Origin of the sequence: Streptomyces humicola (genome assembly GCF_024436035.1) — a bacterium.
Lineage (GTDB): Bacteria > Actinomycetota > Actinomycetes > Streptomycetales > Streptomycetaceae > Streptantibioticus_B > Streptantibioticus_B humicola.
Genome location: NZ_JANFNG010000006.1, coordinates 1 through 56,256, shown reverse-complemented (window position 1 = coordinate 56,256; position 56,256 = coordinate 1). Strand labels below are relative to the sequence as shown.

The 56,256-nt window shown below is 70.5% G+C and carries 56 protein-coding genes (1 of these 56 only partly in view); 39 read left to right on the top strand and 17 right to left on the bottom strand.

Annotated features, from left to right (window positions below; translation table 11 throughout):
- A protein-coding gene (ftsH, locus tag NGB36_RS10560; protein ID WP_255919928.1) for an ATP-dependent zinc metalloprotease FtsH crosses the window boundary here: on the top strand, positions 1-2,011 show its 3' portion. It extends 56 nt beyond the left edge of the window; only the last 2,011 of its 2,067 coding nucleotides appear in the window; the start codon falls outside the window, past its left edge; the stop codon is at positions 2,009-2,011.
- 132 nt (positions 2,012-2,143) lie between these two features.
- Positions 2,144-2,752 carry a GTP cyclohydrolase I FolE gene (gene folE, locus NGB36_RS10555; protein ID WP_255919927.1) on the top strand — a complete coding sequence of 203 codons (609 nt, stop codon included), beginning with the start codon at positions 2,144-2,146 and terminating at the stop codon, positions 2,750-2,752.
- Positions 2,753-2,857: 105 nt separating this feature from the next.
- On the opposite strand, the gene NGB36_RS10550 is transcribed toward folE, so the two are convergent.
- Positions 2,858-3,982 (bottom strand): alpha/beta hydrolase, encoded by a 1,125-nt coding sequence (locus NGB36_RS10550; RefSeq protein ID WP_255919926.1) that lies wholly within the window; start codon positions 3,980-3,982, stop codon positions 2,858-2,860.
- 200 nt (positions 3,983-4,182) lie between these two features.
- On the opposite strand from NGB36_RS10550, the gene NGB36_RS10545 reads away from it, so the two are divergent.
- The 7 genes from NGB36_RS10545 to NGB36_RS10515 all read left to right on the top strand — a co-directional run bounded on the left by NGB36_RS10545 (position 4,183) and on the right by NGB36_RS10515 (position 9,429).
- A complete protein-coding gene (locus NGB36_RS10545; protein WP_255919925.1) occupies positions 4,183-6,018 on the top strand; it encodes a phosphatidylglycerol lysyltransferase domain-containing protein in 1,836 nt (611 codons plus the stop codon).
- Positions 6,019-6,144: 126 nt separating this feature from the next.
- Positions 6,145-6,999, top strand: coding sequence for a dihydropteroate synthase (folP, locus tag NGB36_RS10540; protein WP_255919924.1), 855 nt, complete (start codon positions 6,145-6,147; stop codon positions 6,997-6,999).
- The gene (locus tag NGB36_RS10535) at positions 6,996-7,127 is read left to right on the top strand and encodes a hypothetical protein (protein WP_255919923.1); all 132 of its coding nucleotides are present in this window, start codon (positions 6,996-6,998) and stop codon (positions 7,125-7,127) included. Before folP ends, NGB36_RS10535 begins: the two co-directional genes overlap by 4 nt.
- A complete protein-coding gene (locus NGB36_RS10530) occupies positions 7,124-7,609 on the top strand; it encodes a nuclear transport factor 2 family protein (RefSeq protein ID WP_255919922.1) in 486 nt (161 codons plus the stop codon). Before NGB36_RS10535 ends, NGB36_RS10530 begins: the two co-directional genes overlap by 4 nt.
- A 314-nt stretch (positions 7,610-7,923) precedes the next feature.
- A complete protein-coding gene (gene folB, locus NGB36_RS10525; RefSeq protein ID WP_255919921.1) occupies positions 7,924-8,283 on the top strand; it encodes a dihydroneopterin aldolase in 360 nt (119 codons plus the stop codon).
- A complete protein-coding gene (gene folK / locus NGB36_RS10520) occupies positions 8,280-8,870 on the top strand; it encodes a 2-amino-4-hydroxy-6-hydroxymethyldihydropteridine diphosphokinase (RefSeq protein ID WP_255919920.1) in 591 nt (196 codons plus the stop codon). The genes folB and folK overlap by 4 nt, the downstream gene beginning before the upstream one ends.
- Before the next feature lie 67 nt (positions 8,871-8,937).
- Positions 8,938-9,429 carry a DUF3180 domain-containing protein gene (locus tag NGB36_RS10515; protein WP_255919919.1) on the top strand — a complete coding sequence of 164 codons (492 nt, stop codon included), beginning with the start codon at positions 8,938-8,940 and terminating at the stop codon, positions 9,427-9,429.
- An 18-nt stretch (positions 9,430-9,447) separates the two neighbouring features.
- Here the strand turns inward: NGB36_RS10515 and NGB36_RS10510 are convergent, their stop codons facing one another.
- Positions 9,448-10,644 (bottom strand): ABC transporter ATP-binding protein, encoded by a 1,197-nt coding sequence (locus NGB36_RS10510; protein ID WP_255919918.1) that lies wholly within the window; start codon positions 10,642-10,644, stop codon positions 9,448-9,450.
- 171 nt (positions 10,645-10,815) lie between these two features.
- Between NGB36_RS10510 and NGB36_RS10505 the strand changes: the two genes are divergently transcribed.
- The 4 genes from NGB36_RS10505 to NGB36_RS10490 all read left to right on the top strand — a co-directional run bounded on the left by NGB36_RS10505 (position 10,816) and on the right by NGB36_RS10490 (position 14,293).
- The gene (locus NGB36_RS10505; protein WP_255919917.1) at positions 10,816-11,502 is read left to right on the top strand and encodes an ABC transporter permease; all 687 of its coding nucleotides are present in this window, start codon (positions 10,816-10,818) and stop codon (positions 11,500-11,502) included.
- Entirely contained in the window at positions 11,502-12,233 is a 732-nt protein-coding gene (locus NGB36_RS10500; RefSeq protein WP_255919916.1) for an ABC transporter permease, read from the top strand. The genes NGB36_RS10505 and NGB36_RS10500 overlap by 1 nt, the downstream gene beginning before the upstream one ends.
- Complete coding sequence (locus NGB36_RS10495) at positions 12,218-13,204, top strand: ABC transporter substrate-binding protein (protein WP_255919915.1); 987 nt, start codon at positions 12,218-12,220, stop codon at positions 13,202-13,204. Before NGB36_RS10500 ends, NGB36_RS10495 begins: the two co-directional genes overlap by 16 nt.
- Before the next feature lie 177 nt (positions 13,205-13,381).
- Positions 13,382-14,293 carry a coiled-coil domain-containing protein gene (locus NGB36_RS10490; RefSeq protein WP_308288831.1) on the top strand — a complete coding sequence of 304 codons (912 nt, stop codon included), beginning with the start codon at positions 13,382-13,384 and terminating at the stop codon, positions 14,291-14,293.
- A 23-nt stretch (positions 14,294-14,316) separates the two neighbouring features.
- Here the strand turns inward: NGB36_RS10490 and NGB36_RS10485 are convergent, their stop codons facing one another.
- Complete coding sequence (locus tag NGB36_RS10485; protein ID WP_255919913.1) at positions 14,317-15,462, bottom strand: NADH-quinone oxidoreductase subunit D; 1,146 nt, start codon at positions 15,460-15,462, stop codon at positions 14,317-14,319.
- Entirely contained in the window at positions 15,459-16,457 is a 999-nt protein-coding gene (locus NGB36_RS10480; RefSeq protein WP_255920093.1) for an SAM-dependent methyltransferase, read from the bottom strand. The genes NGB36_RS10485 and NGB36_RS10480 overlap by 4 nt, the downstream gene beginning before the upstream one ends.
- 167 nt (positions 16,458-16,624) lie before the next feature.
- On the opposite strand from NGB36_RS10480, the gene NGB36_RS10475 reads away from it, so the two are divergent.
- Both NGB36_RS10475 and NGB36_RS10470 read left to right on the top strand, forming a co-directional pair.
- On the top strand, positions 16,625-17,821 hold the full coding sequence (locus NGB36_RS10475) for a sensor histidine kinase (protein WP_255919912.1): 1,197 nt from the start codon (positions 16,625-16,627) through the stop codon (positions 17,819-17,821).
- A 58-nt stretch (positions 17,822-17,879) separates the two neighbouring features.
- Positions 17,880-18,566, top strand: a complete 687-nt coding sequence (locus NGB36_RS10470; RefSeq protein ID WP_255919911.1) for a response regulator — start codon at positions 17,880-17,882, stop codon at positions 18,564-18,566.
- Between the two features lies 1 nt (position 18,567).
- Here NGB36_RS10470 and NGB36_RS10465 read toward each other — a convergent pair whose 3' ends face one another.
- On the bottom strand, positions 18,568-19,734 hold the full coding sequence (locus tag NGB36_RS10465) for a threonine aldolase family protein (RefSeq protein WP_255919910.1): 1,167 nt from the start codon (positions 19,732-19,734) through the stop codon (positions 18,568-18,570).
- Positions 19,735-19,858: 124 nt separating this feature from the next.
- Between NGB36_RS10465 and NGB36_RS10460 the strand changes: the two genes are divergently transcribed.
- The 10 genes from NGB36_RS10460 (at position 19,859) to NGB36_RS10415 (ending at position 28,083) form a co-directional block, all read left to right on the top strand.
- Entirely contained in the window at positions 19,859-20,773 is a 915-nt protein-coding gene (locus tag NGB36_RS10460) for a Rossmann-like and DUF2520 domain-containing protein (protein WP_255919909.1), read from the top strand.
- Positions 20,770-21,624: a pantoate--beta-alanine ligase gene (panC, locus tag NGB36_RS10455; RefSeq protein ID WP_255919908.1), complete on the top strand. Its 855-nt coding sequence runs from the start codon at positions 20,770-20,772 to the stop codon at positions 21,622-21,624. Before NGB36_RS10460 ends, panC begins: the two co-directional genes overlap by 4 nt.
- Positions 21,621-23,336, top strand: coding sequence for an L-aspartate oxidase (locus NGB36_RS10450; protein WP_255919907.1), 1,716 nt, complete (start codon positions 21,621-21,623; stop codon positions 23,334-23,336). The genes panC and NGB36_RS10450 overlap by 4 nt, the downstream gene beginning before the upstream one ends.
- Positions 23,333-24,361 carry a carboxylating nicotinate-nucleotide diphosphorylase gene (gene nadC, locus NGB36_RS10445; protein WP_255919906.1) on the top strand — a complete coding sequence of 343 codons (1,029 nt, stop codon included), beginning with the start codon at positions 23,333-23,335 and terminating at the stop codon, positions 24,359-24,361. The genes NGB36_RS10450 and nadC overlap by 4 nt, the downstream gene beginning before the upstream one ends.
- Before the next feature lie 7 nt (positions 24,362-24,368).
- Positions 24,369-25,166 (top strand): type III pantothenate kinase, encoded by a 798-nt coding sequence (locus NGB36_RS10440; protein ID WP_255919905.1) that lies wholly within the window; start codon positions 24,369-24,371, stop codon positions 25,164-25,166.
- Positions 25,167-25,238: 72 nt separating this feature from the next.
- Positions 25,239-26,117: an HhH-GDP family DNA glycosylase gene (locus NGB36_RS10435; protein ID WP_255919904.1), complete on the top strand. Its 879-nt coding sequence runs from the start codon at positions 25,239-25,241 to the stop codon at positions 26,115-26,117.
- 193 nt (positions 26,118-26,310) lie between these two features.
- Positions 26,311-26,514: a hypothetical protein gene (locus NGB36_RS10430; protein WP_255919903.1), complete on the top strand. Its 204-nt coding sequence runs from the start codon at positions 26,311-26,313 to the stop codon at positions 26,512-26,514.
- A gap of 87 nt (positions 26,515-26,601) precedes the next feature.
- A complete protein-coding gene (locus NGB36_RS10425) occupies positions 26,602-27,027 on the top strand; it encodes a BlaI/MecI/CopY family transcriptional regulator (protein WP_255919902.1) in 426 nt (141 codons plus the stop codon).
- A 9-nt stretch (positions 27,028-27,036) separates the two neighbouring features.
- On the top strand, positions 27,037-27,555 hold the full coding sequence (locus NGB36_RS10420) for an amino-acid N-acetyltransferase (protein WP_255919901.1): 519 nt from the start codon (positions 27,037-27,039) through the stop codon (positions 27,553-27,555).
- A gap of 180 nt (positions 27,556-27,735) precedes the next feature.
- Positions 27,736-28,083: a histone-like nucleoid-structuring protein Lsr2 gene (locus NGB36_RS10415; protein ID WP_255919900.1), complete on the top strand. Its 348-nt coding sequence runs from the start codon at positions 27,736-27,738 to the stop codon at positions 28,081-28,083.
- Here the strand turns inward: NGB36_RS10415 and NGB36_RS10410 are convergent.
- On the bottom strand, positions 28,062-28,661 hold the full coding sequence (locus NGB36_RS10410) for an SCO3374 family protein (RefSeq protein WP_255920092.1): 600 nt from the start codon (positions 28,659-28,661) through the stop codon (positions 28,062-28,064). The two genes, NGB36_RS10415 and NGB36_RS10410, sit on opposite strands and share 22 nt — an antisense overlap.
- Positions 28,662-29,103: 442 nt before the next feature.
- Here NGB36_RS10410 and NGB36_RS10405 point away from each other — a divergent pair, with 442 nt between their 5' ends.
- Complete coding sequence (locus NGB36_RS10405) at positions 29,104-31,620, top strand: ATP-dependent Clp protease ATP-binding subunit (protein ID WP_255919899.1); 2,517 nt, start codon at positions 29,104-29,106, stop codon at positions 31,618-31,620.
- Between the two features lie 212 nt (positions 31,621-31,832).
- Positions 31,833-32,480 (top strand): acetate uptake transporter, encoded by a 648-nt coding sequence (locus NGB36_RS10400; RefSeq protein ID WP_255919898.1) that lies wholly within the window; start codon positions 31,833-31,835, stop codon positions 32,478-32,480.
- A gap of 98 nt (positions 32,481-32,578) precedes the next feature.
- Here NGB36_RS10400 and NGB36_RS10395 read toward each other — a convergent pair whose 3' ends face one another.
- Complete coding sequence (locus NGB36_RS10395; protein ID WP_255919897.1) at positions 32,579-33,232, bottom strand: PhzF family phenazine biosynthesis protein; 654 nt, start codon at positions 33,230-33,232, stop codon at positions 32,579-32,581.
- Positions 33,233-33,404: 172 nt separating this feature from the next.
- Between NGB36_RS10395 and NGB36_RS10390 the strand changes: the two genes are divergently transcribed.
- A complete protein-coding gene (locus NGB36_RS10390; protein WP_255919896.1) occupies positions 33,405-35,591 on the top strand; it encodes an alpha-galactosidase in 2,187 nt (728 codons plus the stop codon).
- Here the strand turns inward: NGB36_RS10390 and NGB36_RS10385 are convergent.
- Positions 35,480-36,082, bottom strand: coding sequence for a Rossmann-fold NAD(P)-binding domain-containing protein (locus tag NGB36_RS10385; protein ID WP_255919895.1), 603 nt, complete (start codon positions 36,080-36,082; stop codon positions 35,480-35,482). The two genes, NGB36_RS10390 and NGB36_RS10385, sit on opposite strands and share 112 nt — an antisense overlap.
- Positions 36,083-36,127: 45 nt before the next feature.
- Between NGB36_RS10385 and NGB36_RS10380 the strand changes: the two genes are divergently transcribed.
- Complete coding sequence (locus tag NGB36_RS10380; protein WP_255919894.1) at positions 36,128-36,478, top strand: VOC family protein; 351 nt, start codon at positions 36,128-36,130, stop codon at positions 36,476-36,478.
- Positions 36,479-36,510: 32 nt separating this feature from the next.
- Here the strand turns inward: NGB36_RS10380 and NGB36_RS10375 are convergent, their stop codons facing one another.
- From NGB36_RS10375 to NGB36_RS10355, 5 genes are all read right to left on the bottom strand, one after another.
- Positions 36,511-37,794, bottom strand: coding sequence for a sensor histidine kinase (locus NGB36_RS10375; protein ID WP_372509410.1), 1,284 nt, complete (start codon positions 37,792-37,794; stop codon positions 36,511-36,513).
- A 5-nt stretch (positions 37,795-37,799) separates the two neighbouring features.
- Complete coding sequence (cseB, locus tag NGB36_RS10370) at positions 37,800-38,522, bottom strand: two-component system response regulator CseB (RefSeq protein WP_255919893.1); 723 nt, start codon at positions 38,520-38,522, stop codon at positions 37,800-37,802.
- The gene (locus NGB36_RS10365) at positions 38,515-39,096 is read right to left on the bottom strand and encodes an LppP/LprE family lipoprotein (protein WP_255919892.1); all 582 of its coding nucleotides are present in this window, start codon (positions 39,094-39,096) and stop codon (positions 38,515-38,517) included. Before NGB36_RS10365 ends, cseB begins: the two co-directional genes overlap by 8 nt.
- A complete protein-coding gene (locus NGB36_RS10360) occupies positions 39,084-39,641 on the bottom strand; it encodes a SigE family RNA polymerase sigma factor (RefSeq protein ID WP_372509413.1) in 558 nt (185 codons plus the stop codon). Before NGB36_RS10360 ends, NGB36_RS10365 begins: the two co-directional genes overlap by 13 nt.
- Before the next feature lie 228 nt (positions 39,642-39,869).
- Positions 39,870-40,775, bottom strand: a complete 906-nt coding sequence (locus tag NGB36_RS10355; RefSeq protein ID WP_255919891.1) for an iron-sulfur binding domain-containing protein — start codon at positions 40,773-40,775, stop codon at positions 39,870-39,872.
- A gap of 146 nt (positions 40,776-40,921) precedes the next feature.
- Between NGB36_RS10355 and NGB36_RS10350 the strand changes: the two genes are divergently transcribed.
- On the top strand, positions 40,922-41,719 hold the full coding sequence (locus NGB36_RS10350) for a hypothetical protein (protein ID WP_255919890.1): 798 nt from the start codon (positions 40,922-40,924) through the stop codon (positions 41,717-41,719).
- An 18-nt stretch (positions 41,720-41,737) separates the two neighbouring features.
- On the opposite strand, the gene disA is transcribed toward NGB36_RS10350, so the two are convergent.
- Positions 41,738-42,862 carry a DNA integrity scanning diadenylate cyclase DisA gene (gene disA / locus NGB36_RS10345; protein WP_255919889.1) on the bottom strand — a complete coding sequence of 375 codons (1,125 nt, stop codon included), beginning with the start codon at positions 42,860-42,862 and terminating at the stop codon, positions 41,738-41,740.
- Between the two features lie 117 nt (positions 42,863-42,979).
- Positions 42,980-44,407, bottom strand: coding sequence for a DNA repair protein RadA (gene radA / locus NGB36_RS10340; protein ID WP_255919888.1), 1,428 nt, complete (start codon positions 44,405-44,407; stop codon positions 42,980-42,982).
- A gap of 211 nt (positions 44,408-44,618) precedes the next feature.
- On the opposite strand from radA, the gene NGB36_RS10335 reads away from it, so the two are divergent.
- Complete coding sequence (locus tag NGB36_RS10335; RefSeq protein WP_255919887.1) at positions 44,619-46,322, top strand: BACON domain-containing protein; 1,704 nt, start codon at positions 44,619-44,621, stop codon at positions 46,320-46,322.
- Positions 46,323-46,347: 25 nt separating this feature from the next.
- Here the strand turns inward: NGB36_RS10335 and NGB36_RS10330 are convergent, their stop codons facing one another.
- Positions 46,348-47,121, bottom strand: a complete 774-nt coding sequence (locus NGB36_RS10330) for a DUF3109 family protein (RefSeq protein WP_255920089.1) — start codon at positions 47,119-47,121, stop codon at positions 46,348-46,350.
- A 108-nt stretch (positions 47,122-47,229) separates the two neighbouring features.
- Between NGB36_RS10330 and NGB36_RS10325 the strand changes: the two genes are divergently transcribed.
- From NGB36_RS10325 to proC, 8 genes are all read left to right on the top strand, one after another.
- Positions 47,230-48,168, top strand: a complete 939-nt coding sequence (locus NGB36_RS10325; protein ID WP_255919886.1) for a Ppx/GppA family phosphatase — start codon at positions 47,230-47,232, stop codon at positions 48,166-48,168.
- A gap of 118 nt (positions 48,169-48,286) precedes the next feature.
- Positions 48,287-49,096 (top strand): sugar phosphate isomerase/epimerase family protein, encoded by an 810-nt coding sequence (locus NGB36_RS10320; protein WP_255920088.1) that lies wholly within the window; start codon positions 48,287-48,289, stop codon positions 49,094-49,096.
- On the top strand, positions 49,096-49,719 hold the full coding sequence (locus NGB36_RS10315; RefSeq protein ID WP_255919885.1) for a TetR/AcrR family transcriptional regulator: 624 nt from the start codon (positions 49,096-49,098) through the stop codon (positions 49,717-49,719). The genes NGB36_RS10320 and NGB36_RS10315 overlap by 1 nt, the downstream gene beginning before the upstream one ends.
- Positions 49,720-49,812: 93 nt before the next feature.
- Positions 49,813-51,657 (top strand): dihydroxy-acid dehydratase, encoded by a 1,845-nt coding sequence (ilvD, locus tag NGB36_RS10310; RefSeq protein WP_255919884.1) that lies wholly within the window; start codon positions 49,813-49,815, stop codon positions 51,655-51,657.
- 31 nt (positions 51,658-51,688) lie between these two features.
- Positions 51,689-52,156, top strand: a complete 468-nt coding sequence (locus NGB36_RS10305) for a hypothetical protein (protein WP_255919883.1) — start codon at positions 51,689-51,691, stop codon at positions 52,154-52,156.
- Between the two features lie 158 nt (positions 52,157-52,314).
- Entirely contained in the window at positions 52,315-53,067 is a 753-nt protein-coding gene (locus NGB36_RS10300) for an ABC transporter ATP-binding protein (RefSeq protein WP_255920087.1), read from the top strand.
- Positions 53,064-53,801 (top strand): ABC transporter permease, encoded by a 738-nt coding sequence (locus NGB36_RS10295; RefSeq protein ID WP_255919882.1) that lies wholly within the window; start codon positions 53,064-53,066, stop codon positions 53,799-53,801. Before NGB36_RS10300 ends, NGB36_RS10295 begins: the two co-directional genes overlap by 4 nt.
- Before the next feature lie 104 nt (positions 53,802-53,905).
- A complete protein-coding gene (gene proC, locus NGB36_RS10290; protein WP_255919881.1) occupies positions 53,906-54,715 on the top strand; it encodes a pyrroline-5-carboxylate reductase in 810 nt (269 codons plus the stop codon).
- A 20-nt stretch (positions 54,716-54,735) separates the two neighbouring features.
- Here proC and trpS read toward each other — a convergent pair whose 3' ends face one another.
- On the bottom strand, positions 54,736-55,734 hold the full coding sequence (gene trpS, locus NGB36_RS10285; protein ID WP_255919880.1) for a tryptophan--tRNA ligase: 999 nt from the start codon (positions 55,732-55,734) through the stop codon (positions 54,736-54,738).
- Positions 55,735-56,256: the final 522 nt, after the last annotated feature.

Genomic DNA, 56,256 nt, shown 5'->3' with positions numbered 1-56,256 from the left:
TGCCGTCGTCGTCTTGATGAACGTCGTCGGCTCCACAGGCGGTTACAAAACGGTGGACACCGGCCAGGTGGTCGCCGCAATCGATTCCGGCCAGGCCCAGTCGGCCAAGATCTCCACGGGCGACTCGCAGGTCATTCAGGTCCAGCTCAAGCCGGGCGTCAAGGTCGACGGAAAGAACCTGGGCGACAAGATCCAGGCCTCCTACGTCGGCAACCAGGGCGTACAGATCGCGAACAAGCTGCAGTCGCAGATCGACAACCACAAGAAGGACCCGAGCACGCTCCCCGACGGCTACACGGTCTCGCCGTCGAAGCAGAACCCGTTCGTCAGCATCCTCATCTCCCTGCTGCCGTTCGTGCTGATCGTCGTCATCTTCCTGTTCCTGATGAACCAGATGCAGGGCGGCGGCTCCCGGGTGATGAACTTCGGCAAGTCGAAGGCGAAGCTGATCACCAAGGACACGCCGAAGACGACGTTCAGTGACGTCGCCGGCGCGGACGAGGCCGTCGAGGAGCTCCAGGAGATCAAGGAGTTCCTGCAGGAGCCGGCGAAGTTCCAGGCCGTCGGCGCCAAGATCCCCAAGGGCGTGCTGCTCTACGGCCCGCCCGGCACCGGCAAGACGCTGCTCGCACGCGCCGTCGCGGGCGAGGCCGGCGTGCCGTTCTACTCGATCTCCGGTTCCGACTTCGTCGAGATGTTCGTCGGTGTCGGCGCCTCCCGCGTCCGCGACCTGTTCGAGCAGGCCAAGGCGAACGCCCCGGCGATCGTCTTCGTCGACGAGATCGACGCCGTCGGCCGGCACCGCGGCGCGGGCCTCGGCGGCGGCCACGACGAGCGCGAGCAGACCCTCAACCAGCTGCTCGTCGAGATGGACGGCTTCGACGTCAAGGGCGGCGTCATCCTGATCGCCGCCACCAACCGGCCCGACATCCTCGACCCGGCGCTGCTGCGACCGGGCCGCTTCGACCGCCAGATCGCCGTCGACCGCCCCGACCTGCAGGGCCGTCTGGAGATCCTCAAGGTCCACCAGAAGGGCAAGCCGGTCGCCCCGGACGTCGACCTGCAGGCCGTCGCCCGCCGCACCCCCGGCTTCACCGGCGCCGACCTGGCCAACGTGCTCAACGAGGCCGCGCTGCTCACCGCGCGCAGCGACAAGAAGCTGGTCGACAACAAGTTCCTCGACGAGGCGATCGACCGTGTCGTGGCCGGGCCGCAGAAGCGGACCCGGATCATGAGCGAGAAGGAGAAGAAGATCACCGCGTACCACGAGGGCGGGCACGCCCTGGTCGCGGCGGCTTCTCCGAACAGTGACCCGGTGCACAAGATCACGATCCTGTCCCGTGGCCGTGCGCTCGGTTACACGATGGTGCTGCCCGACGAGGACAAGTACTCGACCACGCGCAACGAGATGCTCGACCAGCTCGCGTACATGCTGGGCGGCCGTGCGGCGGAGGAGCTCGTCTTCCACGACCCGACCACGGGCGCGGCGAACGACATCGAGAAGGCGACGGCCACGGCGCGCGCGATGGTCACCCAGTACGGCATGACCGAGCGTCTCGGCGCGATCAAGTTCGGCACCGACAACTCCGAGCCCTTCCTGGGACGTGAGATGGCTCACCAGCGCGACTACTCGGAAGAGGTCGCCGGGCTGGTGGACGAAGAGGTCAAGAAGCTGATCGAGAACGCGCACAACGAGGCGTGGGAGATCCTCGTCGAGAACCGCGACGTGCTCGACAACCTGGTCCTTGCGCTCCTGGAGAAGGAGACGCTCAACAAGGAGGAGATCGCCGAGATCTTCAAGCCGGTCGTCAAGCGCCCGCCGCGTCCGGCGTGGACGGGTTCGTCGCGCCGTACGCCCTCGACCCGCCCGGCGGTGCTCTCCCCGCGGGAGCTGGCGTTGACCAACGGAGCCAACGGCGCCACGCCGCCGTCGGTCTCGACGGTCAAGCCGTCGACGGAGACGGTCGAGCTCCCGGTCGAGGACGCGCGTCCCGCGGACGGCGAGAGCTGACCTGAGGGCAGGAATCCCGCCCCGGAATTAATGCCGCGTCCCCCAGGTTCTAGCCTGGGGACGCGGCATTGACGCATATGTACGTGTACGGCCCGCACGACCCGCACGACCCGCGTGAGGAACGAGGCACAGATGACTGACCCGGTGACGCTGGACGCCGCCGCGGCCACCGTCGGCGAGTTCGACGAGAAGCGGGCCGAGAACGCCGTCCGCGAGCTGCTCATCGCCGTGGGGGAGGACCCCGACCGCGAGGGACTGCGCGACACGCCCGGCCGGGTCGCACGCGCCTACAAGGAGATGTTCGGCGGACTGTGGCAGCAGCCGGAGGACGTGCTGACCACGACGTTCGACATCGGCCACGACGAGATGGTCCTGGTCAAGGACATCGAGGTCTACTCGACCTGTGAGCACCACCTCGTGCCGTTCCACGGGGTCGCGCATGTCGGCTACATCCCGGCCGTCACCGGCAAGATCACGGGTCTGTCCAAGCTGGCCCGCCTCGTCGACGTCTACGCCCGGCGCCCCCAGGTGCAGGAGCGGATGACGACGCAGATCGCCGACTCGCTGATGGAGATTCTGGAGCCGCGCGGTGTGATTGTCGTTGTCGAGTGCGAGCACATGTGCATGTCGATGCGCGGCATAAGGAAGCCGGGCGCGAAGACCACGACATCCGCCGTTCGCGGCCAGCTGCGCGACCCCGCGACACGCGCCGAGGCGATGAGCCTGATCCTGGCGCGATAGCGCGGGACCGCAACCCACGACAACGCGCTGCGGCCGGGAAGGCATTGCCTTCCCGGCCGCAGTCAGACGGGCCGAACGGGCCGAACGGGTCGCTCTCGTGAGGGGCTACTGCGCGAGGTGCTGGCTCATGGCGTCGAGGGCTGCCGGCAGCTCGCGGTTCCACGTGGTGAAGTTGTGGCCGCCGCTCGGCAGGATGATCGACGAGACCGTCATCGGCGGCTTGACGGCCTTGATGAAGGCCATGGTCGCCTTGTAGTCGTACTCGCCGTGCTGGCTGCTGGTCACGAGCGCCCAGATCGGCGGCGCCGGCTTGTGCTTGAGCCACCACATCATGTCGTTCTCGTTCTGCAGCTGCTTGTTGCCGCCGAACAGGTCGCCCGTGGTCGGGTCGTTGTGCGTGCTGAAGTAACCCGAGAGGGCCACCGCGGCCGAGTAGTCGTCGGGGTGGCGCATCGACATCTTCAGGGCGCAGTATCCGCCGGTCGAGTCGCCCATGATGCCCCAGTTCGCGCCGCGGTTGCCGACCCGGTAGTTGGCCGAGATGGCATTGCGCAGGTCCTGTGTGAAGAAGGTCTCCACCTGCGGGCCGTGCGGGATGTCCATGCACTCGGTGTCGCGCGGCGGCACCACCGTCGGGCGCAGCATGACCAGGATCGTGGGCTGCATCTTGCCCTGCTGGATGTGCTCCGCCGCCGTCTGGGGATACTTCATCCGGGTGATCAGCGAGTCGGTCGTCCCCGGATAACCGGTGAGGATCACCGCTGCCGGGAAGTTCTGGTTCTTGAACGCTGCCTGGAAGTACTGCGGCGGCAGGTAGACGTAAGCCGGCGTGTCGATTCCGGTCTTGGTGCCGACGATCTGCACCTTCTCGATCTCGCCTGCCTTCTCGGGCGAGGCTCCGCCGGGCACGCCCACCTCCTGGGTGCCCAGGTGCTGCAGGCCGAGCTTGCCCGACGGCGTCCCGCCCGCCGAGTAGTCGACCACCGTGCCGGGGTCCTGGTTGGTACCGAACAGGTCGGCGAATGATGCGTAGAAGCCGAAGTACGAGTTGATTGCCAGACCCAGGGCGGCGAGGATGGCAAGCTGGCCGCCGAGCAGGAGGCCCACCCGGCCTGCTATCGGCTTGATTCCTCTGTGGGACAGCCGTGGCCACAGCCAGATCGTGGCCGCGAAAGCGGCCACCGCGATGGCGATGACCAGAACGAGGAGCTTCGTACTTGTGAGACCCATGAGGCGCTTTCCGTTCGGTGTCTCGGTCGCCGGGGCCGCCGAGGTGGAACCTCGCGGCTCGTGGCTCCGTCATAGAGAGCGCACAACATTCGCGCCCTCATCGAATGGGCCGGACGAACCGCTGATCGGGGCTGGGAGACCGATGTCTGCACACAAAGATGCCGTTTGCCTTGAATGGGTTCCCTCAGGGGGCGGCATCAATGGCTGAGTCGTCCGCCACACGTCCTCGACTGCCGCGCCTTCAGCCGAGCAACAAGGTGCCGACGGTGGTGGGCACACTGGTCGCTCTCATCGGTCTGCTCGACCTGGCCACCGGCATCATTCCCAAGCTCCGCCACAGCAAGGTGCACACGCTCGCCGGATACCTCCCGGGCACTGTGACCAGCATCGCACTCGCCGCATCGATCATCATCGGCATCCTGCTGCTGATGCTGGCCCACGGTCTGAAGCGGCGTAAGCGGCGGGCGTGGCGTACGGCGGTCGTGCTGCTCCCGGCGAGCCTGGTGATCGACGCACTGCACCACCGGGGAGGCATCGGACATGTCATCCTTACGGTGGTCCTCCTTGTGGTGCTTCTCACACATAGGAGTGAATTCTCCGCGCTCTCCGACCCGCGGACGCGCTGGCGGGCGCTGTTCAACTTCGTCGTCCTGACGATGGTCAGCTTCGGCATCGGTCTGGTGATCGTCAGCTCCCACCCGCGCGACGAGATCGGCAACCCCGGCATCATCGCCCGCGTCGAGACCGTTTTCTACGGCCTCTTCGGCTTCGGGGGCCCGGTGCACTACAGCTCCGACCGAGTCGGCGACATCGTCGGCTACTCGCTCGGCGGCCTCGGCTTCCTGATCCTGTTCACCACCGTCTACCTGGTGCTGCGCCCCGAGCACCCGACGGCCGTCCTCAACGCCGAGGACGAACGCCGCATCCGCGAACTGCTCGCCAAGCACGGCCGCCGCGACTCGCTCGGCCACTTCGCGCTGCGCCGCGACAAGAGCGTCATCTTCTCGCCCACCGGCAAGGCCGCGATCTCCTACCGGGTGATCTCCGGCGTGATGCTCGCCAGCGGCGACCCCATCGGTGACGTCGAGGCGTGGCCGGGCGCGATCGAACGCTTCATGGAGGAGGCCCGGGCGCACGCCTGGATCCCCGCGGTCGTCGGCTGCAGCGAGACCGGCGGTGAGGTGTGGACGCGCGAGACGGGGCTCGACGCCCTGGAGCTCGGTGACGAGGCGATCGTCGAGACCGCCGGCTTCTCGCTCTCCGGGCGCGCGATGCGCAACGTCCGGCAGATGGTCAAGCGCGTCGAACGCAACGGCTACACCTGCCGGATGCGGCGGGTGAGCGAGCTCACCGACGAGGAGAAGGCGCGGATCCGCTCGGCGGCGGCCGACTGGCGCGGCACCGACACCGAGCGCGGTTTCTCCATGGCGCTCGGCCGGTTCGGCGACCCGGAGGACGGGGACTGCGTCGTCGTCACCGCGCACAAGACGGAGGAGAACGACCCCTCACCGCACGGCGATCTCAAGGCCGTACTGCACTTCGTCCCGTGGGGCAAGGACGGCATCTCGCTTGAGCTGATGCGCCGTGACCGCAGCGCGGACGCAGGCATGAACGAGATGCTCATCGTCCACGCGCTGCAGAACGCACAGGAGTTGGGGATCACCCGGGTCTCCCTCAACTTCGCGATGTTCCGCTCGGCGCTGGCACGCGGAGAACGGATCGGCGCCGGGCCGGTGTTGCGCTTCTGGCGCGGGCTGCTGGTCTTCCTCTCCCGCTGGTTCCAGATCGAGTCGCTGTACAAGTTCAACGCCAAGTTCCAGCCTGTGTGGGAGCCGCGCTTCATGGTCTTCCCGAACAACCGGAACCTGCCGCGCATCGGCTTCGCCGTCATGCAGGCCGAGGCGTTCATCACCCTGGAGCTCCCGGCGCGGGTGCGCCGTTGGATCCCGGGGCTGAGCAGCGAGCCGCGGTCGCACCAGTGCGCCCATGCGGAGGACGACGGGCAGGTCGCCGCGGTCGGCGGCCGCGCCGCCTGAGGCACGACTGCACCGCTCACGGGCGCACCGGCTCCCGACCGGTCCGGGTCGGTCCGGGCCGGTCCGGGTCGGTCCGGGCCGGTCCCGTTCGGCCCCCGGCCGGGGGTGAACGCCTAGGCTCTAGACATGAGTGCGTTGCGAGGCCGGGTGGCCGGTCTTCCCGACTGGGACCGGTGCGCGGTGATGGGCGTGGTGAACGTCACGCCTGATTCCTTCTCCGACGGCGGTCTGTGGTTCGACCCGGAGCTCGCCGTCAAGCACGGCCTCGACCTGATCGCGGCGGGCGCCGATCTGGTGGACGTCGGCGGCGAGTCGACCAGGCCGGGGGCACGTCGCGTGGGCGAGGCCGAGGAGCTGCGCCGGGTCATCCCGGTCGTCAGGGAGCTGGCCGCCGCGGGCGTGCTGGTGAGCGTGGACACGATGCGCGCGTCGGTCGCGGCCCGCGCCGTGGACGCGGGGGCGCGGCTGGTCAACGATGTCAGCGGAGGCCTCGCGGACCCGGCGATGGTGCCGATGGCGGCTCAGGCCCGGGTTCCGTTCGTGGTGATGCACTGGCGCGGCCAGAGCGTCGACATGAACAACCGTGCGGTCTACGGTGACGTGGTCGCCGAAGTGGTGGACGAGCTGCGCCGCAGGCTCGACGAGGTCGTCGCCGGCGGCGTCGACCCGGAGCGCATCGTCGTCGACCCCGGCCTGGGATTCGCCAAGGACGCCCCGCACGATCTCGCGCTCCTCGCCCATCTGAAGGAGCTGCGCGCGCTCGGCCGCCCGCTGCTGGTGGCCGCGTCCCGCAAGCGCTTCTTGGGCCGGGTGCTCGCCGGCGATACGGGCGACCCGCCGCCGGCGCGCGAGCGGGACGCGGCGACCGCAGCGGTCTCCGCGATCGCGGCGCGCGAGGGCGCGTGGGCGGTGCGCGTCCATGAGATCCGCCCGTCCGCGGACGCGGTACGGGTGGCGGGGGCCATCGAGGACGCGGAGTGAGCAGGCCTGTGAGCGGCGCGCGCGGGGCCGCCGGGGCGCAGGCGACGGTGACGCCGGAGCCTCTCGCCGAGCGCACGGCAGTGGCATCAGCCGCCGGCGCGGCGGGACTCACGAAGGAGGCGCTGTGAGCGACGCGCGCGAGGGGGTCGAGCAGGCCAACCAGGCGTTCTACGATGCCGTCGAGGGCGGTGATCTCGCGGCGCTCGAGGACGTACTGCTCGATGGCGATCTCGCCGGTTCGGTGTCCGTGGTGCACCCGGGCTGGCCCGTGCTGCGCGGCCGCGGCGAGGTGCTCCGCTCATATGCGCTGATCATGGCGAACACCGACTACATGCAGTTCTTCCTCACCGACGTCGAGGTCGCCGTCGCCGGTGACACCGCGCTGCTCACGTGCAGCGAGAACATCCTCAGCGGCGGTCCCGCCGAGCCGGACGGTTCGGCGGGGGAGCTGGTCGGCGGCCTGGTCGTGGCGACCAATGTCTTCCGCCGCACCGGCGAGAGGTGGCGCCTCTGGTCTCATCACGCCTCGCCTGTGATGGCTGACACAGAGGATGACGAGGAAGAACGGGCGAACGGGGACGCAGAGGGCGGAACGGACGCCTCGTCGTAACCGGAGCCGGGTGCTCCCGACACCCGTGCGCAGTCGGACCGGAGTCATCCGACATGCAGGTGGGCCACTCGTTCGAGCCAAGAACTCCCCAAGGCAGGAGTGGAATCGGCGACTGTCGGGTAGGGGCGGCTGCATGCGGCGGCGGGCCCCGCTGGCCCGCGGAACCCCCTCCCACGGCTCGGCCGGCCGCTGCGTGCGTGAGCACCCCATGGGCAAAAGCTGTCGGTGTTCGCAGGTAGATTCGACGTGAGGACAGCTGTCGCGATGGGCGCGACCGTACCGATATGTCCGACGACCAGCAGGGGTGATGTCTCGTGGATCATGTCGCGCTGCGCGGCTTGAAGGCCCGCGGGCACCATGGTGTCTACCCACAGGAGCGTGAAGAAGGCCAGACCTTCGTCGTGGATCTGGTGCTCGGCCTCGACACGGCCCCTGCCGCCGCCGGGGACGACCTGACCAAGACCGTTCATTACGGCGTCGTGGCCGAGGAGGTCGTGGACGTCGTGCGGGGCGAGCCGGTCGCGCTGATCGAAACGCTCGCCCAGCGCATCGCCGACCAGTGCCTGAAGCACGCGGCGGTGCAGGAGGTCGAGGTGACCGTGCACAAGCCGGAGGCCCCGATCACCGTGCCGTTCGACGATGTGACGATCACCATCCACAGGAGGCGCCCGTGAGTTCCGACCCGACCGTCCAGCCGGTACCCGCCTCCGTCGAGCGCAAGGTCGACGACGCCGACACCACCCTGCAGAACCCGAAATGGGCGGTGGTCGCCCTCGGCAGCAACCTCGGCAACCGTCTGGAGACGCTGCAGGGCGCCGTCGATGCGCTGGAGGACACCCCCGGTCTGCGCGTCAAAGCCGTCTCCCCGGTCTACGAGACCGAGCCGTGGGGCGTGGAGCCCGGCAGCCAACCGAACTATCTCAACGCCGTGGTGCTGGTGAAGACGACGCTGCCGCCCGTCTCCCTGCTGGAGCGCGGCCACGCTATCGAGGAGGCGTTCGAGCGGGTGCGCGACGAGCGCTGGGGCCCGCGCACGATCGACGTCGACATCGTCTCGTACCAGGACGTGGTCTCCGACGATCCGCAGCTGACCCTGCCGCATCCGCGCGCACACGAGCGTGCCTTCGTCCTCGCGCCGTGGCATGACGTGGATCCGGCGGCGGAGCTGCCGGGGCGCGGCCCCGTGACGCAGCTGCTCGCCCATGTCGGCCACGCGGGGGTACGGCCGCGCGTCGACGTGGAACTGCGCCTCCCGGAGTAGACGTTGTCCTCAGGGCCAACCAAGTGCACCGCGCACTCCCGGCCGGCGTCGTGATGAGGAGTGGTCGTTGAAGCAGCTGCGGTTCAGGGTGCTGGTCGGGTTGTTCGTGGTGGCCGGGGTGCTGGCGTGGGCCGGTGCGCGGTTGTGGGATGCGTTCGGCACGCTGCCCGGGGTGCCGGTGGCCGCTCCCGTCGTCCTTGCGATCATCGCCGTCGTGCTCGCCGCAACAGCGTTGTCGCTGCGGCAGCGGCTGCGGGCACAGCGTGAGCGCACGCCGGGCGCGAAGGGCGTGGATCCGCTGCTTGCCGCGCGTGCGGTGGTCTTCGGCCAGGCGAGCGCCCTGGTGGCGGCGCTGGTGGCGGGGATCTACGCCGGCGTCGGGGTCTTCCTCGTCGTCTCCGAGCTCGGCATCCCGGCGCGCAGGGACCAGGCGGTGTACGCGGGTCTCGCGGTGGTCGCGGGCGCGGCGGTGGTGGCGGCTGCGCTCTTCCTGGAGCGGGTGTGCAGGCTGCCGGAGGACGACGAGCACAACCACCGGGGGGCCGCGCCGTCGGCGTGACGGCGGTCCTCGGTGCGCTCACGCGCCCGGGATGGTCTCCAGCGCGACGTCCGCGCGGGACGCGCCGCGTGCGTCCGCGTCGATCGAGCGGCGCAACGCCTCGTGCAGCCGGGACGGGGTGAGGACGCCGCGGAAGCGCTCCGCGCCCTCGCCGTCGAGCACCGCGATCCAGCCCGCATCGTGCTGCAGCATCACGCTGAACGCCTGTTTGAGGCTGGCGCCCAGGGGCAGCCAGGCCTCCATTCGGCGGGCGTGGTCGCGCACCGGCTGGTCGTCGGGCGCCTGCGCCAGCGCGTCGGCGGAGACCCAGCCGTGCAGGGTTCCGTCGCCGTCGAGGACGACGGCCCAGCGGGCATCGAGTTCGCGTAGGCGCGACGTGGCGGCGCTCGACGGGTCGTCGAGGCGCAGTACGGGCGGCTGTTCGAGGTCGCCGGGCTCGATCGGCGTGACGGAGAGCCGTTTCAGGCCGCGGTCGGAGCCGACGAAGTCGGCGACGTAGGGCGTGGCGGGGGCGCCGAGCACGGCGGCGGGGGTGTCGAACTGCTCGATGCGCCCTCCCCCTGCTCCGCGGGGGGACCCCCCGCCGTAGACCGCGATGCGGTCGCCGAGCCGCACCGCCTCCTCGATGTCGTGGGTGACGAAGAGCACGGTCTTGCGCACTTGTTGCTGCAAGCGCAGGAATTCGGACTGGAGATGGTCGCGCACCACCGGGTCGACGGCGCCGAACGGCTCGTCCATCAGCAGCACGGGCGGATCGGCGGCCAGCGCGCGGGCGACGCCGACGCGTTGCCGCTGACCGCCGGAGAGCTGGTCGGGGTAGCGGCCGCCGTGGACGGCGGGGTCGAGGCCGACGAGTTCGAGGAGCTCGGCGGCGCGTTCACGGGCCTTGCGGCGCGGGTGGCCGAGCAGATGCGGGACGGTGGCGGTGTTCTCCAGGACTGTCTTGTGGGGGAAGAGTCCGACCTGCTGGATGACGTATCCGATGCGGCGTCGCAGTGCCACCGGATCGAGTGTCGATATGTCGTCACCGTCGAGGAATATCCGGCCTTCGGTGGGCTCGATGAGCCGGTTGACCATCTTCATGGTGGTGGTCTTGCCGCAGCCGGACGGGCCCACGAGGGTGACGAGTTCGCCCTCGGCCACCTCGAAGGAGAGATCGTCCACGGCGGTGGTGCCGTCCGGGTAGCGCTTGGTGACGTGCTCGAATCGGATCATGGACGCTCATCGGTCGGGGGCGGGCGGGTGTTCGCACGACCGTACCTTGCACGCGTGGTGTGAAGGCAGTGTTGCTGCCGTGTGGCGGTCCGGCCCGATTGTCAGTGCAGGGGGTTAGGGTCGTCGCAGATCGGATTCGCGCCATGGGGGACACGATGGGGGAGGTGCGGAATGGCGGGCCAGGACTGCTTGGCGGCGAACGACTGGATCTGCGGTGAGTATGTGCGCTCGCGCAGCCAGGAGTTGACCGACGCCACGCTGCAACACCTGTGGATCACAGGGGTGTCGGTGGGCATGGGCCTGCTCGTGGCGTTCCCGCTGGCGCTGATCGCACGGCGGTGGCGGCCCGCGGCCGGGCCGGTGCTGGGGTTCACCACCATCCTCTACACCATTCCGTCGCTGGCGATGTATTCGCTGCTTCTGCCGGTGTTCGGTGTCTCGGCGTCGGTGGTCGTCACCGGTCTTGTGCTGTATTCGCTGACGATTCTGGTGCGCAACATCGTGGCCGGCCTCGAATCGGTGCCCGAGGACGTGCGCGAGGCGGCGCGGGGGATGGGGTACGGGCCGCTGCGGCTGCTCTTCGGGGTGGAACTGCCGCTGGCGCTTCCGGCGGTGATGGCGGGGCTGCGGATCGCCACGGTCTCGGCGGTCTCGCTCACCACGGTCGGTGCGATCGTCGGCTACGGCGGGCTCGGCAACCTCATATACGAGGGGATGAACAGCCTGTTCAAGGCGCAGGTGCTCACCGCGTCGGCGATCTGCGTGGCGATGGCGGTCGCGGCCGATGTGCTGCTGCTGGGGGTGCAGCGGCTGCTGACACCGTGGACGCGGGCGGGCCGCAGGAAGGCGGTGGCCTGATGGGTGCGGTGTCGGGAGCCTTTGCCTGGTTGACCACGGGTGCGCACTGGGCCGGCGGCGACGGGGTGTGGCACAGGCTCGGGGAGCATGTCTACCTCACCGCTGTGTGCCTGGCGATCACCTGCGCGATCGCCCTGCCCGTCGCCGTGGTGCTCGGCCATCTGGGCAGGGGCGGTGCACTTGCCATCAACGTCTCCAACGCCGGTCGTGCAGTGCCCACGTTCGCGGTGCTGGTGCTGCTGGTGCTCAGCCCTCTGGGCCGGTACGGGCAGTGGCCGACCATCATTGCGCTGGTGCTCTTCGCCATACCCCCGGTGCTCACCAACGCCTATGTCGGGATGCGCGAGGTCGACAGGAACGTCGTGGAGTCCGCCCGCGGCATGGGGATGACGGGCCGTCAAGTGCTGGTCCGCGTCGAACTTCCGCTGGCGTTCCCGCTGATCATGACGGGGATACGCACCGCGGCCGTGCAGGTGGTCGCCACGGCGACGCTGGCCGCGCTGCCGGGTGGCGGTGGTCTGGGGAGGGTGATCACCGCCGGGTTCAACCGCTACGACACCCCGCAGGTAGTCGCGGGTGCGCTGCTCGTGGCAGCGCTGGCGCTGCTGGTCGAGGCGTTCTTCGCCGTACTGCAGCGGTTCGCCGACCCCTCCCGGCATCGTCGGCGAAACCGTAACGCATTGGGCAATCAACGCATTCTTGGCATACCGAAGAGATGGGTGACGCAATGAGTAAGGGCCAGCGCGGAATACGTACCGTCGGCGCGGCATCGGCGGTGGTGGTGCTCGCGGCCGGCCTGAGTGCCTGCGGCGGCAGCAGCCTCGAACAGAAGGGCTCGGGCTCCGGGGCGAGCGGCTCCGGTTCCAAGGGCACGCTCGTGATCGGCTCCGCCGGATTCACCGAGTCCACTGTCCTGGCGCAGATGTATGCGGAGTTGCTCGCCAAGGCCGGATATCGGACGTCCGTCACGACCCTTGCCAACCGCGAGCTGTACGAACCGGCGCTGGAGAAGGGGCAGATCGATGTCGTGCCGGAGTACGCGGCCACGCTCGCCGAATTCCTCAACGCGAAGGCGAACGGCGCGAATGCCAAGCCCGTCGCCTCGTCCGACATCACCTCCACCATGGCGGCGCTGACCAGGCTCGCCCAGCCGCGCGGTCTGAAGGCTCTCGCCGTGGGGAACGCGGTCGACCAGAACGCCTTCGCGGTGTCGACGTCCTTCGCCGCGGCGCACCACCTCAAGACCCTCAGCGATCTCGGCAAGTCCGGGCTGAAAGTGAAGCTGGCGGCCGGCGACGAGTGCTCGGACCGGCCGTTCTGCGAGCCGGGCCTGAAGTCGACGTACGGCATCGACATCACCGGCATCGACCCGAAGGGTGTCGGCACCCCGCAGGCGAAGCAGGCGGTCAAGGACGGCACCGACCAGCTCGTCCTGACCACGACGACGGACGCCACGCTCGACGACTTCGGGCTGGTGCTGCTGCAGGACGACAAGAAGCTGCAGAACGCGGACAACGTCCTGCCCGTGGTCAACGCCAAGTACGCCGGCTCGGCCGCGGTTGCCGACGCCCTCGACAAGCTCACCAAGGTGCTCACCACCGCCGACCTCACCCAGCTCGACAAGCAGGTGGACGCCGAGCGCATGAAGCCTTCGGATGTGGCGGATGCGTATCTGAAGTCGAAGGGACTGATCAACGGATGATCAAGACCTGATCAACATCGAAACCATGATGTGACCTAACAGGCGGCGGTAAATTGTGTGGCCGCCTCCCACACGCCCCTTTCGCACGCTAAGTTTCAAGCCATGCCACGTGGACGACACCGCCATTCACCGCCGCTGCACCGGCTCCTTCCCCCGTTGACGGTCGCAGGGTCGGCCATGGCCCTTGCCGTCGGTGCCTGGTTCAGCCCGAGCGGGCACGAAGCGGTCATCATCCGCGTGCTGGTCGCGGCGGCCGCAGCCGTCGCGTGCACGGGCGCGGTCCTGCTGCGCAAGTGGGACCGCGCTGCAGGCAAGCGCGTGGCGGACCTGACCGCCGCCCGCCTCCGCGACGAATGGCGCACCGACGAGCGCATAGCGGAGCTCGAAAGCGACGTGGAGGAGTCCCGCGAGCTCCGCCGCACCCTGGAGACGCAGCTGCGCGCCAAGCGCGGTGAACTGGCGCGGCTGCGGGGCGAGCACGCCGAGCTGCTGCGGCGCTACGCCACCGCCGAGAGCGAACGCGCCCGAGCCCTGGAGAGCCGCCGTCAGCTGGCGATAGAGGCCGCGACGGCACCGCGCGCGATCGCCCCGCCGCCCGCCAACCCGTTGAGCGCGTCCGCGTTCCGCGAGGCGGCCGAGGCGCTTCGCAAACTCGCCCATGACAACGATGACGCAGCGAGCGCGACAGGTGCCACGGCCGTGACGGCCGCTGCGGCGGAGGACGCCGCGGACGCCACAGACGCGGTGGCGCAGCAGCAGCCGCGGGCCGCAGAGGCGGCGAGCGGCAAGCCGCGGCTGCCGGTGCGCGAGCACCAGCTGGTCCCGGCGGTGGCGGCCGCCGTCCTCCCGTACGCCAACCCGCAGCGTGCCACCGGCAACCGCCAGCAGGGCGGCTTCGATTTCTTCGGGCTGCAGAAGACGGCCGCCGCCGACGATCTCGCGGACGTCATCGGCGACGAGGCCCACGCCGAGCACGTGGAGCGGCAGCAGCAGGAGCAGGACGATCACGAGCACGAGGTCATCGACCTCACCGCACACGACGACACCGAGCAGCTCGACGTCCGCGCGTTGCGCGCCCAGTCCTCCTAGTCCTTACCTTTCGTCCGTACTCGTCACTTGTCGATGTCTCCGACGACGAAGAAGAACGACCCGAGGATCGCCACCATGTCGGCGACCAGCGTCCCCGGCAGCAGCTCGGTCAGCGCCTGGATGTTGTTGTAGGAGGCCGACCGCAGCTTGAGGCGGTACGGGGTCTTCTCACCCTTCGAGACCAGGTAGTAGCCGTTGATGCCGAGGGGGTTCTCCGTCCAGGCGTATGTCTCGCCCTCGGGGGCCTTGAGCACCTTCGGAAGCCGCTGGTTGATCGGCCCGGGCGGCAGTTCCGCGATCCGGTCGAGGCAGGCGTCGGCGAGGTCGAGCGAGTTGTGCGTCTGCTCCAGCAGGCACTCGAACCGCGCCAGGCAGTCGCCCTCGGTCCGCGTGACGACCTTCAGGGTGTCCTGCAACTCCCCGTACGCCAGATACGGTTCGTCCCGCCGCAGATCGAAGTCGACACCGGAGGCCCGCGCGATGGGCCCGCTCATCCCGTAGGCGTGCACGATCCGCGGCGCGAGGGTGCCGACGCCCCGGGTCCGCCCGCGGAAGATCTCGTTGCCCAACACCAGCCGGTCGAAGACCTCCATCCGGGAGCGCACGTCGGCCACCGCCTGCCGGGCGCGCCCGAGCCAGCCGTTCGGGAGGTCCTCCTTCAGGCCCCCGACCCGGTTGAACATGTAGTGCATCCGGCCGCCGGAGATCTCCTCCATCACGTGCTGGAGCTCCTCGCGCTCGGTGAACGCGTAGAAGATCGGCGTGATCCCGCCCAGTTCGAGCGGGTACGAGCCGAGGAACATCAGGTGGTTGAGCACCCGGTTCAGCTCGGCGAGCAGCGTGCGTGTCCACACGGCGCGCTCCGGGACCTCCATGCCCAGCATCCGCTCGACCGCGAGCACCACACCCAGCTCGTTGGAGAACGCCGAGAGCCAGTCGTGGCGGTTGGCGAGCATGACGATCTGGCGGTAGTCGCGCGCCTCGAAGAGCTTCTCCGCCCCGCGGTGCATGTAGCCGACGACGGGCTCGGCGTGGCTGATCCGCTCGCCGTCGAGCGTCAGCCGCAGCCGCAGCACGCCGTGGGTCGCGGGGTGCTGCGGCCCGATGTTCAGCACCATGTCGGTCCCCTCGGCGGCGCCGCCGATACCGATCGTGGTCTCCGTCGTCATGGGGACAGTCTCCCAGGTGATCCGCCGCACCGCGGAAACGGGGGCGCGCACCCGACCCCCACCACCAGCCACGAGAAATCCCCCAGCCCGCCGGGGGCGAGGAGTTCCGCCGCCTCGCCCGCCGCGGCCAGCGCCCGCACATACGCCGCGGCATCCTGCGCCGCCAGCGCCAGCGGGGGGCGCCGCCCCGCGACCCCCAGGGCGCGCAGCGCGTCCCGCTGCGACACCGCCATCACCCCACCGGGCCCACCCCCGGCTGCCGCCGCGCACGCGTCCACCGCGACATGGGCCGTCACATCGCACGACCCGTCCGGGACGGGACTCACCTCCCGTCCCTCGCGGAAACCGGTCAGGGTGCCGAAGGGCGGACGCGCATCGCGCTCGTGCGCGTAGTCCACGGCGACGGCCACCCCGCGGGTGAGCGATCCCACCGCCGCCGCCCAGGCATCGTCCCTCGTGCGGCCGATCTCGGCCCGCGCGCCCGGCTCGCCCGCGATCGGCCACCACTGCTCAAGCCACGCGGCGTCCCGGCCCTCGACGGGGGCGCCCAGCCGCTCCGTGCCGTCCGACGGCCGGACGAGCACATAGCGGGGCACGCCGTCCTCGTCCACCTCGGCGACGTCGACAGGGACGTTGTCCAGCCATTCATTGGCGAAGAGCAGCCCCGTCACACCCTGCGGTGGCGTGTCCGTCCACCGGATGCGCTCGTCGAGCCCCTCCGGGCGTGCGGCCCGCTCGACGGCGTACGGCTGCAGCCGCGCCGCCACCTGGTGCGGCAGGCACGCGAGCACCCCCGCCAGCAGCTCGCCACGCCCGGCACCGACGTCCACGAGCGCCAGCCTCCCGGGCCGGCCGAGCACCTCGTCGACCCGCCCCAGCAGCTCCGCCACGGCGCCCGCGTACAGCGGCGAGGCATGCACCGACGTGCGGAAGTGCCCGGCCGGGCCCTCCGCGCGCCGGAAGAAGCCCCCGGCGCCGTACAGCGCCCTCTCCATCGCCTCCCGCCAGGAGATCCACTCGCCGGTCACTGCTCAACCCTAGGCGCAACCGCAGGCCGCAGCGGTTGGCCGAAGGCGCCTCCACCCTGCGGAGTACCCGCCCCCGCCAGGATCGCCCTGCCGGTTGACCCCCGCAGATATCGCCGGTGCCTACTCTGGGTGACGTGCAGCGTCTCTACGACTTCTTCCGCAGGCACCCGACAGGGGTCGACACCTTCTGGGGCGTCATCCTGTTCGCGGTCTCCGCGCTCGAAGTCATGCAGCACACCCCCTTCACCGGCCGCGAGCGGCTGCTCGACCTGCTCGCCGCCTTCGCGCTCTCCCTGGCCGTCGCCCTGCGCCGCCGCAGGCCCGAGCGGATGCTGCTGCTGACGGTCGCGGTCGGGGCCGGTCAGCTCGCCGCCGACGTCCAGATATCACCCGCCGACTTCGCAATGCTGGTCATCGTCTACACCGTCGCCTCCACCGGGGCCCGGTGGGCCTCGCTGCTCGCGCTCGTCGGCGGCCTGTGCGCCGCGCCGCTCGCGCAGTGGCGCTGGCACAGCAGCTTCGACACCGGCTGGACGTGGCTGATCCAGGCCGTCTTCCTCACCATCCCGTTCGCCCTCGCCTGGGTGATCGGCGATTCGCTGCGCACCCGCCGCGCCTACTACGCCCAGCTCGAGGAGCGCGCCGAGCGGCTGCAACGCGAGCGCGAAGCACAGTCCAAGGCCGCGGTCGCCGCCGAGCGGGCCCGCATAGCCCGGGAGCTCCACGACGTCGTGGCGCACAACGTCTCGGTGATGGTGGTGCAGGCGGACGGTGCGGCCTACGTCCTGGACAGCTCTCCGGAGCAGGCGAAGCAGGCGCTCGGCACGATCTCGCAGACCGGCCGCCTCGCGCTCGCCGAGATGCGCCGCCTGCTGGGGCTGCTGCGCGCGTCGGACGACAGCGGCGGGGAGTACGTGCCGCAGCCCGGCGTCGACCAGCTGGGTGATCTCATAGAGCAGGTGCGTGGCGCCGGCCTGCCGGTCGATTTCGCCGTCGACGGCTCCCCGCGGCCGCTGTCGAGCGGCGTGGAGCTGACGGCCTACCGCATCGTGCAGGAAGCACTCACCAACACCCGCAAACACGGCGGCCCGTGCGCCCGCGCGACCGTCCATCTCACCTACGCCGAATCCGAGTTGCAGATGCTCATCGAGGACGACGGGCGCGGTTCGCAGCACGAGTTGTACGAGGACGGCGGCGCCGACGGCCTCGGCCAGGGGCTGATCGGCATGCGGGAACGCATCACCATGGTGGGCGGCACTCTGGACACCGGACCGCGGCCGGGCGGAGGCTTCCGCATCAGCGCGGCGCTGCCGCTGAAGCCGGCACGTTGAGAACCAGCACGTCGAGGCCGAGGGCCGAGGGCCGAAGTCGAGGGAGGGAACGAAAACGATGGCGATCCGCGTGATGCTCGTCGACGACCAGGTGCTGCTGCGCACCGGATTCCGGATGGTGCTCCAGGCGCAGCCCGACATGGAAGTCGTGGCCGAGGCGGGCGACGGCGCGGAGGCGCTGGAGGCGCTGCGCACGACGCCGGTGGACGTGGTGCTGATGGACGTCCGCATGCCGAAGCTCGACGGCGTCGAGGCGACCCGCCGGATCTGCGGCGCACCCGGCCGCACCACGGGCGACGACGGGCCACGGGTGCTGATACTGACCACCTTCGATCTCGACGAGTACGCCTTCGCGGCGCTCAAGGCGGGCGCGAGCGGCTTCATGCTCAAGGACGTCCCGCCCGACGAGCTGCTCGCCGCGATCCGCGCCGTCCACAGCGGTGACGCGGTGGTCGCGCCGAGCACGACCCGCCGCCTCATCGACCGGTTCGCGCCCATGCTGCCGAGCGCCACCGAGCCGGACAGCGCGGAGCTGAGGCGGCTGACCGAGCGGGAGCGCGAGGTGCTGCTGCTGGTCGCCCAGGGGCTGTCCAACGGGGAGATCGCCGAGCGGCTGGTGCTCTCCGAGGCGACGGTCAAGACGCACGTCGGCCGCATCCTCACCAAGCTGGAGCTGCGCGACCGGGTCCAGGCCGTGGTGCTCGCCTACGAGACGGGCCTGGTGCGGGCCGGCGGCCTCACCTGAGTCACCCCTGCTCGGCCCGCGCCACGCGGTCCACCCGTTCCAGGAAGTCGCCGACGGCCTCGGCGACCGCCGCCGCCGTCCACCGCTCCACGTCCGGCCCGGCGACGGTCACCTCGGTCGTCGACAAGCCCGGCACGCCCGGCTCCCACCAGCGCCGGAAGAGCGCCGTCTTCGTCTCCTCCGCCTGGAGCAGCCCGGCCTCGTCCAGCACCTGAGGCGGATACGGCAGCCACACCTGGAACTGGTGGGTCTGCGGCACCTCGGGGTGCAGCCTCGACCACGGCGCCGCGCCGAGCGCGTCCCGTAGCGCCTTCGCCACGACCTTGGCGTGCGCCACATAGCCGGGAAGGCGCGGCCGTTCGTCACGCAGCCCGGCCAGTGCTGCGAGCGCGGCGGGCCACTGCTGGAAGAGCTGACCGCCGTAGCGGTGCCGCCACGTTTTCGCCTCCTCCACCAGAGCGTCGGGACCGGCGAGCGCGGCACCCGATATGCCGCCCAGCGACTTGTAGAACGAGACGTAGACGCTGTCCGCGAGTCCGGCGATCTCCGGCAACGGCCGTCCGAAATGCCCGGTGCACTCCCACAGCCGCGCCCCGTCGAGGTGCACCACGGCATCGCGCTCGCGGGCCGCCTCCACCACGGCGGTCAGCTCCTCCCAGGACGGCAGGACGAAACCGGCGTCGCGCAACGGAAGTTCGAGCATCAAGGTGCCGAACGGCTCGTCGAGGTCGCGCACTTCGTCCGCGGTCGGCAGCCGCGGAGTACGGGTGGGGTGCACCGTGCGCAGCCCGGTAAGGGCCGAGAGCGCGCCGCGCTCGTGCACCTCGGGATGGGCGAGCGGATGCAACGCCACCACGGGATTGCCGGTCCGTCCGGCCCAGCAGCGCAGGGCGACCTGCTGCGCCATCGTCCCGGTCGGGAAGAACGCCGCCGCCGGAAGCCCGAGCAGTTCCGCGACCCGCCGCTCCACCGCCTCGACGACCCCGTTGCCATAGATGTCGGTCGGCTCGCCGAGGTCGTACACGGCGGGCGCGTCCGCCGCCAGCCGGGCGAGCCGCTCACCGAGGCTCTCCGGCCGGTGGCCGAGTATCCGCTCGGCCCCACGCCAGGCGGCGATCCGACGCTCCTGCGCCTGCTGCTCGTCCGTCATGCCCGTGCGCCCGTTCATGCGCCGATCATGCCGCAGCCACCCTGCACCGGAAACCGCCCGGAGCCGACGGATGGCGCTCACGTAGCATTGAGCGATAGTGAACGTCCGGTACCCGCCGAGGACTGGAACGGAAGGCCGTCGCGTGAACACCCCCCGCACCACCGAGTCCGCCAAGGACCGGCCTGCGCGCCTGACCGTCGGAGTCGTCGGCGCAGGCCGGGTCGGCCCCGCGCTCGCCGCCGCGCTCCAGCTCGCCGGCCACCGCCCTGTCGCGGCCTCCGGGGTCTCCGACGCCTCCCGCCATCGCGCGGAGACCCTGCTGCCCGGCGTGCCGCTCGTCGAACCGGACGAGGTGCTGGCCCGCGCCGAGCTCGTCCTGCTCACGGTCCCCGACGACGTGCTGCCCGGTCTGGTCTCGGGTCTCGCCGCCACCGGAGCGGTCCGCCCCGGCCAGCTGCTGGTGCACACCTCGGGCCGGTACGGCACGTCCGTGCTCGATCCGGCGTTGCGCGCCGGGGCGCTGCCGCTCGCCCTGCACCCCGCCATGACCTTCACCGGCACCTCGGTCGATGTCCAGCGGCTCGTCGGCTGCTCGTTCGGCGTCACCGCGCCGCAGCAGCTGCGGCTCGCGGCGGAGGCGCTGGTGGTGGAGATGGGCGGTGAGCCCGAGTGGATCGAGGAGGAGGCGCGCCCGCTCTACCACGCGGCCCTCGCCATCGGCGCCAACCACCTCGTCACGCTCGTCGCCCAGTCCATGGAGCTGCTGAGCGCGGCCGGCGTCGAGGCGCCCGGACGTATGCTCGGCCCGCTGCTCGGCGCGGCGCTCGACAACGCGCTGCGCTCCGGCGACCAGGCGCTGACCGGGCCGGTCTCGCGGGGCGACGCCGGTACCGTCGCCGCCCACGTGGAGGTGTTGCGCCGCCACTCGCCGCAGGCCGTTGCCAGCTATGTGGCGATGGCGCGCGCGACGGCGGACCGTGCGCTGGCCGGCGGAATGCTCAAGCCGGAGCTGGCCGAGGCGCTGCTCGATGTGCTCGCCGAGGGAGGGTCCCGTTGACCGAGTTGCTGCACACCGCTCGCGAACTGCACGCCGCGGGCGGCGCACGCAGGCCGCGCGCGGTCGTGATGACGATGGGCGCGCTGCACGAGGGCCATGCCGCGCTCATCCGCGCCGCCCGCGAGCGGGCGGGCGCCGACGGGCAGGTCGTCGTCACCGTCTTCGTCAACCCGCTGCAGTTCGGCCCGAACGAGGACCTCGACCGCTATCCGCGCACCCTCGACGCCGACGTGAAGCTCGCCGAGCGGGAGGGCGCCGACATCGTCTTCGCGCCCTCCGCCGACCAGGTCTACCCGGGCGGCGAGCCGTGGGTCCGGATCGCCGCGGGCCCCATGGGGGAGCGCTACGAGGGAGCCTCGCGGCCCGGACACTTCGACGGGATGCTCACCGTCGTGGCCAAACTGCTCCACCTCACCCGCGCCGAGATCGCCTTCTTCGGCCAGAAGGACGCCCAGCAGCTGGCGCTGATCCGCCGCATGGCCGCCGACCTGAACTTCGACACCGAGATCGTCGCTGTGCCGACGGTCCGCGAGAGCGACGGGCTGGCGATGTCCAGCCGCAACCGCTATCTGACGCCCGACGAGCGAGCCGACGCCCTCGCCCTGTCCCGCGCCCTGTTCGCCGGGCGCGACGCGCTCACCGCGGGACCCGACGCGGTACGGAAAGCGGCTCGCGCCGTGCTCGACGCGTCTCACGGTCTGGCCGTCGACTACCTTGCCCTGGTCGACCCGGCAGACTTCACCGAGGCCGCCTCGGACCACACCGGTCCTGCGGTCCTCGCCGTCGCGGCGAAGGCAGGCACCACGCGGCTGATCGACAACATCCCCCTGCAGTTCGGAGCCCGCAGATGAACGCCAGCGCCACCGGCCACCACACCGGAATACGGCTGCTCGCACCCGCCCCCGGCTGGGCCATCGAGGCCGACGTGGTCGTCGTCGGCTCCGGAGTCGCGGGCCTGACGGCGGCGCTGCGCTGTGCGGCCGAGGGCGCCAAGGTCACCGTCGTCACCAAGGCGAAGCTCGACGACGGCTCGACCCGCTGGGCCCAGGGCGGCATAGCGGCCGCGCTCGGCGACGGCGACACCCCTCGGCAGCACCTCGACGACACGCTGGTCGCAGGGGCCGGGCTGTGCGACGAGAACGCGGTGCGCACCCTGGTCACCGAGGGCCCCGACGCCGTACGCCGGCTGATCGCCTCGGGCGCGCGCTTCGACACCTCGCAGGCGACCGGCGAGATCCTGCTGACCCGCGAGGGCGGCCACCACCGCAGCCGCATCGCGCACGCGGGCGGTGACGCGACCGGTGCCGAGGTCTCCCGCGCGCTCGTCGACGCCGTACGGCAGGCAGGCATCGAGACCGTCGAGAACGCCCTCGTCCTCGACCTGCTCACCGACGCCGAAGGCCGGACCGCGGGCGTCTCCCTGCACGTCATGGGGGAGGGGCAGCGCGACGGGGTCGGCGCGGTGCACGCCAGGGCGGTCGTCCTCGCCACCGGCGGCATGGGCCAGGTCTTCTCTGCCACCACCAACCCGGCGGTCTCGACCGGCGACGGGGTTGCGCTCGCGTTGCGCGCCGGAGCCGAGGTGAGCGACCTGGAGTTCGTGCAGTTCCACCCGACCGTGCTGTGGCTCGGCCCGGACGCCGAGGGCCAGCAGCCGCTGGTCTCCGAGGCGGTACGCGGCGAGGGCGCCCACCTCGTCGACGCCGACGGCGTGCGGTTCATGCAAGGGCAGCACGAACTGGCCGAACTGGCACCGCGCGACATCGTCGCCAAGGGCATCATGCGCCGCATGCACGAGACCGGCGCCGACCACATGTACCTCGACGCCCGCCACTTCGGCGCCGAGATGTGGGAACGCCGCTTCCCGACGATCCTCGCCGCCTGCCGCGCGAACGGCATCGACCCGGTCACCGAGCCGGTCCCGGTCGCACCCGCCGCGCACTACGCGTCCGGCGGGGTACGCACCGATCTGCGCGGCCGTACCACCGTCCCCGGCTTGTACGCGTGTGGCGAGGTGGCGTGCACCGGCGTTCACGGCGCGAACCGTCTCGCCTCCAACTCCCTCCTCGAAGGCCTGGTCTTCGCTGAGCGCATCGCCGAGGACGTGACGTCCTCGCTCCGGGCGCCCGGAGCGCCGGTGGTCCCGGCGCCGTCCCGCGATCCGCTGCTGGAGCCCGCCGTGCGGTACGAGGTCCAGCGGATCATGACCGAGGGCGCCGGGGTGCTGCGCAGCGCCGAGAGCCTGGAGCGCGCCGGCGCGGCCCTGGCGCGCATCCAGGAGCAAGCGGTCGAGGCCCTGGAGCGCGACGAGAAGACCGCTGAGCCGTGCGTGGAGAGCTGGGAGGCCACCAACCTCTGCCTCGTCGCGCGGGTGCTGGTCGCCGCCGCGCGCCGCCGTGAGGAGACCCGTGGCTGCCACTGGCGCGAGGACCGCCCGCTGCGAGACGACGAGAACTGGCGGCGCCACCTCGTCGTCCGTCTCAGTCCGGACAGCGCGCTGTGCGTCGACACGACCGACACGACTGCGTTTCCCCCCACCACCCACGCGGAGGCCCGACCGTGAGCAACCCCGACCTTCCCCTCCTGCAGATCGGCCGCCCGGGCCAGTCGCCCGCGCCGGCGTCCGCGGGCGACGTGGGCTGCGGTGACGGCTGCGGCTGCGGCGCCGGTGGTGAGGGCTACGACCTCGACCCGCTCGAATGCGGCCTCGATCCCGACCTCGCCGGGCTGCTCGCCGACGCCGGGCTCGACCCCGTCCAGGTCGAGGACATCGCGCACATGGCGATCGAGGAGGACCTCGACCACGGCGTGGACGTGACGACGGTGGCGACCGTGCCGGAGGACGCCGTCTCCGTGGGCGACTTCACCGCGCGCGAGGCGGGCACCGTGGCCGGCCTGCGGATCGCCGAGGCGGTGCTCTCCGTCGTGTGCACCGATGAGTTCGAGGTGGAGCGGCACGCCGAGGACGGCGAACGGGTCACGGCGGGCCAGGTGCTGCTGAGTGTCCGCACCCGCACCCGCGATCTGCTCACGGCCGAGCGCAGCGCGCTCAACCTGCTCTGCCACCTGTCCGGTATCGCCACCGCCACCCACGCCTGGGCCGATGTGCTGGAGGGTACGAAGACCAAGGTCCGCGACACCCGCAAGACGACACCGGGGCTGCGCGCGCTGGAGAAGTACGCGGTGCGCTGCGGCGGCGGCGTCAACCACCGCATGTCGCTGTCGGATGCGGCCCTGGTCAAGGACAACCACGTGGTAGCGGCCGGCGGCGTCGCGGCCGCGTTCCGTGCCGTGCGCGAGGAGTTCCCCGATCTGCCCATCGAGGTCGAGGTCGACACCCTCCACCAGGTGCGTGAAGTCCTCGACGCGGGCGCTGACTTGATCCTGCTGGACAACTTCACCCCGGCCGAGACCGAGGAGGCGGTCGCGATCGTCGCCGGCCGCGCTCTGCTGGAGTCCTCCGGCCGTCTGACGCTGGAGAACGCCGCCGCCTACGCCGCCACCGGCGTGGACTACCTCGCCGTCGGCGCGCTCACCCACTCCTCCCGGATCCTCGACATCGGCCTCGACCTCAGGTCGGAGGGCTGATCCGGCCATGCTGCTCACCATCGACGTCGGCAACACCCACACCGTCCTCGGCCTCTTCGACGGCGAGGAGATCGTCGAGCACTGGCGCATCTCCACCGACGCACGACGCACCGCCGACGAGATGGCGGTCCTTCTCCAGGGCCTGATGGGCATGCACCCGCTGCTCGGTGAGGAGCTGGGCGACGGCATCGACGGCATCTCGATCTGTTCGACCGTGCCGTCGGTGCTGCACGAGCTGCGCGAGGTGACCCGCCGCTACTACGGGGACGTGCCGTCGGTGCTCGTCGAACCGGGCATCAAGACGGGCGTGCCGATCCTGATGGACAACCCCAAGGAGGTCGGCGCCGACCGCATCATCAACGCCCTCGCCGCCGTACACCTGTACGGGGGACCGTGCATCGTGGTCGACTTCGGCACCGCGACCACCTTCGACGCGGTCTCGGCGCGCGGCGAGTACGTGGGCGGTGCGATCGCGCCCGGCATCGAGATCTCTGTCGACGCGCTGGGCGTGCGCGGTGCGCAGCTGCGCAAGATCGAGCTGGCGCGCCCGCGCAGCGTCGTCGGGAAGAACACCGTCGAGGCGATGCAGTCCGGCATCCTGTACGGCTTCGCGGGCCAGGTCGACGGCATCGGCGAGCGGATGGCGCGCGAGCTGGCGGACGACCCCGACGACGTGACGGTGATCGCGACCGGTGGGCTCGCGCCGCTGGTGCTCGGCGAATCCACCGTGATCGACTACCACGAGCCGTGGCTGACCCTCATCGGCCTGCGGCTGGTGTACGAGCGGAACGTCGCCACGTCCTGACTGACGAATGTCCGACCCGCCCGACTTGCCGTAATACGCGATGTTTGTCCATTTAGTACGTAAAGTTGGGCCATGCCCACGCCACACGGTTCCCGAGGGGGCATGGCGTTCAGCGCGGATGAGCTGCGTGTGCTCCGGCGCGCCCTCGCCGAGGCCCTCGTCACAGCACCCGACACGACGCCTGTCCAGGACCGGACGGGTCACGGCCACGGCCGCTGCCGCGATGTGACGGAAGTCCAGGAGTATCTGCGGCTCGCCGAATCCGTGGAGGAGGCGGTGCGCGAGGGCGGTCGGCTGCGGTCCTTCCTCCTCGCCGATCTCTCCCTCTACCGCGGCGCTCTGCCCGGTACAGCCGCCGACTATCTGGAGCGGCTCGCCGAAGCGCTCGACGCCGGCTATCTGCCGACGCCCGAGGACCTGGCGGCGCTGCGCGGCCTGAGCCGCCTGCCGTGCACGCCGGCCGAGTCCTATCGCCGGGATGGGATGCGGCGCCGCTGCGAGGACCTCGCCGAACAGGCCGTGCGCGCCAAGCTCGAAGGCCGTGCCCCTCGCACCAGGCCGCAGATCGCCGACCGCGCGCGGCTGCTCGCGCTGCCAGGCGGCCGGCCCTCGCTCCGGGAGGAGCGGGCCACCCGGGATGTGCTGGACGTCCTCATCCCGGTTCCGGCGCGGGCCGCGGGCGAGCCCGCGAAGAAGCCCGGGCCTGCGAATCCGAAACCCGGGCCGAAGCAGCCGGAACGGACTCCGGCGCCGGCCCCGCAGGAGAATCCGAAGACGGCTCCCACCAGAGAGCCGAGCAGAGAGCCGACCAGAGAACCGAGCAGAGAACCGAGCAGGGAGCCTGGCAAGGAACCGGAGCGGGAACGGCGGGTACCGACGCCCGCGGAGATCTGGCCGCCGCGCCGCCGCCCCGCCCCGCCGCCCCCGCAGCAACGGCGTGCAATCGGCTGACCTCACGGTTTTCCGTTCCTCAACCCCGGCATCGCCTCAACACCGACTCGAATTCACCACAGAATTGCCACAGGCATCCCGCGATGCACACCTGCGCGTCGTCACGGAATCCGGCACGGCTACCCTGAGATGGTTCGAATGAGCCGGCAGAAGCCGGAAGCCGGGAGAGCCCGGGAGAAGGAGTGAGGCGATCGTGGACTACGTCTCCGCGCTTGTGCCGCCCGTAGTGATGGCGGTGGCCTTCACCGCCCTCGTCGTGACGCTGATCAAAAACCAGGGTGGCCCCAACAAGGCGAAGGAGGACGCGGCCGTCGACGCGGCGTTCGCCCGCGCCGAAGGTGTGCGTCAGGCGACCGCTCCCACGGGGGCCGGCGCCGCGGAAGAGCCCGAGAGCTGATCCACCCGGACGCATCGTCCGCACGTTCCCCATTCCCGTACGCCCGAAAAAAGCCGCATCCGTTACTTTTGCCACTAGTATTCGGGTGTGGTGCGGCCTTTGGGAGATCTGGAAGACGTGGTCATGACCCGGGTATGGCAGTGGAACCGCCCGGTGACCGTACGCGAAGTGCTGGAGGACCTGCAGCAGGAGAGGTCCATCGCGTACACGACCGTGATGACGGTAATGGACAACCTCCATCAGAAGGGTTGGCTGCGCCGCGAACACGAAGGCCGGGCCTATCGTTATGAGGCCGTTTCCACCAGGGCCGCGTACGCGGCCGCACTGATGCACGAGGCGTGGGCGGCGAGCGACAACCCGGCGGCCGCCCTCGTGCAGTTCTTCAGCATGATGTCGCCGGAACAACGCGAAGCCCTGCGGGACGCGTCGCGGATCGTGCAGCCAGAAGAGCCACCCGGCCACGGCGGGGATCCGGGTGAACCCGCCGCGCCCGACGAGCCCGGCGGGCGATAGCGTCCCCTCATGTCCTTCGCATCAAATGTGGTCACCGTCAGACGCGCCAGGACCGGCGATGTGCCTGCGGTTCGCCGACTGCTCGACGGCTATGCGCGCGACCGTATCCTCCTCGACAAGCCGACGGTGACGCTTTACGAGGACATCCAGGAGTTCTGGGTCGCCGAACAGGACGCCGACGCGGAAGTCGTCGGCTGCGGCGCACTTCATGTCATGTGGGAAGATCTCGCGGAGGTACGGACGTTGGCGGTCCGCCCCGACCTGCACGGCAAGGGCGTCGGGCATCAGTTGCTCGTCAAGCTGCTGCAGACCGCTCGCTGGCTCGGTGTGCAGCGCATTTTCTGCCTCACCTTCGAAGTCGACTTCTTCGCGAAGCACGGCTTCGTGGAGATCGGTGAGACACCGGTGGACCGAGATGTCTACAGCGAGCTCCTCCGTTCCTATGACGAGGGTGTCGCGGAGTTCCTTGGTCTCGAACGGGTGAAGCCGAACACTCTCGGCAACAGCAGGATGCTCTTGCATCTGTGAACCGCGGCGATCTGTGAACAGTATGTCCGTTACGCGCACTCCGGAAGGCGGGAGTGCCGTACTGGTGCACGGCTTCCCCTCCACCGGGGGTTTGTGTTTTTCGCGGAAAAGCGGTTTCCTTTTACCCGTACTGCTTTATCCCGGGGTCTCCCCGGAACCATATCGATGAAAGGGAAGCCCGTGGCACAGAAGGTCCAGGTCCTTCTTGTTGACGACATCACCGGCGGCGAGGCCGACGAGACCGTGACGTTTGCCCTCGACGGCGCCACGTACGAGATCGACCTCACCACGGAGAACGCGGACAAGCTCCGCGGCCTGCTCGCCGACTACGTCGAGGCCGGACGCCGCACCGGCGGCCGCAGCTCTCGCGGCCGCGGCCGCGCGTCCCGTAGCGCTGCCGGTTCCGCTGCCGCCGGCCAGGACACCGCCAAGATCCGCGCCTGGGCGAAGGAGAACGGCTACGAGGTAAACGACCGCGGCCGCGTCCCCGCCACCATCCGCGAGGCCTACGAGAAGGCGCACGGCTGATCCTCGGTCGGAACTGACGATGCCGGGAAGAGCCTGGCACGGTGGCACTGGGTCGCCAGTGCGCCGAGCAGCGACGCCAGGCCCACGGGATCGTGCGCCCCGCACCGGCTGCCCGACCTGTCGCTTGACCATGTGAGCGCGGGCAGCGTCGGCTCCACCTCGCGTCCCGGCTCGGGAGGCCGCAGCCAGACCGGCCGTCGCCGGTCGCCTGCGGCCTCCCGCTCTGCGTGAGGAGGGACCGGGGCGGGAATGCTGCCACCCGCTCCGTGGGCCCGCAGATCCAGCTCGATACCGCTCCATTCCAGCCATTCGAACAAGCCCGGCAGCTCTTCCGCGCTGCCCGCCGCCACCAGCAGCAGGACGCGGTCGCCGCTGCGTGCGGCCGGTCCCGTCCTCCCAGTGGCCGTGTGGCTGTTCATGCGGCGCAGGAACGCCAGTCCCGCTCCCGCCGGCACGTCGAGTGCGTCGAAGCGCAAGCCGGTGCGCAGCCGTAGTGGCCGGTCATCCGTCGTGGCCCATCCGAGCTCACGCTCGTACCAGTTCTGCCTCTTCAGCGTCCTCGGCGTCGCGGGTCCCATGCCCGGTGCAACTGCCACGGCGCGGGATGGTTACGGAATGTTTCGGTCAGCGCCCTCGGTGTCGCACTGTGTGATCGGCTGGGTTGATCGTACGGATAAATGGGGGGCGCGAGGTTGTTCGCTGGTAGCAGACATCGGGGGTGCGCGCCGCATGGATTGTCTGTGCGAACGGGTAAGAAAGACGTAGTGGGAGGGACGAGCAAGAGGTGCCCGCCAGTCAGGCGTTCGCCACGGGCGTACTGGGAATAGGTGGATCCGCCTGGCCTGCGGGAACATCGTCTCGCACCATCGGGTTGGAGCTGTTGTCGGCTGTGAGCGGCGGTAGAGCCCTCATAGGTGTCGACGGTTGAAGTGAGCTGTCCCGCCCGCCGGGACTAGCATGCGGAAGGACAGGGAGGGGACCGGCCCCGATCTGCCTGACCGCTCTGAGGAGCGATTAACGATGTTCGAGAGGTTCACCGACCGCGCGCGGCGGGTTGTCGTCCTGGCTCAGGAAGAAGCCCGGATGCTCAACCACAACTACATCGGTACCGAGCACATCCTCCTGGGCCTGATCCACGAGGGTGAGGGTGTCGCTGCGAAGGCCCTGGAGAGCCTCGGGATTTCGCTCGAGGCGGTCCGCCAGCAGGTGGAGGAGATCATCGGCCAGGGGCAGCAGGCCCCTTCCGGCCACATTCCCTTCACTCCCCGTGCCAAGAAGGTCCTGGAGCTCTCGCTCCGTGAGGCCCTTCAGCTCGGTCACAACTACATCGGCACCGAGCACATCCTGCTCGGCCTGATTCGCGAGGGCGAGGGCGTCGCCGCCCAGGTCCTGGTGAAGCTGGGCGCCGATCTGAACCGGGTGCGGCAGCAGGTCATCCAGCTGCTCTCCGGTTACCAGGGCGGGAAGGAGTCGGCCACCGCGGGCGGCCCGGCCGAGGGCACGCCCTCGACCTCGCTCGTCCTCGACCAGTTCGGCCGCAACCTCACCCAGGCCGCTCGTGAGTCCAAGCTCGACCCGGTCATCGGGCGCGAGAAGGAGATCGAGCGGGTCATGCAGGTGCTGTCCCGCCGTACCAAGAACAACCCCGTCCTCATCGGCGAGCCGGGCGTCGGCAAGACCGCCGTCGTCGAGGGCCTGGCCCAGGCCATCGTCAAGGGCGAGGTTCCCGAGACGCTCAAGGACAAGCAGCTCTACACCCTGGACCTGGGTGCGCTGGTCGCCGGGTCCCGCTACCGCGGTGACTTCGAAGAGCGCTTGAAGAAGGTGCTCAAGGAGATCCGCACCCGCGGCGACATCATCCTGTTCATCGACGAGCTCCACACCCTGGTGGGTGCGGGCGCCGCCGAGGGTGCGATCGACGCCGCCAGCATCCTCAAGCCGATGCTGGCCCGCGGCGAGCTGCAGACCATCGGCGCGACGACGCTCGACGAGTACCGCAAGCACCTGGAGAAGGACGCGGCCCTGGAGCGCCGCTTCCAGCCCATCCAGGTCGCCGAGCCGTCGCTGCCGCACACCATCGAGATCCTCAAGGGTCTGCGCGACCGGTACGAGGCGCACCACCGTGTGTCCATCACCGACGCGGCCCTGGTCGCCGCGGCCACCCTGGCCGACCGCTACATCTCCGACCGCTTCCTGCCGGACAAGGCGATCGATCTGATCGACGAGGCCGGCTCCCGGATGCGTATCCGCCGCATGACCGCACCGCCGGACCTGCGGGAATTCGACGAGAAGATCGCCGATGTGCGCCGGGAGAAGGAGTCGGCCATCGACTCCCAGGACTTCGAGAAGGCAGCCTCGCTCCGCGACAAGGAGAAGCAGCTGCTGTCGGCGAAGACCAAGCGGGAGAAGGAGTGGAAGGCCGGCGACATGGATGTCGTCGCCGAGGTCGACGAGGAGCTGATCGCCGAGGTCCTGGCCACGGCCACCGGCATCCCGGTCTTCAAGCTCACCGAGGAGGAGTCCTCGCGCCTGCTGCGCATGGAGGACGAGCTCCACAAGCGCGTCATTGGCCAGAAGGACGCCATCAAGGCGCTCTCGCAGGCCATTCGCCGTACGCGTGCGGGCCTGAAGGACCCCAAGCGCCCCGGCGGCTCGTTCATCTTCGCCGGCCCGTCCGGTGTCGGTAAGACCGAGCTGAGCAAGACGCTCGCCGAATTCCTCTTCGGCGATGAGGACGCGCTGATCCAGCTCGACATGTCGGAGTTCAGCGAGAAGCACACCGTTTCCCGCCTCTTCGGCTCCCCTCCGGGCTACGTCGGCTACGAGGAAGGCGGCCAGCTCACCGAGAAGGTGCGCCGCAAGCCGTTCTCTGTCGTCCTCTTCGACGAGGTGGAAAAGGCTCACCCCGACATCTTCAACTCGCTGTTGCAGATCCTGGAGGACGGTCGCCTGACCGACTCCCAGGGCCGGGTCGTGGACTTTAAGAACACGGTCATCATCATGACCACCAACCTCGGCACCCGGGACATCTCCAAGGGCTTCAACCTCGGCTTCGCGGCCGCGGGCGACGTCAAGACCGGGTACGAGCGGATGAAGGCCAAGGTCGGTGAGGAGCTCAAGCAGCACTTCCGGCCCGAGTTCCTCAACCGTGTGGACGACATCGTGGTCTTCCACCAGCTCAGCGAGGACGACATCATCCAGATCGTCGACCTGATGCTGGCCAAGGTGGATGAGCGGCTCAAGGACCGGGACATGGGCATCGAGCTCAGCTCCGACGCCAAGAAGCTGCTCGCCAAGAAGGGCTACGACCCGATCCTGGGTGCCCGGCCGCTGCGCCGGACGATCCAGCGGGAGATCGAGGACGCGCTCTCGGAGAAGATCCTCTTCAGCGAGCTGCGCCCCGGTCACATCGTGGTCGTCGACACGCAGGGCGAAGGCGAGGAGAAGACCTTCACCTTCCGCGGCGAGGAGAAGGTCACTGTCGCCGATGCGCCTCCGGTGGAGGCCGCCGGCCCGAATCTGAGCAAGGACGCGTAAGCGCGCAATCGCTCATCAAGGGGTCGGCCCCGGAACCGCCGAAACGGTTCCGGGGCCGGCCTCTTGCTTTTCGTGAATTACGCATTACGGGACAGAGTATAAGTAATCGCCGCATATCGCGTAATCGAGAATTCAATAAACGGAGAGGGTCCGACTTGGCCGGTTCGTCCTAGCATGGAGGGCGGACAGGACGTCCCGGAAAGGATCCAGTCGTGGCAATTTCCGAACCCGCAACGCCTGAACCCGTCACCTCATCCCCCTCGTCCGCCTCATCCCTCTCCCAGCCCGCCTCTCCGTCCGTCGCCGATCCCGGAGCGCTCGGACTCGGTGCGTTCGCCATGACGACGTTCGTGCTGAGCTGCTTCAACGCCGGCCTGATCAGCCTCTCCGTCCAGGGCGTCGTGCTGGGGCTCGCGCTCTTCTACGGCGGAGCCACGCAGTTCCTCGCCGGCATGTGGGAGTTCCGGCGCGGCAACACCTTCGCCGCCACCGCGTTCGCCTCGTTCGGGGCCTTCTGGCTCTCGTTCTGGTTCTACATCAGCCGGATCGCGCCGCACCTGGACGCTGCCCACGCCTACCAGGCCACCGGGGTCTACCTGCTGGCGTGGACCGTCTTCACGGCCTACATGACGGTCGGCGCGGCACGCGTCAACGGCTCCGTGTTCGCCGTCTTCTTTGCCCTCACCCTCACCTTCCTCTTCCTGACCATCGGTGCGTTCGCGCAGTCGACCGGCTGGAACAAGGTCGGCGGATGGGTGGGCCTCGTCACCGCCGTGCTCGCCTGGTACGCCTCCTTCGCCGTCGTCACCAACGCAACGTGGAAGAAGACCGTGCTCCCGACCTGGCCGCTCGGGTCCTGACGCGCGGTGCGAGCGGAGTGCCGCGCCGCCCGCCGTACCGTCCGGCGCGGCACTCCACCCGGGCGCCCTAGGCATCGTCCTGCGTGGCCATAGTCCTGCTAGGCCATCGTCCTGTGCAGCCGCACCCGGCCGCCCACTTCGATCAACCCGTCCGGCATCGGCGCCGTGAGGATCTGCGAGCCGAGCCCTTGTGCGATGTTGAGCGCTCGTGCGAGGCGTGCGGTGAGCAGGAGCGCCGCCGCGCCCGTCGCCTCGTCCTCGTCGATGCCGTCGTCGCGGCCGGGGAAGGCGCGGGCCCGCACGCGGCCGCCCGCTTCGTCCTGCCAGGCCCACGCGTAGATCCACTCCCCGGGTGGCGGCACGGGCAGCGCGTCGACCTCCTCCACCGTGCCGTACTGCCGCAGTGTGCGCGGCGGCGCCCACTCGGGGCGCGCCTCGATCCAGGTGAACTCGCCGTCCAGCCGGGTGCCGACCACCCCTGCGGGCGTAACCAGTTCGGGCACGTCGAGCAGCCACGCCGTCCCGACGCATGGGTGTCCTGCGAAGGGCAGCCGTGACGTCGGCGTATAGATGTCGATGGCGCCGCGTTCGGGATCGTCGACGAAGACCGTCTCGCTGAAGCCCAGCGTCCCGGCGAGGGCCTGACGTTCGGCCCGGCCGGGGATGCGGGCTCCGTCGCGTACGACTCCGAGCTCGTTGCCATGGGTGCCGTCGGGGCCGCAGAAGACACACAGCACGTCGTAACCGGTCACCTGCGCAAGTCAACCAGAACTCTTGACAGGGGTCGCGGGCGGCGCTGTGATGACGCGGGCCGTGCGAATCCGTGCGGTTCTGTTGGGTGTTGAGGCCAACCGGCGGCCTCTTGGAGGTGCGTTACACGTGCCATCTCTCACGTCGTTCAGACCGTCATTCAGACCCGGACCGTTGAGGGCGATCGGCCGCTGTCTGCTCACGCTCGTGCTGCCCGTCGCTGCCGTCGTACCGCTGTCGCTCGGTACGGCGGCAGTCGCGCATGCGGAGGCGAACGGCGTCGCCGCGACGCCGCCGATGGGCTGGAGCAGTTGGAGCTACCTGCGCAGCGATCCGACCGAGGCGAAGATCGAGGCCGAGGCCAAGGCCATGCAGACCAGCGGACTGGTCGCACACGGCTACACCTACGTCAACCTCGACGACTTCTGGTATCTCAACCCGTCGACGACCGTGGACGGTTACGGCCGCTGGGTGCCCGACTCCACCAAGTTCCCGGACGGCATGGCCGCCGTCTCCTCGTACGTCCACGGCCTCGGCGAGAAGTTCGGCATGTACCTCACGCCCGGCATCCCCGTTGCCGCGTACCAGCAGAACAGCCCGATCGAGGGCACCAGTTACCACGCCCAGGACATCGTCTCCGACACCACGGACTACGAGACGAACTACAACTACGGCAGCGGGTCGATGTATTACATCGACTACAACAAGAACCCCGCCGCGGCTCAGGCCTACCTCAACTCCTGGGCCGACGAGCTGGCGTCGTGGGGCGTCGACTACCTGAAGATCGACGGCGTCGGGGACGGTGACATCCCCGACATCGAGCACTGGTCGCAGGCGCTGCAGCAGACGGGTCGGCCGATCTACCTCGGGCTCTCCAACAATCTCGACCCCAAGAACGGCTCGCTGTGGAAGCAGTACGCCAACGGCTGGCGGATCTCCGGGGACATCGAGTGCTACTGCGGTACGAACGGCTCCTCCTATCCGCTCACCGACTGGTCGAACGTCGCCTCCCGCTTCTCCATCGTGCCCAAGTGGATCGCGTACGCAGGGCCGGGAGGCTGGAACGATCTCGACTCCCTGGAGGTCGGCAACGGCAGCAACGACGGCCTGACCACGGACGAACGCCGGACCCAGCTCACCTTCTGGGCCATCGAGGGCGCCCCGCTGCTGCTCGGCACCGATCTGACCAACCTCGACTCGGGTGATCTGTCGCTCCTCACCAACAGCAACGTCATCGCGGTGGACCAGGCGGGCAACCCGGCGCGGCCGGTCGACCAGCTGTCGCAGCAGCAGGTCTGGTACGCCGCGAACGCGGACGGAAGCTACACCGTGGGCCTGTTCAACCTCGGCTCCTCCTCCGCCACCGTGACCGCCCACTTCCCCGACCTCGGCTTCAGCGGATCAGCCGACGTCCAGGACGTGTGGAGCAACAGCGACCTCGGCACGTCGTCGGGCGGGTTCAGCGCGACGCTGAACCCGCACGCCTCACGGCTGCTGCGGATCACCCCGGGCACCGGTGACGGCTTCACGACGATGCACTACAACGTCGTCAACGTCTCGTCGGGTCAGTATCTCGACGTCAGCGGCGCCTCGGCCGCGGACGGCGCCGGCATCGTCCAGCAGCCGGCCGACGGCGCGGCCGACCAGCAGTGGCAGCTCGCGCCGGCCGGGAACGGCTCCTACCGGGTCGCCAACGTGGGCAGCGGCAAACTGGTCAATATCCCCGGGCCCACGACGGCATCGGGTACCCAGCTGATCCAGTACCACGACGACCATGGCTCCAACTCCCAGTGGCAGATCGCCCCCACGGGCAGCGGCACCTACACCATCACCTCGCGCTACGACGGCCAGAACATCGGCACCAGCGGGTCGTCGGTGGTGCAGGAGCCGTCGTCGGCTGCCACCACCCAGCAGTGGAAGCTCGTCCCGGTCCCCGCCGCGGGCACCCAGTACAAGCTCGTCAACGGCGCGACGGACGGCCGGATGGACGTCAACGGCGACTCGACGGCTGACGGCGCCGACATCCTGCAGTGGCAGGACAACGGTCAGTCCGACCAGCTGTGGACGTTCGACCTGCAGAGCGACGGAAGCTACACCATCGTCAACGCCCACAGCGGCAAGCTGCTCAACATACCGGGACCGACGACGGCGGAGGGGACGCAGCTGATCCAGTACCACGACGACGGCGGCAGCAACTCCCGCTGGACGCTGGTGGACGCAGGGCCCAACCTCGTCCAGTTCAAGAGCGTCTACGACGGCGACCTCGTCGACCTCGACAACAGCTCGCTGTCCAACGGCGCCGCCGTGCTGCAGTGGCCGTCGGACTCAGGCTCCAACCAGACCTGGACCCTCGTCCAGTGACGGTAGGAGGCGGGAAAAGCGATGTCGCCGGCCTTGTCGAACGGCGCGGAGAGCAACCGGCGCATCGGCCAGCGGTTCATCGAGCGCATCGACAGGGCACGCAGGCGGATGGTGAGCGTGCTCGTAGGGGCGTATCCCGCCACGCCGCCGGGCGGCAGTTGCTGGCCACGGCTGACGTAGGGGCGCATCAGCCGCTCGTTGCGCGGGAAGGCGATGCGGTGGTCGCCGTCGGCGGCGACGAGTTCACCGGCGAGCATGTAGGCGCCGACCAGCGCCAGGCTGGTGCCGAGACCGGTGAGCGGCGTCGGGCAGTACCCGGCGTCGCCCACCAGCACCGCGCGGCCGCGCGACCAGGCGGGCAGCTTCACCTGTCCCATGGAGTCGAAGAAGAAGTCGGAGGCGCTGCGCATCGCCGCCAGCAGACGCGGCACCTCCCATCCGGCGCCGGCGAAACGGTGTGCGATCACGCCCTCTTCGACTTCGGCCTGCAACGCCTCCTCGACGGCATCGGCATGCTCTTGGAGTAGTGTCCATACGTGATCAACGGCGTACACATGGTGATCTACACCCGCGACGCGGAGGCCGACCGGGCGTTCTTCAGGGATGTGCTCGGCTACCCGCAGGTCGACGCCGGGCACGGATGGCTCATCTTCAAGGCCCCGCCGGCCGAGCTCGCCATGCACCCGGCCGAGGGGGCGCCGTCGCACGAGGTCATGCTGATGTGCGACGACGTCGAGGCGACCGTGGCCGAGCTCAGAAAGCAGGACGTCGAATTCACCCGGCCCATTCGCGACGAGCGCTGGGGACGCGTCACGAGCTTCCGTCTGCCCGGCGGGAGCGAACTCTCCCTGTACGAGCCGCTTCACCCGCGCGCCCACGACCTGTAGCCGGGCCACGAGCAGGACGCCATGCGCCCGGACTATGCGCCAGGGCGTGAATCCGCCTCCGGGACGACTTCGGGCAGCCGCAGCTCCGCGATGGCGCCGCTCGCACCCTCCTCGCCGTCGGCGCCCTGCACGTTCCTGAAGGAGAGCTCCGCGCCCAGCACCCGCGCCTGGCCCGTGGCGATCGTCAGGCCCAGGCCGTGGCCCTGGCCCGCGCGGTCGCTGCTGCCGGTGCGGAAGCGGCTCGGGCCCTCGCGCAGCAGGTCGGGCGGGAAACCCGGGCCGTGGTCGCGCACCCGCAGCACCGGCCCGTCGACGACCACCTCGACGGGCGGTTTGCCGTACCGTCCGGCGTTCGCCAGCAGGTTGCCGAGGATCCGCTCCAGGCGGCGCGGGTCGGTGTGCACCCACGCATCGCGTACCACCTGGACCGTCGCGTCCGGTGCCAGCCCGCCCACCCTGCGGCGGACGAACTCCGGCAGCGCCATCTCCTGCAGGTCGGCGCGCTCCTCGGCGCCGTCGAGGCGGGCCACTTCCAGCACGTCCTCGACGAGCGTGCGCAGCGCCTGCGCCCTGTCGCGTACGAGCTCGGACGGCCGGCCCGGCGGCAGCAGTTCGGCGGCGGTGACCAGGCCCGTCACGGGGGTGCGCAGTTCGTGGGCGATGTCGGCGGTGACCCGTCGCTCGGCTTCCAGGCGTTCCTGGAGGGCGTCGGCCATCGCGTCCACCGCACGCGCCAGTTCGTCGGTCTCGTCGTGCACGCGGCGCCCGATCGCATCGCGCACCCGCACCCGGGTGTCGCCGTCGGCGACCTCGCGGGCGGCGACCGCGGCCTTGCGGAGCCTGCGGGAGAGCTGGCCGCCGATGAGCACGCCGAGCGCCGAGCCGGCGAGCACCACGGCCACCGAGCCGGCGATCAGCACCCCGTCGAGGTCGTCGAGGACGGCTGCGCGGTCGCTGAAGCGGCTGTTGATCGACAGGATCGTGTTGTCGGGGAGCGGTGTCTCGGCCCAGATGATCGGCTCGCCCGACGTCTCCTGGATGTAGGTGGCGCGCAGGCCCTTGCGCGCGGCCTCCTTCAGGCCGGCCGGCAGCTTGGGGTCGTTGAGCCGAGCGGTGATCGTCAGCCGGTGGGTGGACTCGTAGATCTTCGCCGCGAGCTGCACGCGGGTGTCCTGGACGTCGCGCGCGCTGTTGAGCATGGACAGCTCGGCCGCGTTGTGCACGACGATCGAGAGCGCAAGCGCGACCAGCGCGGAAACCGCGGCGATCGCCGCCGTGAGTTTCCAGCGCAGCCCGGGACGGCGCAGCAGCGTCACGTCCGTCAGGCCTTCAGCTTGTAGCCGAAGCCACGGACGGTCTCTATGCGGTCCTGGCCGATCTTGGTGCGCAGCCGCTGGACGTGGACGTCGACGACGCGCGTGTCACCGCCCCAGTCGTAGTCCCAGACGCTGGTCAGCAAGCGGTCACGGGTGAGCACCGAGCCAGGGGCGGCGGAGAATTCGAGCAGCAGCCGCATCTCGGTCGGGGTGAGCGAGACCACCTCGCCCGCCCGGCGCACCTCCATGCCGTCGGTGTCGATCTCCAGGTCGCCGAAGCGCAGGGAGCCGTCGGACTGCGGTGACGCCTGGGCCGCGGCCGAGCCGGACCCGGCGCCTGCGGCGCCCCCGGAGGCGTGGTCGAAGCGGCGCAGCACGGCGCGGATGCGGGCGACGAGCACGGCGGCGTCGAAGGGCTTGGTGACGTAGTCGTCGGCGCCCGCCTCCAGGCCGAGGACGACGTCGATCGAGTCGGCGCGCGCCGACAGCATGATCACGGGAACGGTCGACTCGTCGCGAATACGGCGGCACAGGCTCACGCCGTCCAGGCCCGGCACCATGACATCGAGAAGTGCGATGTCGGGCTGCCGGGCCCGGAAGGAGTCGAGGCCCGTGATCCCGTCCGGGACCGCGGTCACCTCGAAGCCGTCACGTTCGAGGGCGAGCGTCGTCGCCTCGCGGATGACGTCGTCGTCCTCGACGAAGAGGACATGCGTCGTCTCAGCCATTCGCCTTTGTTCCGTAGTCGCTGTGGGTGCGCGACGTCTCCGTGAAACGAGTGCCGTCCCAGTGGTACGTGATCACGTCCTCACCGGAAGGGCAGCACACAGGGTCGTCGGCCGCGTACACCTGCCGCGTCAGCTGCAGGTCACCGTTGTTCATGTCGATATAGACCGGTGGCTGCTCGTCACCGAATACATCGACGTACTGGCCATTCTCCATACGGTAGACGTAACTGCCGAGACCGACCCCGTCTGCGCAGGTCGACACATTTATCACCACATCGGGTGCTGTGTCCCGTGTCACATTCCCATATGAGGTGTCGACGGGGTATTCGTGGCCGTCGCACGGCTTGAGATCCGATTTGATCTCGCTGCCGACCTTCGGGTCGTGAGTGAGCAACTGGATCGGGTCCACCTTGACCGCCGGCTCCTGGCTGGGGCTCGCCGGCGGGCTCGCCACGGATGTGGACGCGGGCCCCTCGACACGAACGCCGCCGCCCTCCGCGCACCCGGTGAGCATCACCAGCGGTACGAGAGCGGCGGCGGCGAGTGCGTAGTTCGCGGGGCCTATGCGGCGCACGTCCCCTCCCTTGCGGATGCCGTCTCACGGCGGCGCTGCGCCTGCGCCGGCACGAAGGCGTTCTGCTCGAGCTCCTCGCGCATCCGGGCGAGCGCGCGGTGCAGGGTGCTCTTGACGGTACCCGTCGACATGCCCAGCACGCGGGCGGTCTCCTCCGTGCTCATCTGCTCCCAGTGCCGCAACACGACGACCTGGCGCTGCTTGGGCGCGAGCACGGCGAGCACACTGAGGAGCATGGCCCGGTCGGCGCGCTGCTCGGCGCCGTCGTCGATGCTGGAGTCGGGGAGGGTGTCGGTGGGGACCTCTTCCAGCTTGCGCGCACGCCACCACTCCGTACGGGTGTTGATCATGACGCGGCGCATGTAGGCGTCGGCGAGTCCCTTGTCGGCTATCCGGTCCCACCGCGGGAACGTGCGGCACAGCGCGGTCTGGACCAGGTCCTGGGCGTCGACCGGGTCCGGCACGAGACGGCGGGCGCTGCGGAGCAGGGAGTCCTGCCGGGTCCGCACGTACTCCTCGAAGTCCAGCGTCCTGCTGTCGTCCATCGCCGTGCTTGCCGCCATGGCCATGGCCTGAGCCTCCAGATCCGTCCTGAGTACCGTCGGCTGGTCGGGCCGACGAGGAAGGACGCTATGGGCGTGCTGTTGCGGTAACCCCGCCCGCAACCCCACAACCGGCTCACAGCGATCCGTCGATTCTGTAACAACCGGAACCGGCGGGCCGCAAAGACACTCATCAGCCGACTCTGCCGCGGTGCCGGCGGCACTGCCGGGCTACGGCAGCGGCGCGCGCTGCGGCAGGCGGTAGACCCCGTCGGCGACGGGTTCGACGAGTCCGTCTGCGACGAGGCCGTCGAGCGCGCGGGCCCGCTGCACGGGCTCGTCCCAGACCCGGTCCAGCACCTCGCGGGGGACGGGCGCGGTCGCCTCGCGCAGCACCGCGAGCAGCTTGCCGCGCACCTGGCGGTCGGTGCCCGCGTACGACTGGCCGCGGCGCGGCGGGCCGTCGTGCTCAGGGAAGCCCGCGAGCCGCCAGGCGCAGCGCTCCGCGATCGGGCAGCGTCCGCAGCCGGGGGTGCGGGCCGTGCACACCAGCGCGCCGAGCTCCATCGTCGCGGCGGCCCAGCGGGCGGCGAGCGCCTCGTCGTCGGGGAGCACGCGCTGGGCGAGGCGGCGCTCGGCCGCGGTCGTGGCGTTGGGCGGGTACTGGACGCCGGTAAGGGCGCGGGCGAGGACACGGCGGACGTTGGTGTCGAGGACGGCATGCCGCTGCCCGTACGCGAACGAGGCGACCGCGGCTGCCGTGTACTCGCCGACTCCTGGCAGCGCCAGCAACGCCGCGTGATCGCAAGGGACTTCACCGCCGTGGCGATCGGCGATCGCGGCCGCCGCGGCGTGCAGCCGCAGGGCGCGCCGCGGGTAGCCGAGCCGACCCCAGGCGCGGACCGCCTCGCCGGGTGGCTCGGCGGCGAGGTCGGCGGGGCGCGGCCAACGGGCCATCCACTGCTCGTAGACCGGCAGCACCCGGCTGACCGGGGTCTGCTGCAGCATGAACTCGCTGACCATCACGCCCCACGCGCCCGCCTCGGGGCGGCGCCACGGCAGATCGCGGGCGTGCGCTGCGAACCAGGCCGTGAGCGAGCTGTGCAGGGCTGTCGTGACGCAGTGGTCGGTCTTCATGGCGTTTTCGATCCTGTCACACGCTGCGCTGCGTCGCTCACAGCGCTGCGCGGAAACGACGGAAACGTATGAAGACCTGCAAAGAGTTGAGCCGTATGCGGCGGGTGGTGCATGGGTAAACCCCTGCTCTCCCATAGAGTTTGCGCGTGGGCAATGTGCGCAACCCGGTGGGCCCCCTGCCTTCCTCGATCTACTGGCGGCGGCGGGCGGTTGTGCTGTGCCTGTTCGCGCTTCTCGTGGCGCTCGTCGTGTGGGCCGTGACCTCCGCCGGTTCCGGGGGAGGCACGCAGAACGAGGGTGCGCCCAAGAACGGCCGGTCGCCGCTTCCGTCGATCACACCGGGGCCATCGGCGAGCCAGACGGGGATCACCTCGGTGCCGGGCGGACGCGGCACGTCGGGCGGTTCGGGCAGTTCCGGGGGCTCTGGCGGCTCGGGGGGTTCTGGCGGCAGCTCCGGTACGCCGGGCGGCAGCGGGGACGGAGGCGCGGGCGGTTCGGGGATCTCCAACCCCCCGCCGCTCCCGGTTTCCTCGAACCTGCCCGACTGCTCCTCTCCGCAGGCGCAGTTGACGGTGCGCAGCGCGCAGAAGTCCTACGACCCGGGCCAGCAGCCGAAGTTCGTCCTGACCGCGGTCAACTCCGGCTCCAATGCGTGCAAGGTGAACTTCGGGGCGACGGCGGCGGTCGTCACCGTCGTCGACTCCTCCGGCAACCACGTGTGGTCCACGGGCGACTGCCCCACCGACCGCAACGCGTACCTGCTCGAGGTCCCGGCGCACGGTTCCGCCTCGTACACGCTGCAGTGGGACATGAGCAAGAGCAGCCCGCAGTGCGCCTCGCCATCAGGGAGCGGTGCGGGGGCGGGCACGTACAAGGTGAAGGTGTCGGAGAGCGGAATCGGTTCCGACCAGGGCACGTTCGCGCTCAACCAGTACGGGAGCTGAGCGCGCCGGACGCCGGCGTCATACGTAGCGTTCGAGGATCGAGGACTCGGCGAGCCGGGAGAGGCCCTCGCGGACCGAACGGGCCCGCGCCTCTCCGACTCCGTCGACCGTCTGCAGATCGTCGACGCTCGCGGCGAGCAGCTTCTGCAGGCCGCCGAAGTGGTCGACGAGCCGCTCGATGACGGTGTTCGGCAGCCGCGGCACCTTCGCGAGCAGCCGGAAACCGCGGGGGCTGACGGCGGCGTCCAGCGATTCGGGTGAACCGGTGTATCCCAACGCCCGGGCCACCGTGGTCAGTTCGATCAGCTCGCTCTGCGGCAGCGCGTCGAGCTCCGCCAGTGCCTCGGCGACCGTACGCGAGCGCTTCCCGACGGGCTCCGGCACGTAGTCGCGAGCGACGAGTTCGCGCTCGGGGTCGACGCCCGAGATCAACTCGTCGAGCTGGAGCGCGAGGAGACGGCCGTCGGTGCCCAACTCCACGACGTACTCGGCGATCTCGGTGGCGATGCGGCGCACCATCTCCAGGCGCTGCGCGACCGCCGTGACGTCCCTGACGGTGACCAGGTCCTCGATCTCCAGCGCGGAGAGCGTGCCGGCGACCTCGTCGAGTCGCAGCTTGTAGCGTTCGAGCGTGGCGAGCGCCTGGTTGGCGCGGGAGAGAATCGTCGCCGAGTCCTCCAGCACGCGGCGCTGCCCCTCGACGTAGAGGGCGATCACCCGCATCGACTGGCTGACGGAGATGACGGGGAAACCGACCTGCTTGCTGACCCGGTCCGCGGTGCGGTGACGGGTTCCGGTCTCCTCGGTCGGAATGGTGGAGTCGGGCACGAGCTGCACACCGGCGCGGAGGATCTTGGTGATGTCCTTGTCGAGGATGAGCGCGCCGTCGAGCTTGCACAGCTCGCGCAGGCGCGTCGCCGTGAACTCGACGTCGAGCACGAAACCGCCGGTACAGAGCGATTCGACCGTTTTGTCCATACCGAGCACGATCAGCCCGCCGGTGTTGCCGCGGACGATGCGCTCCAGGCCGTCACGGAGCGCGGTGCCGGGCGCGGCCGCGCTGAGCGCAGCCCGCATCATGCTCGTACTCGTACCGTCTGTGCCGGACCTTCCGGGTACGGATACCCGGTCGTTGGCTGCCACTGCACTCCTCCGGTCACATATCGGGTGTTCCGGGCCCGCGTGACCGGAACGCACACGGGGGGCCGTCGGCACGACCGTCGTCCTGGCAAGCCCGGACGGGCGAGACCGGGGCAAAGTCTACCGAGGCTCTTTGTCTGCCCGCCGGGTCCGGTTCGAGCCGCCGTCACCGGAGCCTTTCCGCGGAAGCACGCGCAATGCCTCACCGACGTCCGTGACCTCCGTCACCGTCATCCCCGCCGGCACCTTGCCGGGGTCGGGCGGCACGAGCGCCCGGGTGAAGCCGAGCCGGGCGGCCTCGGCGAGGCGGCGCTGCACCCCGGTGACCCGGCGCACCTCGCCGGCCAGGCCCACCTCGCCGATCGCCACCAGGTTCTTCGGCAGCGGCGTGTCGCTCGCCGCGCTCGCCAGCGCCAGCGCCACCGCCAGGTCGGCCGACGGCTCCGACAGCTTCACCCCGCCCACCGTGGCGCTGTAGATGTCGCACTTGCCGATCTGGTGGATGCGGCCGCGCTGTTCCAGGACGGCGAGCATCATCGACACCCGGGAGGTCTCGAGCCCCGATGTGGTGCGGCGCGGTGAGGGGATCTGGGACGCCACGGTGAGCGCCTGCACCTCGGCGACGAGCGGGCGGCGGCCCTCCAGGGTGACGGTCAGGCACGTGCCGGGCACCGGCTCGTCCCGCCGGGTGAGGAACAGCCCGCTGGGATCGGCGAGCCCGGTGATCCCCTCGTCGTGCAGCTCGAAGCAGCCGACCTCGTCAGTGGCCCCGTAGCGGTTCTTGACCCCGCGGATCAGCCGGAGCCGTGCATGGCGGTCGCCCTCGAAGTGCAGGACGACGTCGACGAGATGCTCCAGCAGCCGCGGCCCGGCGATCGCGCCGTCCTTGGTGACATGGCCGACCAGGATCGTCGACATGCCGCGCTCCTTTGAGGCGCGGATCAGCGCCCCTGCCACCTCGCGGACCTGCGCCATGCCGCCGGGCGCGCCGTCGATCTCCGGGGAGGCGACGGTCTGCACCGAGTCCAGGACCAGCAGCGAGGGCTTGACGTCGTCGAGATGGCCGAGGACCGCCGCGAGATCCGTCTCCGCGGCCAGATACAGGTGGTCGCTGAGCGCGCCGATGCGGTCGGCACGCAGCCGCACCTGCCCGGCCGACTCCTCACCCGTCACGTACAGGGTGCGCCCCTGCTCGCTCGACGCCTTCGCCGCGACGTCGAGCAGCAGCGTCGACTTGCCCACCCCGGGCTCGCCCGCGAGCAGTACGACGGCGCCGGGCACGAGGCCGCCGCCGAGCACTCGGTCGAGCTCGGCGACTCCCGTGGAGCGCGCCGTCGCCACGCGGCCGTCGACCTGCGCGATCGGGCGCGCAGGTGCGGTGACCCGGCCGGGTGCGGTGGTGCGCACGGCGGGCGCGCCCTGCTCCTCGACCGTGCCCCACGCCTGGCACTCGCCGCACCGGCCGACCCACTTGGCCGTCGTCCAGCCGCACTCGGTGCAGCGGTAGGCCGGGCGGTCCTTGGTTGTCGTACGCGTACGGGCAGCCATGGGCCTCACCATAGAGCCAGGGTGTGACAACGCGTGGGGCGCGCCGTGGCGTACGCGGGGGCGGTTGGGTGGCGCGCCGTGGCGGGGAAGGGTGAATCGCACGGACGGATGGGACTGGTGTCCTCTTTTGAGGGGGAAGTACACCCGAAAGGGTTAAACGTCGCACCGGGGGGTGGGAGGGCGCGCACCGCCGCCCTACGGTCGCCCAGTGATGAGCAGGTCTGAGCACACCCCGTCGCGTTCCCCTTCGTCCCCGGCGCACCGACACCCGGCACCCACCGGCGCGCACCGGGCGGTCCCGCGCGCGACCCGCCGCGGAACCGGCCCGGCCGCCGGGCAGTCCGCCGGGCCGGGTGCCGCCACGGCCCTCGCCATGGACACCGGGCCGGGCTGCGAACCGGCCGTCGGCACCGTGCCGCAGCAGCCACCGCCGCTCTACGAGCCGTACCTGGACGGGCTGTTCACGTACTGCCTGTCCGTGCTGTGCGGGCACGACACGGCCATCGCCGCCCTCGGCGACATGCTCGCCGTCGCCGAACGCCACCGCGGCCGACTGCGCGACCCCGAGCTGCGCCGCGCCTGGTTCTACGCGCTCGCCCGCTGGGCCTGCCTGCGCCGCCTCGCCGAGGGCCGCCCGTCCGCCGGATCACCCGAGACGCCGCAGTCCGTCGCCGACGAACGCCGCCGCGAACTCGCCGCCCTCGCCTGGCCCGAGGCCGCGGGCACCACCCCCGAGCAGCGCGAGGCACTCGAACTCGCCGTACGCCACCAGCTGTCGGCCCGCGAGATCGCCGCCGTGCTCGGCGTCGACCGCGACGCCGCCCGCTCCCTGCTCTCCCGCGCCGCCTGCGAGGTGGAACGTACCCGCACCGCCCTCGCCGTCGTCGAACTCGGCAGCTGCCCCGCCGTCGCCCGCCTCTCCGGCGACACCCAGGTGCTGCTCGGCACGGCGCTGCGCCGCGAACTCGTCCGCCACGTCGACGAATGCCCGGCGTGCCGCCTCACCGCGGAACAGGCCGTCGCTGCCGGGCCGTGGCCGGGCACCGCAACCCCCGCCGTACTCGCCGTCGTCGAGGCACCGCGCTCCGCCGTGTGCGCCGCGATGCTGCACTCCCTGCGCGCGATCCGCTCCGCCGGACGCAGCGCCGGCCGCGTACCCCACTTCGACCGGCGCGGTTTCCCGCTGGACATGAAGGACCGCGCCGCGCGCCGCACGCTGATCCGCCACCGCGCGGTCACCACGACCGTCGTCGCGGCCGTCGTCGCCGCCCCCGCGCTCGCCCTGTGGGTCGCCTACCGCAACGCACCGCAGACCGGCGAGGCCCAGGACACCACGTCGGTCTCGGCGACCGACACCGACGGCACCAACCCCAGCGACTACGGCTACGCCGACGACAGGACCAGCAACGACAAGGCCGGCGACCGCCACCACGCCACCAGCCTGCGCACCCCCGGCACCACACCCACCCCGAAGGCGGCCACCTCGGCGGACGGCTCGGCCGGGTCGTCGATCGCGTCCGGCTCCCCCCGCCCCACGGCGAGCTCCTCACCCTCCTCGCCGAGCCCCGGGTGGATCACCGTTGCCGCCCAGCCGCAGGGCTCCGGCACCCTGATCACGGTCACGGACGAGGGCGGCTCGCCGGTGCACTGGAAGGCGTCAACCGACGCGTACTGGCTGCACCTGAGCACCACCTCGGGCACCCTCCGGCCGGGCCGCAGCGTCGCCATCACGGTCACCGTCGACCAGGCGGCCCAGCCCGCGGGGCCCTGGCGCGCACGGATCACCTTCGAGCCGTCGGGCTCCACCGTCACCATCGAGGGCCAGGGAGCGAGCCCCTCCCCGACGCCCAGCCCGACGCCCACACCCTCGTCCTCGCCGACGCCGACCTCCGGCCCGGGGCCCAAGCCGTCGTAGGCCGCCGGGCCCGCCCGCCGGCCCGTCAGACCTGGGGATCAGCCGGGTGCGGGGCGAGCAGCGGCAGCGACGAGGCCAGCCGTGCCTCGCACAGCTCGGCCAGCCGCTCGTACGCGGGCGCGCCCATCAGCTCGATCAGCTCGGGCCGGTACGAGAGGTAGACCGGCTCGCCCGCGCCGTGCGCCGACCTCGCGCTCGTGCACCACCAGTGCAGGTCGTGCCCGCCGGGACCCCAGCCGCGCCGGTCGTACTCCCCGATCGAGACCACCAGCACGCGCGTGTCGTCGGGCCGGTCGACCCAGTCGTAGGTGCGCCGGATCGGCAGCTGCCAGCACACGTCCGGCTTGGTCTCCAGCGGCTCGCGCCCCTCGCGCAGCGCCAGCGTGTGCAGCGCGCAGCCCTCGCCGCCCGTGAATCCCGGACGGTTGAGGAAGACGCAGGCACCGTCGACGCGCCGGGTCTGCCGCTCGCCGTCCTCGTTGACCTCGGCCCATCCCTCGGGCGAGTGGCCGGTCTCGTACAACTGCCACAGCTCGGGTGTGAGCCGGGCGGCGTGCTTGGCCACCCTCGCCTCGTCGTCCTCGTCCGAGAAGTGCGCGCCGAGGGTGCAGCAGCCGTCGCTCGCCCGGCCCGCGGCGATGCCCTGGCAGCCGCGGCCGAAGATGCACGTCCACCGCGAGGTGAGCCAGGTCAGGTCGCAGCGGAAGACCTGCTCGTCGTCGGCCGGGTCGGGGAACTCGACCCAGGCGCGCGGGAAGTCGAGACCGACCTCGTCGGCCTCGACCGGCTTCTGCTTCATCTTGGACTTCGCCTTTGCCGCTTTTGCCACCCAGCCAGGGTAGGTCAGCGCGGGAGATTACCGACGTCGCCCACAACCATGGATGCGGATCGCGCTAGCGTCGGTCCTATGCGACTCGGAGTGCTCGACGTGGGATCCAACACCGTTCACCTGCTGGTGGTGGACGCGCACCCGGGAGCACGGCCCTTGCCGGCCTACTCGCACAAGGCGGAGCTGAAGCTTGCCGAGATCCTCGACGAGGACGGCGCGATCGGTGACGCGGGCGTCGCACGGCTGGCCGCCCAGGTCGCGGACGCGGAACGGGTCGCCGAGGACAAGGGTGTCGAGGAGGTGCTCGCCTTCGCGACCTCCGCGGTACGGGAGGCCGTCAACGCCGAGGAAGTGCTCGCGCGGGTCGCGGAGGGCACCGGCATCAAACTGCAGGTCCTCTCCGGCGCGGACGAGGCGCGGCTGACCTTCCTCGCGGCCCGCCGCTGGTTCGGCTGGTCGGCCGGGCGGCTCCTGGTGCTCGACATCGGCGGCGGCTCGCTCGAAGCCGCCTACGGGATCGACGAGCAGCCCGATGCGGCGGTGTCGCTGCCGCTGGGCGCCGGACGGCTCACGGCGTCGGCGCTGCCTGGCGACCCGCCGGAGCCGGAGGACGTACGGGCACTGCGCAAGCACGTGCGGGCCGAAATCGCCCGTACGGTCGCGGAGTTCAGCCGGCTCGGGGCGCCCGATCACGTGGTCGGCACGTCGAAGACGTTCCGCCAGCTCGCGCGCATCGCCGGCGCGGCGGCGTCCCGGGAGGGGCTGTACGTGCAGCGCACGCTGGGCCGGCGGGACCTGGAGGAGTGGGTGCCGCGGCTCGCGTCGATGACGGCCGCGCAGCGCTCCGCCCTGCCCGGGGTCTCGGAGGGGCGCGCACGACAACTGCTCGCCGGTGCGCTCGTGGCCGAGGGCGCCATGGACCTCTTCGGGGTCGAGGAGCTGGAGATCTGCCCCTGGGCGCTGCGCGAGGGCGTGATCCTGCGGCGGCTGGACGCGATGGGGCTGCCCGTGCGCTGACCGCCGGGCGCCGCGTAACGCACGTCACGATGCGCAAGCCGCACGCAGTGCAAGCCGTACGCTGTAGCGCGTGGCCGACCGACCCGACGATCCCGCGCCCCGGAAGGCGCAGGCGAAAATGACGCGCGCCAGCGCCTCGCACCGCGTCGCGCTGTCGACAGCGTCTGTGTACCCCGAGTCGACGTCCACCGCCTTCGAGATCGCCGCACGCCTGGGGTACGACGGAGTCGAGGTCATGGTCTGGACGGATCCCGTCAGCCAGGACACCGAGGCGCTGCGGCGCCTCTCCGACTACCACGGCGTCCCCGTCCTCGCCGTCCACGCCCCCTGCCTGCTGATCACCCAGCGCGTCTGGTCCACGGACCCGTGGACGAAACTGCAGCGCGCCCGCGCCGCCGCCGAGACGCTCGGGGCGTCCACCGTCGTCGTCCACCCGCCGTTCAGGTGGCAGCGCAATTACGCGCGAGATTTCGTCCGCGGGGTGTGGCGGATGGCCGACGAGACCGATGTGCGGTTCGCGGTGGAGAACATGTACCCGTGGCGCTACCGCGACCGCGAGATGCTCGCGTATGCCCCGGACTGGGATCCCACGAAGGAGGACTTCCGGGACTTCACCATCGACCTGTCCCACACCGCGACCGCTCGCAACGACGCCCTGCACATGGTCGACCGCATGGGCAGCCGGCTCGCGCACGTGCATCTCGCGGACGGCACCGGCTCCGGCAAGGACGAGCACCTGGTGCCGGGGCGCGGTGCGCAGCCCTGTGCGGAGCTGCTGGAGCGTCTCGCGGTCTCCGGCTTCACCGGCACGGTGGTGGTCGAGGTCAACACGCGGCGTGCGATGTCCGCCGCCGAACGGGAGGCCGATCTCGCCGAGGCGCTCGCCTTCACCCGGCTGCACCTGGCGTCCGCCGCGCAGGTCGGGTGATGGAACCGCAGCCGAGGCGGCGCGGCCGCCCCGCCGGCGCGCGCGCCGGTGAGACCCCGACCCGGGAGCGCATCCTCGCCGCCGCCCGGAGCGTGTTCGCCGAGCGCGGCTACGACAAGACCTCGATCCGTGCCATCGCCAAGGCCGCGGAGGTCGACCCGGCGCTGGTGCACCACTACTTCGGCGCCAAGGAGCAGGTCTTCGAGGCCGCGATCGAGGTGTCCTTCGCGCCCGCGCTCAACATCGCCGATCTGCTGGCGGGCGGGCTGGAGGACATCGGTGAGCGGTTCGCGCGCTATTTCCTCGGCGTCTGGGAGCGGCCGATGACGCGGGCACCGCTGCTGGCGGTCGTCCGCTCTGCGGTGACGAACGAGACGGCGGCGGCCGTGCTGCGCGGCTTCGTCCTGCGTGCCCTGGTGTCACGGGTGGTCGGTGAGCTGGACGTGCCGGACGCCAGACTGCGCGCCGAGCTGGCAGCGTCACAGATGGTGGGCGTGGCGCTGCTGCGCTACGTCGTACGGATCGAGCCGCTCGCGTCCGCGGACGTCGAAGAGATTGTGGCGTACGTGGGCCCGACGCTGCAGCGCTATCTGACCGCCGGGCCGGCCGCCGGGACGCACTGAACGACGTCCGGATCCCGGACAGGTCGTCCAGATCTCGGGCCGAGAGGCGTACGCTCGGTAGCTACGTCGGGAACTCGAGGGAGTGAAGCTACCGTGCCCGAACTGAGGTCACGTACGGTCACCCACGGCCGCAACATGGCAGGAGCCCGCGCGCTGCTGCGTGCGGCCGGTGTCGAGCGCGAGGACTTCGGCAAGCCGATCATCGCGGTCGCCAACAGCTTCACCGAGTTCGTACCCGGCCACACCCACCTCGCCCCGGTCGGCCGGATCGTCTCCGAGGCGATCAAGCAGGCCGGGGGCATTCCCCGGGAGTTCAACTCGATCGCCGTCGACGACGGCATCGCCATGGGCCACGGCGGAATGCTGTACTCGCTGCCCTCCCGCGACCTGATCGCCGACTCCGTCGAGTACATGGTCGAGGCGCACTGCGCCGACGCCCTGATCTGCATCTCCAACTGCGACAAGATCACCCCCGGGATGCTGATGGCCGCCCTGCGCCTCAACATCCCGACGGTCTTCGTCTCCGGCGGGCCGATGGAGGCCGGCAAGGCCGTCCTCGTCGACGGCACGGTCCGCACCGGACTCGACCTGATCAGCGCCATGTCGGACGCGGTGTCGGAGTCGGTGAGCGACGAGGACCTGGCCCGGGTCGAGGAGGCGGCCTGTCCGACGTGCGGTTCGTGTTCCGGCATGTTCACCGCCAACTCGATGAACTGCCTCACCGAGGCGCTCGGCCTGGCCCTGCCGGGCAACGGCTCGGTGCTCGCCACCCACACCGGGCGCAAGGCGCTGTACGAGAACGCCGGCCGTACGGTGGTCGAGATCACCAAGCGGTACTACGAACAGGACGACGAGACCGTCCTGCCGCGCAACGTCGCCTCGCGCGCCGCCTTCGAGAACGCGATGGCGATGGACATCGCCATGGGCGGCTCGACCAACACGATCCTGCACCTGCTGGCCGCTGCCCGTGAGGCCGAGCTCGACTTCTCGATGGCCGACATCGACCACCTCTCGCGCGGCGTCCCGTGCCTGTGCAAGGTCGCGCCCACCAGCAACTACCACATGGAGGACGTGCACCGGGCCGGCGGCATCCCGGCGATCCTCGGCGAGCTGCACCGCGGGGGGCTGCTCAACGAGGATGTGCACGCCGTTCACTCCGCTTCCCTGGCCGACTGGCTGAAGCAGTGGGACGTGCGTGGCGGTTCGCCGTCCGCCGAGGCCGTCGAGCTCTTCCACGCCGCGCCCGGCTGCGTCCGCTCGGCCACCGCGTTCTCGCAGTCGGAGCGCTGGGAGTCGCTCGACGACGATGCCGAGGCGGGCTGCGTGCGCGACGTCGCCCACGCCTACTCGGCCGACGGCGGACTCGCCATTCTCCACGGCAACCTCGCCGAGGACGGCTGCGTGGTGAAGACCGCGGGCGTCGACGAGTCGATCTGGACCTTCGAGGGCCCGGCCGTCGTCGTCGAGTCGCAGGAGGAGGCCGTCGACGCGATCCTGACCAAGCGCGTCAAGGAGGGCGACGTCGTCGTCGTCCGCTACGAGGGCCCCAAGGGCGGCCCCGGTATGCAGGAGATGCTCTACCCGACCGCATTCCTCAAGGGGCGCGGCCTCGGCAAGAGCTGCGCGCTGATCACCGACGGCCGCTTCTCCGGCGGCACCTCGGGCCTGTCCATCGGCCACGTCTCCCCGGAGGCGGCGGCGGGCGGCACGATCGCCCTGGTCAAGGACGGCGACCGGGTCCGCATCGACATCCCCAACCGCACCATCGAGCTGCTCGTGAGCTTCGAGGAGCTGGCCGAGCGGCGCGAGGAGCTCGGCGGGCGCTTCGCCCCGCGGAACCGCGACCGCAAGGTGTCGACGGCGCTCAAGGCCTACGCGGCCATGGCGACCAGCGCGGACAAGGGAGCGGTGCGCGACATCAGCAAGCTCGGCGGCTGACGTACCCGGCGGCTGACGGACAATTGCGGATGTGAGTGACGAGTCCACGCCGGCGCCCGAGTCCGAGCCGCAGCCTGAGCCCATCCGTTTCTTCGGCACCACGTGGGTGCACCACGACGGCGGCTACGCCCTACGGCGTGCCGCCGTCGGCGTCGGTGCGCTGGCCGCGGCCGCGGCCGGGGCCTTTGTGCTGCGCTTCGCCTACGAGGGCTTCGACACGGCGAACGTGGGCATCGCCGTCAAGGTGCTCTTCGTCGTGGCGCTCGCGATCTGCACGGCGCTGGCCTTCCGCCGCACCTGGGAAGGGTTCGTCCGCCGGCCCGGTCCCGACTCGCCGGCCGAGACCAGTCGTGGCCTGATGCTGATCGGCTTCATCGGCTCCCTCCTCGCCTACTCCTTGCGCTGCCTGACGGAAGCCCCCGGCGAACAGCTGCGCCGCGCGGAGTACGAGCACGCCCTGAGCTCCTACAAGCAGGGCAAGCGCCGCACGCGCGGCTGACGCCTCCGTCGCCGTCCGTCGCCGTCCGTCGCCGTCCGTCGCCGTCCGTCGCCGTCCGTCGCCGTCCATCGCCGTCCATCGGCGCCCATTGGCGCCCACCGGCGTCCCTGACGCGCCCCTTGACCGCGTGCCCTCCGCCGCCCACAATTCATCATGTGATGAATTCCCATGCGTCGCCGGCGGTGCGTGCCGCCGCCCTCACTGTCGTCCGCGGCTCCCGCACCGTGCTCGACAGCCTGGACTTCACCGTGCCCCGCGGCCAGGTCACCGGCCTGCTCGGCCCCAGCGGCAGCGGCAAATCCACCCTCATACGCGCCCTCGTCGGCGCACAGGCCAAAGTCAGCGGCGCCCTCGACGTCCTCGGCCATCCCGCGGGCGACCCAGCGCTGCGCGACCGCGTCGGCTACGTCACCCAATCACCCTCGGTCTACCGCGACCTGACGGTAAGTCAAAATCTTGAGTACTTCGCCACCGTCATCGATGCCCGCGCCTCCCGCGCCACCCGCCGTGCAGCCATTACCAAGGCCCTCACCGACGTCGACCTCACTGACCACGCCGACGACCTCGTCTCCCGCCTCTCCGGCGGCCAGAGCTCCCGCGCCTCCCTCGCCGTGGCGCTGCTAGGTAACCCCGAGCTCCTCGTCCTCGACGAACCCACCGTCGGCCTCGACCCCGTACTCCGCCGCGACCTGTGGAAACTCTTCCACCGCCTCGCGGACGAACGCGGCACCACCCTCCTCGTCTCCAGCCACGTCATGGACGAGGCCGAGCGTTGCGACCGCCTCCTCCTGCTGCGCGAAGGCCGGCTGCTCGCCGACGACACCCCGGACGCCCTGCGCGCCGAGACCCAGACCAAGACCGTCGAAGAAGCCTTCCTCCACCTCGTTGACAAGGCAGCCACCGCCTCATGAGCCCGCACCGACTCCTCGCCACCAGCCACCGCGTCCTGCGCCAGCTGCGCCACGACCCGCGCACGATCGCGATGATGCTGATCGTCCCCATCGTGCTGCTGACCCTGCTTTACTGGGCCTTCCACGCCACGCCAGAGATCTTCACCAACGTGGGACCCGCACTCCTCGGCATCTTCCCGATGATCGTGATGTTCCTCGTCACCTCGATCGCCACCCTGCGCGAGCGCACCTCCGGCACGCTCGAACGACTCATGTCCATGCCGATGCAGAAGGCCGAACTCATCCTCGGCTACGCCCTCGCCTTCGGCCTCCTCGCCGTCATCCAGGCAGGCCTGGCCACCGGACTGTCCGTCCTCCTGCTCCACCTCACGCTCGCGGGATCGCCCTGGCTGCTGCTGTTCGTCGCCGTCCTCAACGCGCTGCTCGGCACGGCGCTCGGTCTGTTCGTCAGCGCCTTCGCGGCGAGCGAGTTCCAGGCCGTCCAGTTCATGCCCGCAGTACTCCTGCCGCAGCTGCTGCTCTGCGGCCTGTTCATCCCCCGCGGCCAGATGCAGACCCTGCTCGCGGACCTCTCCAACGTGCTGCCCATGTCGTACGCCGTCGACGCCATGACGCAGGTCTCCACCCACACCGGCATCACCGGCGACTTCTGGCGCGATCTCGCCGTCATCGCCGGCAGCGCCCTGCTCGTCCTCGTCCTCGGCGCAGCCACCCTGCGCCGCCGCACGCCCTGACCACCGGGACGCCGCGACCACAGCACGCCCTGACAGCCGCACGGTGCGAGGATGGGCCCCGGGGAATGCAAGGGGTACACACGCACCACACGAGGTGAGCCGCAATGAGCCAGAAAGTCGCCGTACTCGGCACCGGAAAGATCGGCGAAGCGCTGCTCTCCGGCATGATCCGGGCCGGATGGGCACCCGGCGATCTGCTGGTGACCACGCGGCGCGCGGAGCGGGCGGAGGAACTGCGCACGCAGTACGGCGTCGAGCCGGTCAGCAACGCCGAAGCCGCCAAGAACGCCGACACCCTCATCCTCACCGTCAAACCGCAGGACATGGCGACGCTCCTCGACGAACTCGCCCCCCACGTCCCCTCCGACCGGCTGGTCATCTCCGCCGCGGCCGGCATCCCGACGTCGTTCTTCGAAGCCCGCCTCGCAGAAGGCACGCCGGTCGTCCGCGTCATGCCCAACACGCCCGTCCTCGTGGACGAGGGCATGTCCGTCATCTCCGCCGGCTCCCACGCCACCGAGGCCCACCTCGTCCGAACCGAGGAGATCTTCAAGCCCGTCGGCAAGACGCTGCGCGTCCCCGAATCACGCCAGGACGCGGCCACCGCACTCTCCGGCTCGGGACCCGCCTACTTCTACTACCTCGTCGAAGCCATGACGGACGCCGGCATCCTGCTCGGACTGCCGCGCTCCCAAGCTCACGACCTCATCGTCCAGGCCGCCATCGGCGCCGCCGTCATGCTGCGCGACAGCGGCGAGCACCCCGTCACCCTCCGCGAGGCCGTCACCTCTCCGGCGGGTACCACCATCAGCGCCATCCGCGAACTGGAGAACCACGGCGTACGGGCGGCCCTCCTCGCCGCGCTGGAGGCCGCCCGCGACCGCAGCCGCGAGCTGGCCTCCGGCAACGGCTGACGGGCGGCCCGCCCGCCCTCTCACAACGCGGGCATCAGCCCCACCGCCGCGTAGGCCGCATCAACCGTCGGGCGCGCCAGCCGGCGCGCCCGTTCCGCGCCCTTCCTCAGCACCCCGTCCACATACCCCGGATCCGCGCACAGCTCCGCGTGCCGGATGCGCAACGGCCGAAGCAGCTCGACGACGGCGTCCGCGATCTCCTTCTTCAGCGCGCCGTACGAGTTGTACTGCCCCGCCAGCTCCTCCGGACGCTCGCCGGTGCAGGCGGCCAGGATGTCCAGCAGATTCGCCACACCCGGCCGGCCCTCGGGGTCGTACGCCACCTCGCTGCCGCTGTCCGTCACCGCCCGCATCACCTTCTTCCGGATCACCTCCGGCTCGTCGAGGAGATAGACGATCCCGGCGGTCGCGGCGTGCGACTTGCCCATCTTCGACGTCGGGTCCTGCAGATCCATGACGCGCGAGGCGACGGGAGGAAGCACGGCCCGCGGCACGGTGAAGGTGTGCCCGTACCGCTGGTTGAAACGGACGGCCAGATCCCGGGTCAGCTCGACATGCTGCGCCTGATCGTCCCCGACCGGCACGGCGTCGGTCTGATAGGCGAGGATGTCGGCGGCCATCAACGCGGGATAGGTGAGCAGCGACAGCCGCACACTGCCACCACGAGCCTGCTCGCGCGTGGCCTTCTCCTTGTACTGGATCATGCGCCGCATCTCACCGTCCGACGCGGTGCACTCCATCAGGTACGCCAGCCGCGTGTGCTCGCCGACGTGACTTTGGACGAAGACCGTGCAGACCTCGGGGTCCAGGCCGGAGGCGAGGAGCAGCGTCGCGGCCTGACGACTGAGCCGCAGCACACGTGCCGGGTCGTGGTCGACGGTCAGCGCATGCAGGTCGACGACGCAGAACAGAGCGTCAGAGCGGTGCTGATCCATCTCGACCCACTGCCGCACCGCCCCGAGGTAGTTGCCCAGGGTGAGGTGCCCGGTGGGCTTGACCCCGCTGAACGTTCGCGTCATTTCGGCCATCGTCGGCATCTCCGTCATCTCTGTGTCCCGCTCTGTCTCGGGGCCGCCGGCCTCGTCGGCCGTGTGGCGTCAGGAGATGCGCGAACGGCCGCCGAAGCGGCGGCCGTTGGAACGCATGCACTGCAGGTCGGCCGCCGTCAGGCGGCCCACCAGCCCTGTGTGTGCACACGCGAAGTCATGAAGACAGCGTAACGCCGAAGGGGACGCGCTGCACGAGGACGGAGCGGCTTGTACGGCAGATGGCCCTGGTGTAGAGTCGCCGGGTTGCTGCGTACCGGAGACGGGCCGTCAGCGACCACTCAAGCCGCCCGACGGCAACCACTACTGCACGGCCACCCTTCGGGGTTGATTTCGGCATGCCGAAATTCTCCCCGAGCGGCTCGATTTGAGTCGTCACGGAAATCCGCTAAAGTAGTGAGCACGCCGGAAGGCGCAAAGAGAAATCCCGCCGGCGGGAATCGGTCCTGAAAAGGTCTGATAAGCTGGAGAAACGAAGGGAAAGCCCGGAGGGGC

Excerpts from the sequence above, each read along its gene's own strand:
- folE (WP_255919927.1), top strand. The coding sequence starts at position 2,144 with ATGACTGACCCGGTGACGCTGGACGCCGCCGCGGCCACCGTCGGCGAG.
- NGB36_RS10550 (WP_255919926.1), bottom strand. The coding sequence starts at position 3,982 with ATGGGTCTCACAAGTACGAAGCTCCTCGTTCTGGTCATCGCCATCGCG.
- NGB36_RS10545 (WP_255919925.1), top strand. The coding sequence starts at position 4,183 with ATGGCTGAGTCGTCCGCCACACGTCCTCGACTGCCGCGCCTTCAGCCG.
- folP (WP_255919924.1), top strand. The coding sequence starts at position 6,145 with ATGAGTGCGTTGCGAGGCCGGGTGGCCGGTCTTCCCGACTGGGACCGG.
- NGB36_RS10510 (WP_255919918.1), bottom strand. The coding sequence starts at position 10,644 with ATGATCCGATTCGAGCACGTCACCAAGCGCTACCCGGACGGCACCACC.
- NGB36_RS10505 (WP_255919917.1), top strand. The coding sequence starts at position 10,816 with ATGGCGGGCCAGGACTGCTTGGCGGCGAACGACTGGATCTGCGGTGAG.
- NGB36_RS10500 (WP_255919916.1), top strand. The coding sequence starts at position 11,502 with ATGGGTGCGGTGTCGGGAGCCTTTGCCTGGTTGACCACGGGTGCGCAC.
- NGB36_RS10495 (WP_255919915.1), top strand. The coding sequence starts at position 12,218 with ATGGGTGACGCAATGAGTAAGGGCCAGCGCGGAATACGTACCGTCGGC.
- NGB36_RS10490 (WP_308288831.1), top strand. The coding sequence starts at position 13,382 with ATGGCCCTTGCCGTCGGTGCCTGGTTCAGCCCGAGCGGGCACGAAGCG.
- NGB36_RS10485 (WP_255919913.1), bottom strand. The coding sequence starts at position 15,462 with ATGACGACGGAGACCACGATCGGTATCGGCGGCGCCGCCGAGGGGACC.
- NGB36_RS10480 (WP_255920093.1), bottom strand. The coding sequence starts at position 16,457 with ATGGAGAGGGCGCTGTACGGCGCCGGGGGCTTCTTCCGGCGCGCGGAG.
- NGB36_RS10470 (WP_255919911.1), top strand. The coding sequence starts at position 17,880 with ATGGCGATCCGCGTGATGCTCGTCGACGACCAGGTGCTGCTGCGCACC.
- NGB36_RS10465 (WP_255919910.1), bottom strand. The coding sequence starts at position 19,734 with ATGAACGGGCGCACGGGCATGACGGACGAGCAGCAGGCGCAGGAGCGT.
- NGB36_RS10450 (WP_255919907.1), top strand. The coding sequence starts at position 21,621 with ATGAACGCCAGCGCCACCGGCCACCACACCGGAATACGGCTGCTCGCA.
- NGB36_RS10440 (WP_255919905.1), top strand. The coding sequence starts at position 24,369 with ATGCTGCTCACCATCGACGTCGGCAACACCCACACCGTCCTCGGCCTC.
- NGB36_RS10435 (WP_255919904.1), top strand. The coding sequence starts at position 25,239 with ATGCCCACGCCACACGGTTCCCGAGGGGGCATGGCGTTCAGCGCGGAT.
- NGB36_RS10420 (WP_255919901.1), top strand. The coding sequence starts at position 27,037 with ATGTCCTTCGCATCAAATGTGGTCACCGTCAGACGCGCCAGGACCGGC.
- NGB36_RS10410 (WP_255920092.1), bottom strand. The coding sequence starts at position 28,661 with ATGGGACCCGCGACGCCGAGGACGCTGAAGAGGCAGAACTGGTACGAG.
- NGB36_RS10405 (WP_255919899.1), top strand. The coding sequence starts at position 29,104 with ATGTTCGAGAGGTTCACCGACCGCGCGCGGCGGGTTGTCGTCCTGGCT.
- cseB (WP_255919893.1), bottom strand. The coding sequence starts at position 38,522 with ATGGCTGAGACGACGCATGTCCTCTTCGTCGAGGACGACGACGTCATC.
- NGB36_RS10360 (WP_372509413.1), bottom strand. The coding sequence starts at position 39,641 with ATGGACGACAGCAGGACGCTGGACTTCGAGGAGTACGTGCGGACCCGG.
- NGB36_RS10355 (WP_255919891.1), bottom strand. The coding sequence starts at position 40,775 with ATGAAGACCGACCACTGCGTCACGACAGCCCTGCACAGCTCGCTCACG.
- radA (WP_255919888.1), bottom strand. The coding sequence starts at position 44,407 with ATGGCTGCCCGTACGCGTACGACAACCAAGGACCGCCCGGCCTACCGC.
- NGB36_RS10335 (WP_255919887.1), top strand. The coding sequence starts at position 44,619 with ATGAGCAGGTCTGAGCACACCCCGTCGCGTTCCCCTTCGTCCCCGGCG.
- NGB36_RS10330 (WP_255920089.1), bottom strand. The coding sequence starts at position 47,121 with ATGAAGCAGAAGCCGGTCGAGGCCGACGAGGTCGGTCTCGACTTCCCG.
- NGB36_RS10325 (WP_255919886.1), top strand. The coding sequence starts at position 47,230 with ATGCGACTCGGAGTGCTCGACGTGGGATCCAACACCGTTCACCTGCTG.
- NGB36_RS10320 (WP_255920088.1), top strand. The coding sequence starts at position 48,287 with ATGACGCGCGCCAGCGCCTCGCACCGCGTCGCGCTGTCGACAGCGTCT.
- NGB36_RS10315 (WP_255919885.1), top strand. The coding sequence starts at position 49,096 with ATGGAACCGCAGCCGAGGCGGCGCGGCCGCCCCGCCGGCGCGCGCGCC.
- NGB36_RS10300 (WP_255920087.1), top strand. The coding sequence starts at position 52,315 with ATGAATTCCCATGCGTCGCCGGCGGTGCGTGCCGCCGCCCTCACTGTC.
- NGB36_RS10295 (WP_255919882.1), top strand. The coding sequence starts at position 53,064 with ATGAGCCCGCACCGACTCCTCGCCACCAGCCACCGCGTCCTGCGCCAG.
- proC (WP_255919881.1), top strand. The coding sequence starts at position 53,906 with ATGAGCCAGAAAGTCGCCGTACTCGGCACCGGAAAGATCGGCGAAGCG.
- trpS (WP_255919880.1), bottom strand. The coding sequence starts at position 55,734 with ATGACGCGAACGTTCAGCGGGGTCAAGCCCACCGGGCACCTCACCCTG.